This is a genomic window from Kolteria novifilia, from assembly GCA_007748055.1.
GTDB classification, from domain to species: domain Bacteria; phylum Planctomycetota; class Planctomycetia; order Kolteriales; family Kolteriaceae; genus Kolteria; species Kolteria novifilia.
The window spans coordinates 2,133,848-2,191,518 of the sequence record CP036279.1 but is presented as its reverse complement, the minus strand read 5'-3'; the positions used below and the strand labels follow the sequence as shown (position 1 = coordinate 2,191,518).

At 62.0% G+C, this 57,671-nt stretch carries 41 protein-coding genes and 1 pseudogene (2 of these 42 running past the window's edge); 14 read left to right on the top strand and 28 right to left on the bottom strand.

The window, feature by feature from the left end; all coding sequences use genetic code 11:
* Positions 1–959, top strand: partial view of a dicarboxylate/amino acid:cation symporter gene (locus Pan216_RS08080; protein WP_419193395.1) — the 3' portion only. Its footprint begins 622 nt before the window's first position; only the last 959 of its 1,581 coding nucleotides appear in the window; its start codon lies off the left edge, out of view; its stop codon occupies positions 957–959.
* A 189-nt stretch (positions 960–1,148) separates the two neighbouring features.
* Positions 1,149–3,002, top strand: a complete 1,854-nt coding sequence (locus tag Pan216_RS08075; RefSeq protein WP_145257293.1) for a M28 family peptidase — start codon at positions 1,149–1,151, stop codon at positions 3,000–3,002.
* Positions 3,003–3,027: 25 nt separating this feature from the next.
* Here the strand turns inward: Pan216_RS08075 and Pan216_RS08070 are convergent, their stop codons facing one another.
* Complete coding sequence (locus Pan216_RS08070) at positions 3,028–4,020, bottom strand: YndJ family protein (RefSeq protein ID WP_419193394.1); 993 nt, start codon at positions 4,018–4,020, stop codon at positions 3,028–3,030.
* A 402-nt stretch (positions 4,021–4,422) separates the two neighbouring features.
* Positions 4,423–4,611, bottom strand: a complete 189-nt coding sequence (locus tag Pan216_RS08065; protein ID WP_145257288.1) for a hypothetical protein — start codon at positions 4,609–4,611, stop codon at positions 4,423–4,425.
* A 444-nt stretch (positions 4,612–5,055) separates the two neighbouring features.
* Between Pan216_RS08065 and Pan216_RS08060 the strand changes: the two genes are divergently transcribed.
* Together Pan216_RS08060 and Pan216_RS08055 are read left to right on the top strand one after the other, a co-directional pair.
* A complete protein-coding gene (locus Pan216_RS08060; protein WP_145257285.1) occupies positions 5,056–5,262 on the top strand; it encodes a hypothetical protein in 207 nt (68 codons plus the stop codon).
* Positions 5,263–5,319: 57 nt separating this feature from the next.
* Positions 5,320–5,514 (top strand): hypothetical protein, encoded by a 195-nt coding sequence (locus Pan216_RS08055; RefSeq protein WP_145257282.1) that lies wholly within the window; start codon positions 5,320–5,322, stop codon positions 5,512–5,514.
* 275 nt (positions 5,515–5,789) lie between these two features.
* Here Pan216_RS08055 and Pan216_RS08050 read toward each other — a convergent pair whose 3' ends face one another.
* A complete protein-coding gene (locus tag Pan216_RS08050) occupies positions 5,790–6,959 on the bottom strand; it encodes an AraC family transcriptional regulator (RefSeq protein WP_145257279.1) in 1,170 nt (389 codons plus the stop codon).
* 330 nt (positions 6,960–7,289) lie between these two features.
* Between Pan216_RS08050 and Pan216_RS08045 the strand changes: the two genes are divergently transcribed.
* Positions 7,290–10,676: a PSD1 and planctomycete cytochrome C domain-containing protein gene (locus Pan216_RS08045; protein WP_419193393.1), complete on the top strand. Its 3,387-nt coding sequence runs from the start codon at positions 7,290–7,292 to the stop codon at positions 10,674–10,676.
* A 25-nt stretch (positions 10,677–10,701) separates the two neighbouring features.
* Complete coding sequence (locus Pan216_RS08040; protein ID WP_145257276.1) at positions 10,702–12,120, top strand: DUF1501 domain-containing protein; 1,419 nt, start codon at positions 10,702–10,704, stop codon at positions 12,118–12,120.
* A gap of 20 nt (positions 12,121–12,140) precedes the next feature.
* Here the strand turns inward: Pan216_RS08040 and Pan216_RS08035 are convergent, their stop codons facing one another.
* The 6 genes from Pan216_RS08035 to Pan216_RS08010 form a co-directional block, all read right to left on the bottom strand.
* Entirely contained in the window at positions 12,141–13,352 is a 1,212-nt protein-coding gene (locus Pan216_RS08035) for a S1C family serine protease (RefSeq protein ID WP_145257273.1), read from the bottom strand.
* A gap of 197 nt (positions 13,353–13,549) precedes the next feature.
* Positions 13,550–15,223: a hypothetical protein gene (locus tag Pan216_RS08030; RefSeq protein WP_145257270.1), complete on the bottom strand. Its 1,674-nt coding sequence runs from the start codon at positions 15,221–15,223 to the stop codon at positions 13,550–13,552.
* 16 nt (positions 15,224–15,239) lie between these two features.
* Complete coding sequence (locus Pan216_RS08025) at positions 15,240–16,775, bottom strand: hypothetical protein (RefSeq protein ID WP_145257267.1); 1,536 nt, start codon at positions 16,773–16,775, stop codon at positions 15,240–15,242.
* Positions 16,776–17,508: 733 nt separating this feature from the next.
* Entirely contained in the window at positions 17,509–18,213 is a 705-nt protein-coding gene (locus tag Pan216_RS08020; protein WP_145257265.1) for a class I SAM-dependent methyltransferase, read from the bottom strand.
* A 91-nt stretch (positions 18,214–18,304) separates the two neighbouring features.
* Positions 18,305–19,555: a glycosyltransferase family 2 protein gene (locus tag Pan216_RS08015; RefSeq protein ID WP_145257262.1), complete on the bottom strand. Its 1,251-nt coding sequence runs from the start codon at positions 19,553–19,555 to the stop codon at positions 18,305–18,307.
* Between the two features lie 196 nt (positions 19,556–19,751).
* Complete coding sequence (locus Pan216_RS08010; RefSeq protein WP_145257259.1) at positions 19,752–21,161, bottom strand: glycosyltransferase family 39 protein; 1,410 nt, start codon at positions 21,159–21,161, stop codon at positions 19,752–19,754.
* 166 nt (positions 21,162–21,327) lie between these two features.
* Between Pan216_RS08010 and Pan216_RS08005 the strand changes: the two genes are divergently transcribed.
* Positions 21,328–22,917 carry a hypothetical protein gene (locus Pan216_RS08005; RefSeq protein WP_145257256.1) on the top strand — a complete coding sequence of 530 codons (1,590 nt, stop codon included), beginning with the start codon at positions 21,328–21,330 and terminating at the stop codon, positions 22,915–22,917.
* Positions 22,918–23,025: 108 nt separating this feature from the next.
* Here Pan216_RS08005 and Pan216_RS08000 read toward each other — a convergent pair whose 3' ends face one another.
* A complete protein-coding gene (locus Pan216_RS08000; protein WP_145257252.1) occupies positions 23,026–23,181 on the bottom strand; it encodes a DUF3309 family protein in 156 nt (51 codons plus the stop codon).
* Between the two features lie 154 nt (positions 23,182–23,335).
* Positions 23,336–23,533 carry a CsbD family protein gene (locus Pan216_RS07995; RefSeq protein ID WP_145263764.1) on the bottom strand — a complete coding sequence of 66 codons (198 nt, stop codon included), beginning with the start codon at positions 23,531–23,533 and terminating at the stop codon, positions 23,336–23,338.
* Positions 23,534–23,950: 417 nt separating this feature from the next.
* Between Pan216_RS07995 and Pan216_RS07990 the strand changes: the two genes are divergently transcribed.
* A complete protein-coding gene (locus Pan216_RS07990) occupies positions 23,951–25,453 on the top strand; it encodes an outer membrane protein assembly factor BamB family protein (protein WP_145257249.1) in 1,503 nt (500 codons plus the stop codon).
* A 264-nt stretch (positions 25,454–25,717) separates the two neighbouring features.
* Entirely contained in the window at positions 25,718–26,377 is a 660-nt protein-coding gene (locus tag Pan216_RS07985) for a response regulator (RefSeq protein WP_145257246.1), read from the top strand.
* Between the two features lie 19 nt (positions 26,378–26,396).
* Here Pan216_RS07985 and Pan216_RS07980 read toward each other — a convergent pair whose 3' ends face one another.
* The 10 genes from Pan216_RS07980 to Pan216_RS07935 form a co-directional block, all read right to left on the bottom strand.
* Positions 26,397–29,738, bottom strand: a complete 3,342-nt coding sequence (locus Pan216_RS07980) for an ATP-binding protein (protein ID WP_145257243.1) — start codon at positions 29,736–29,738, stop codon at positions 26,397–26,399.
* Entirely contained in the window at positions 29,735–30,415 is a 681-nt protein-coding gene (locus Pan216_RS07975; RefSeq protein ID WP_145257240.1) for a hypothetical protein, read from the bottom strand. The genes Pan216_RS07980 and Pan216_RS07975 overlap by 4 nt, the downstream gene beginning before the upstream one ends.
* Positions 30,416–30,941: 526 nt before the next feature.
* Complete coding sequence (locus Pan216_RS07970) at positions 30,942–31,286, bottom strand: ATP-dependent Clp protease adaptor ClpS (RefSeq protein WP_145257237.1); 345 nt, start codon at positions 31,284–31,286, stop codon at positions 30,942–30,944.
* 153 nt (positions 31,287–31,439) lie between these two features.
* Entirely contained in the window at positions 31,440–31,682 is a 243-nt protein-coding gene (locus Pan216_RS07965) for a hypothetical protein (RefSeq protein WP_145257234.1), read from the bottom strand.
* 582 nt (positions 31,683–32,264) lie between these two features.
* Positions 32,265–33,857: an NAD(P)/FAD-dependent oxidoreductase gene (locus tag Pan216_RS07960; protein ID WP_145257231.1), complete on the bottom strand. Its 1,593-nt coding sequence runs from the start codon at positions 33,855–33,857 to the stop codon at positions 32,265–32,267.
* A 117-nt stretch (positions 33,858–33,974) separates the two neighbouring features.
* Positions 33,975–35,084, bottom strand: coding sequence for a serine hydrolase domain-containing protein (locus Pan216_RS07955; RefSeq protein WP_419193392.1), 1,110 nt, complete (start codon positions 35,082–35,084; stop codon positions 33,975–33,977).
* Position 35,085: 1 nt separating this feature from the next.
* The gene (locus Pan216_RS07950) at positions 35,086–35,763 is read right to left on the bottom strand and encodes a GIN domain-containing protein (protein ID WP_419193391.1); all 678 of its coding nucleotides are present in this window, start codon (positions 35,761–35,763) and stop codon (positions 35,086–35,088) included.
* A 166-nt stretch (positions 35,764–35,929) separates the two neighbouring features.
* Positions 35,930–36,760 carry an ABC transporter permease gene (locus Pan216_RS07945; protein WP_419193390.1) on the bottom strand — a complete coding sequence of 277 codons (831 nt, stop codon included), beginning with the start codon at positions 36,758–36,760 and terminating at the stop codon, positions 35,930–35,932.
* Positions 36,757–37,773 (bottom strand): ABC transporter permease, encoded by a 1,017-nt coding sequence (locus Pan216_RS07940; protein ID WP_145257218.1) that lies wholly within the window; start codon positions 37,771–37,773, stop codon positions 36,757–36,759. The genes Pan216_RS07945 and Pan216_RS07940 overlap by 4 nt, the downstream gene beginning before the upstream one ends.
* A complete protein-coding gene (locus tag Pan216_RS07935) occupies positions 37,770–38,582 on the bottom strand; it encodes a DUF455 family protein (protein ID WP_145257215.1) in 813 nt (270 codons plus the stop codon). Before Pan216_RS07935 ends, Pan216_RS07940 begins: the two co-directional genes overlap by 4 nt.
* A gap of 331 nt (positions 38,583–38,913) precedes the next feature.
* Here Pan216_RS07935 and Pan216_RS07930 point away from each other — a divergent pair, with 331 nt between their 5' ends.
* Positions 38,914–41,538 carry a protein-disulfide reductase DsbD domain-containing protein gene (locus tag Pan216_RS07930; protein ID WP_145257212.1) on the top strand — a complete coding sequence of 875 codons (2,625 nt, stop codon included), beginning with the start codon at positions 38,914–38,916 and terminating at the stop codon, positions 41,536–41,538.
* Between the two features lie 157 nt (positions 41,539–41,695).
* On the opposite strand, the gene Pan216_RS07925 is transcribed toward Pan216_RS07930, so the two are convergent.
* The 3 genes from Pan216_RS07925 to Pan216_RS28100 all read right to left on the bottom strand — a co-directional run bounded on the left by Pan216_RS07925 (position 41,696) and on the right by Pan216_RS28100 (position 44,289).
* Positions 41,696–42,904, bottom strand: a complete 1,209-nt coding sequence (locus Pan216_RS07925; protein WP_145257209.1) for a protein kinase domain-containing protein — start codon at positions 42,902–42,904, stop codon at positions 41,696–41,698.
* A gap of 161 nt (positions 42,905–43,065) precedes the next feature.
* The gene (locus tag Pan216_RS07920; protein WP_419193389.1) at positions 43,066–44,022 is read right to left on the bottom strand and encodes a histone deacetylase family protein; all 957 of its coding nucleotides are present in this window, start codon (positions 44,020–44,022) and stop codon (positions 43,066–43,068) included.
* A gap of 63 nt (positions 44,023–44,085) precedes the next feature.
* Positions 44,086–44,289, bottom strand: coding sequence for a hypothetical protein (locus tag Pan216_RS28100; RefSeq protein WP_419193388.1), 204 nt, complete (start codon positions 44,287–44,289; stop codon positions 44,086–44,088).
* Positions 44,290–44,496: 207 nt separating this feature from the next.
* On the opposite strand from Pan216_RS28100, the gene Pan216_RS07915 reads away from it, so the two are divergent.
* On the top strand, positions 44,497–45,477 hold the full coding sequence (locus tag Pan216_RS07915) for a GDP-mannose 4,6-dehydratase (protein ID WP_145257206.1): 981 nt from the start codon (positions 44,497–44,499) through the stop codon (positions 45,475–45,477).
* Here Pan216_RS07915 and Pan216_RS07910 read toward each other — a convergent pair.
* From Pan216_RS07910 to Pan216_RS07900, 3 genes are all read right to left on the bottom strand, one after another.
* The gene (locus Pan216_RS07910) at positions 45,453–45,797 is read right to left on the bottom strand and encodes a hypothetical protein (protein ID WP_145257203.1); all 345 of its coding nucleotides are present in this window, start codon (positions 45,795–45,797) and stop codon (positions 45,453–45,455) included. The two genes, Pan216_RS07915 and Pan216_RS07910, sit on opposite strands and share 25 nt — an antisense overlap.
* 291 nt (positions 45,798–46,088) lie before the next feature.
* On the bottom strand, positions 46,089–47,348 hold the full coding sequence (locus tag Pan216_RS07905) for an MFS transporter (RefSeq protein ID WP_145257200.1): 1,260 nt from the start codon (positions 47,346–47,348) through the stop codon (positions 46,089–46,091).
* Between the two features lie 15 nt (positions 47,349–47,363).
* Complete coding sequence (locus Pan216_RS07900; protein WP_145257197.1) at positions 47,364–48,698, bottom strand: MFS transporter; 1,335 nt, start codon at positions 48,696–48,698, stop codon at positions 47,364–47,366.
* Positions 48,699–48,953: 255 nt separating this feature from the next.
* On the opposite strand from Pan216_RS07900, the gene Pan216_RS07895 reads away from it, so the two are divergent.
* A complete protein-coding gene (locus Pan216_RS07895; RefSeq protein WP_419193387.1) occupies positions 48,954–49,289 on the top strand; it encodes an arsenosugar biosynthesis-associated peroxidase-like protein in 336 nt (111 codons plus the stop codon).
* A 22-nt stretch (positions 49,290–49,311) separates the two neighbouring features.
* Positions 49,312–50,349 carry an arsenosugar biosynthesis radical SAM (seleno)protein ArsS gene (gene arsS / locus Pan216_RS07890; RefSeq protein WP_419193386.1) on the top strand — a complete coding sequence of 346 codons (1,038 nt, stop codon included), beginning with the start codon at positions 49,312–49,314 and terminating at the stop codon, positions 50,347–50,349.
* A gap of 665 nt (positions 50,350–51,014) precedes the next feature.
* On the opposite strand, the pseudogene uvrA reads toward arsS, so the two are convergent.
* Positions 51,015–55,895 (bottom strand): annotated as a pseudogene (uvrA, locus tag Pan216_RS07885) (excinuclease ABC subunit UvrA); the annotation flags it as partial.
* Positions 55,896–57,103: 1,208 nt separating this feature from the next.
* Between uvrA and Pan216_RS07880 the strand changes: the two are divergent.
* Positions 57,104–57,671: the 5' portion of a DUF1559 family PulG-like putative transporter gene (locus Pan216_RS07880; RefSeq protein ID WP_145257188.1), read on the top strand. The gene runs 674 nt beyond the window's last position; 568 of the gene's 1,242 nt are visible here — the first part of the coding sequence; it begins with the start codon at positions 57,104–57,106; its stop codon lies off the right edge, out of view.

Sequence of the window (57,671 nt, the reverse complement as noted above, 5' to 3'; positions counted from 1 at the left end):
GCGCCGACGATACCTTCGCGTACGTCAGCAAGAACATCGAAGCCAAGGAACGCTCTTCCGCCGTCGACACCCTTCTCGCCGTCTTTCGGGGACGACCGGGCGAACCCGGTAGCGGGATGTTCCCGGAGAACATCTTCCTGGCGGCGACGGAAACGAACGTTCTGGCGCTAATCGTCTTCGCCCTCGTCTTCGGCGGTGCCGTCACGACGCTGGGGGTCCGCGCGCAGCCCGTGGTCGACTTCTTCAACGTCGTCAACGACGCGGTCATGAAGATCGTTCACTTGATCATGTACTTCGCCCCTGTCGGGATCTTCGGGCTTGTCGCGGCCAACATCGCCAAGGAAGGCGGAGGACGCGAATTCCTCGGCCAACTCAGCTTGCTCGGCTTCTATGTCATGACGGTGATCATCGCGCTGGGAATCCACTCCGGGTTTCTGTTCAGCTTGATCGTCTTCGTCGCGCGGCGTCGACCGATCCAGTACACCCTCGGTGTCTTGCGAGCACTGCTGACGGCGGTCAGCACCTCGAGTTCCTCCGCCACGCTGCCGATCACGCTTGAGTGCGTGGAGGAGAACAACAAGGTCTCCAACCAGGCGGCGAGTTTCGTGCTCCCGCTCGGCGCCACGATCAACATGGATGGGACGGCTCTCTATGAAGCGGTCGCCGTCATCTTCATCGCGCAGTCCCAAGGCATCAGCCTGGGGGGAGCGGAGCTATTCATCATCTTCCTCACCGCGACGTTGGCGGCGGTCGGCGCCGCCGGCATCCCGCAAGCGGGCTTGGTCACGATGGTCATCGTCCTGACGGCGGTCGACCTGCCGATGGCGGGCATCGGAACGATCTTGGCCGTCGATTGGTTTCTCGATCGTCTGCGAACGACCGTCAATGTCTACGGCGACGCCACCGGGGCCGCGGTCATCGACCGGCTCTTCGTCGCTGGAGCCTCTACGAAGTCCTGAATGGGAGAGGTCGTCTCCGCCCGCGAACGGCAAACGCCAAGCATCCCACGCTAGCTCTTGACCTTCTGGTCCACGCTGTCAACGATAGAAGGAAAAGTAGGCACTCCTCGACGAGCATCACTCCGCCAGCCGAACGATGGCCTCAACTTCACGGACCGGACATACCAGCGTATTTGAGGAGATCCTGCGTTGACACGATTGGTTCGCCCCCACCTTGTCGCCCTCGGCTTGATCCTCACGCTCTGTGGTGGCATCTCCCTCGGCCTCGATGCCCTGACGATCAACAAGCGAATCAAGAGCGACGTCGAGTATCTCGCCTCCGACGAGCTCGAGGGCCGCGGCCTCAGCACCAAGGGAATCGAGAAGGCGGCGGGATTCATTCGCGACCAGTTCAAGCAACTTGGCCTCGCCAGCGGCACCTCCGATGGCAGCTATTTCCAGTACTTCGACGTCTGGCTCTCGAGCCGTCTGCTCAAAGACAAGACGTCCATGCGAATCACGGGGCCCAAGGATAGCGTCGAAAAGTTGACCCTCGGCGAGGACTACCAGCCGCTGGCTTATGGTGGCAACGGTACCTTCGACGCCCCCATCGTCTTCGCGGGCTACGGCATCACCTCCGAAGAGCACGGCTACGACGACTACAAGGATCTCGACGTCGAGGGAAAGGTCGTCCTCGTCATCCGGCGCGAACCGCAACAGACCGACCCCGAGAGCGTCTTCGACGGCGACGAGTTGACCGAGCACGCCTCGATCCTCACGAAGATGCGCAATGCGCACGGCCGGCGCGCCGCCGCCCTTCTCCTAGTAAGCGACCCGACCACCACTCCCGACGTCGACGACGACTCGCTCGTCCCCGTCGACTATCTCGGCTTCAAGAGCCCGCTGAGCATGCCGATGGCCCAGATCAGCCGAAAGACCGTCGAAAAGCTCCTCGCCCAAACTCCGCTGAAGGGGCTCAAGGAGGTCGAGAAGGCGATCGACAAGGATCTCAAGCCGCGAAGTGTGCCACTGACGGGTTTGGGAGCCGAGGGAAGCTTCGCGTTCGAGCGGGTCAAGGCACGCGTTCCGAATGTCATCGGTGTCCTCGAGGGCAAAGGCCCCAAGGCGGACGAGACGATCGTCGTCGGCGCCCACTTCGATCACCTCGGCTACGGTGGCATGGGCTCGCTCGCCCCCAAGAAGACTCGCGAGATCCACAACGGCGCCGACGACAACGCGTCGGGAACCGCTTGCCTGATCGAGCTGGCCCGCGCGACCGCCCAACGGGGTGTTCCGCCGCGACGCGTCGTCTTCATCGCCTTCTGCGGTGAGGAACGAGGGCTTCTCGGAAGTCGGCACTACACCAAGAAGGACCCGATCTTCTCTCTCGACGGCACCGTCGCGATGATGAATTTCGACATGGTCGGCCGACTGGACGAAGACAAACTGACCGTCTTCGGCACCGGTAGCGCCAAGCAGTTCGACGAGATGGTCGAGCGACTCAACGGCCCACGCAAGTTCTCGCTCAAAAAGATCACGGGCGGCACCGGCGCCAGCGACCACACGAGCTTCTACGTCGCTGGCATCCCCGTGCTGCACTTCTTCACCGGCTCGCACCGCGACTATCATCGTCCAAGCGACGACGCCGACAAGATCAACGTCGTGGGCATTCGCCGCATCGCCGACTACGCCGACGCGATCCTCCAGGAACTGCTCGAGATGAAGGAGCGTCCCGAGTACGTCAAGCTCAAGGACGAGGATCCCCACGCGGGAATGGACATCTCCTCCACCGGGCCACGCCCCTATCTCGGCACCCTGCCCGACTACGAGGATGAAGTCGACGGCTGCCTGCTCAACGGTGTCCAGCCGGGATCCCCCGCTCAGAAGGCGGGGCTGAAGGAAGGCGACATCATCACCGCCATCGACGGCAAGCCGGTTCACACTGTCCGCGAGTATGCCACGAGGCTCTACCGGTGCAAGCCCGGCGCCACCGTCACCATCACCATCAAGCGAGGTGAGGAGAAGAAAGACCTCGAGGTGAAACTCGGAAGTCGCGGGGGCTGAGCGCCCGATCGACTCGCCCCCATTCTTAATCCATCTCCCCCAACGCATCGTCGTCGCTCGGATCCGCTTCGAGGAGTCGCCTTCGGGGGAACAGATTCCAACCGACACATCCCGCCAGTCCGAACCCAAAGGCGTTCACGGTTCCGTGCAGCGCCCTCATCCAAGGGATGTCGAGCCCCGGCCACCAGCCGAAGCATCGGCCGCCGTAGGCGAACGCCAACGCCATGCTGAACGTCAACGAGAGAGAGACAAACCCAAACATCAGGCGAACGAATCCCGGCAGCTCATCCCACATCGCGAGTCGAAGATGCAAAAGCGCCACCAGAAGCCCGGCCCCCGCTAGCGCCGCGGCGGCGAGGAACTCGAATTGAACCGGGAGGCCGACTTGCGTCGCGGTGATGCCGATCGCCACGAGCGGAACGCCCACCACCACGCCGATCGCGGTCACGTCGGCGAGACGACCACCGACCAAGAGCGCCGCCCGCCCCGCGAAGATCGGCAGCAAAAATCCCGCGTAGTGAAAGTGAATCGCGGTCAACAAGACGATGACCGGCTCGAAATCGAGCGGCCGCGCTCCCAACCGCGAGAGCATCAGCCACCCCGCCCCGACCACGAGAAAGACCCAGCCGACGTCCTGCGCCAGGACGCCCCACGGCTGCGGCCAGCCTCGAACCCAAATGCGGCGGGCTCCCAGCAAGAGCATGAATCCGGTCATCGCCAGCCAGGGTAGCGTCAGAAAGGCACCGATCCCCTCGGGCAGCCAAAACGCGATCAGCAGCAACAGCGCCGCGGGAAATTGCATCGCGACCACGAGCCCGAAAAGCCTCTTGGGTCTCGGCTGATCCTCGACCTCCACGAAGAGTCGCAGCGCCAAGGGAACGAGCACCAGAGGCGAGAACAACAGAAGCTCCACCGCCCATGCCGTCTCGAACAGGGAAGCTCTCGTCCGCAAGGCGTCGGCTCCCCAGAACGTCGCTCCCAAGAGCGCGAAGAGTAGTCCCAGATCCTTTGAGCGCATGTTCCCTAGCATCCCCTATCCCGACCCGCGTCTCGCCATCGCGTCTCACTCACTCGAGTCCGTGTTGACAAGAGCAGAACCAGAACGACAAACTCCAAGTTGTGAGTGCGCCGCCAGCAATCTGGTGTTCCTAGTCAGAAAAGAAAGCCCGTCACCTCTCGGACCAAGATCACGTTTTCAAACCGGAGTCACAATTGCCGCTTTCCCGCGATGATAGGCAGTCTCATTTCGAGACGTTCATGGTTCTTTTGTAGGGATGGGAATGGAAAGCTTCCGGTATTGGGATGAATGGGCTCTGGAGGGATGAGAGCGAACGGGAGGATGGTCGTCTTCTCCCCACGCGTCTCGCCGGTGTGAGGAGAAGGAATCGTGTCCGGAGGTGCCCGGACACGTCCGTCGCGACTAGATGCGTTTGGCCGCGGTATCCATCATGAACTGCCAACAGCGGGCAATTCGGCCGTGGAGCTGCCACGCATGTCCGTTCCAGTGAAAGAGAAAGGTATGTCCGTCACGCTCCGCCCAACAACGGTCCTCGACGATGCTACACGCGGTGTAACCCTCGACGCAAAACTCCGGGAATGAGGCGTTCAACGTCCTGCTCCTTCAATTCGCCGGCGTCACTCCCTTCAAGCGTCGCTGGCGGCTGTTGTCAACAAGTCCTGGGAACACGTCTCTCCATCGCCGACAAGAGTCGATTGGCCAATTCATGGTGCCGATGCGTGTGATTCAGACGTCGTCGTCGATGTTGGTTGCCTGCTCATGACAAAGTCCGATCAACTCGTCAACACAACTAAGTGTCGGTCGAACAGGCATTGCTCCAAGAGTCAAAGCAATCACCGTGCCATCGAAAGCGTTTTCAATCAGGTGGATGTTTGACGATTGCAACCCTGGCGAGGCATCTCCGCGAAGAGGAAAGCCGCTTGGCTCGGCAAAGAGTGAATCTCGAGGCCGTTCGCGGACGATATTTCCTCCGCGTTCGCATCGAACGGAATGGAGTCCGATGAGTCCCGAGGCCGACCACAGGTAGCGTGAACCATGAGCCATCCTCGACTTCCCAACGGGACGCGCGTCCGCATCAAACGCAAGAGCGGCGTCGTCGTTCGCTCGATGCCAAGTATCTTTCCTGGCGAGGAGTGGGAATACGCGATCGACTTTGGCGACATTGTCGCGATCTACGGGGAAACCGAGATCCGGCCGATCGCCGTGCCGGCCTTCGTATCGCAAACGCGACGGGTGGCTTGACGCACTTTAGACGATGACGCGGGTCATCCGCCCCGTGGCGGTAACGAAAGGATCACCATGTCCAAGGACTACTTGATCTGGCAATGGCAGCAAGACGCCGAACGACGCGAGATGCTCGCCGACCAAGCCATCGCCAACGGACAATTCAAGCTCGCCGAGCTGTACAAGCTCCAGGCACAAGCGCGCCGTCGAGCCATCGCGGTCAACTCGGGGGACGCGCAAGCCATTCGCGAACTCAAGCGGGCCGCTTAGTCAGTCGCGCCGCGAAAATGATTGCCACGTGACATCAACCTCCCCCACGCCCCCCGAGTTTCGCGCTCGGATGGTGGGCAAGCGTGCCACCATGTCGGTCACCGCCAACCTCTCCCATCTGGCGAGAACCAGTCTCCGACTCAGCCTCGGGGTACCGCTGGCTGCTTGTCGGCCAGTGCCGAAGGGTTGGGGCTCCACCAATTCGCACATTCCGTTGGAACGGAGCAATCGCTAAATTCCTCCAACCGACGCTCGGCAATGAACGACGATCGCCCTCACGTTCCCTCTTCCCTCGTCCGTTGACGGCACTCCCCGGGCGTCTCGCAATAGCGACGCTTGAAAGCGGTCCCCATGTACTCGCCGCTGGAGAACCCCGTCTGTCGCGCGATCGTTTGCAGGCTCGCGTCGGTTTCGATCAGTAGCCGCTGGACCCGCTCCAACCGGACTCGCACGATCTCGTCCTTGAGCGAGTGTCCCACGACGCGCCGAAATCGCTCGGTGAGGGCTTGGCGACTCTCTCCCACTTCCCGAACGACGTCACTCGCGTTGATCCCTTCACAGGCATGATCGTGGATGAGCCGAATCGCGCGAGCAACGCCAAGATCCTCGATGGCGAAGATGTCGGTCGAACGCCTCACCACCACGCCCCGAGGCGAAACCAAACGGAGCTGGCGCGGCGCCTTCGCCCCGCGCATCAGCCGGTCCAAGAGTTCCGCGGCTTGAAAGCCGATCGCTTCGGCGTCGCACGCGACACTCGACAAGGGCGGTTCCGTCAAGTCGCAGATGAGCGGATCGTTGTCAACGCCCAGAATCGCGACCTCGCGCGGCACGCGAAGGCCCGCGTCGCGGCAGGCGTTGATCAGTTGTTGCCCCCGAAGGTCGTTGGCCGCGAGGATCCCCGTCGAATGAGGCAACGTCCGCACCCAAGCGACCAGCTCCTCATGGACGCGGTTGCCGTATGACTCCCGAACCACCAACGGAGGCGGCTCCTCGCTGGGCACTGTCAGGCAGGAGAAACCTCGCTCCTCGAGAAGCTGACGAAAGTTCCGCTCCCGCGTGTCGGACCAGTTCGCCCCCTTGACGCCCGCGAAGGCGAAGTGACGAAAACCACGCTCGACGAGATGCTCGACGGCGAGCCGTGCCACCTCGCGATCATCGGTATCGATCTGCGGCAGGTCGAGAGGATAGCGGCATCGCACATCGATGACCGGGATTGTTTGGCGAAGCAGCACCTCCCTCATCGTCGGCGTCTCGATGCGAGCGATGATCCCCTCGCCATCCCAGTCCTGAATCCAGTCCGGGAAGTCCTCGTGAATGCCACGATCGCGAAAGAAGCTGATCCAACCGGGACTCCGCTCGCGCATGAAGCGAGTGATCCCCGCGAGGAGGGCTCGGCCATATTCTCGCGAGGACTCGATCAACAGCGCGACGCGAGGCTGCCCCATGTTCACCACACCGACGGGAAGAGGTATCCGTTGCTGGAGTCTAAGGGGGCTTGGGGGAAGGTGTCAAATAGGCTTAACTGATGCGTGTTTCCAACGCATTTCGCAGTCGATCGCGACCACAATCGAATAGTCGGGCTTCCTCAATGACGTTAGAATAAACCAAGGTGCTGACCAGTTGCGGCGCTCTCGTGGCCAGATCCTTTCCGGGAACGGCCATCACGAGTTCCATGGCTGACTTTCGGATGGGAGGACTCCGACTGGGACTCACCCCGTCCCCGCCCTGCCTTGCCCACCCGCCTTCCGACTCCCTGCACGAAGGGGTGCTACAGCATGTTCGACGCGGTCCCATTCGTCCTCGTTCTCGCCACCATGACGGCCGAGGCCGAAAGCGCGAAGCCGACAGCCCAACAACTCGAGTTCTTCGAGAACAAGATCCGCCCAGTCCTCGCCGAGCACTGCTACTCGTGCCACGCCGCCAGTGCCAATCCCCTGCAAGCGAGTCTTTACCTCGACCGCCGATCGGGACACCTGCGAGGCGGCGACTGCGGCCCGGCCATCGTTCCCGGCAAGCCCGAGGAGAGCAACCTGATCCTCGCGATTCGCTATGACGGCGACTTCCTCGACATGCCGCCGAAGGGAAAACTTCCCGCCTCGGCCATCGCCGACCTGACCCGCTGGGTGGAGATGGGGGCTCCCTGGCCCGAGGAAAAAGGTTCCAACGAGAAGATCGCCAAGGAAGAGTTCGACGTCGCGACCCGCAAAGCGGCGCACTGGGCGTGGTCCACGCCTTCGTTGCCAGCGCTTCCGAAGACCAAGGACACGGACTGGATTCGCGACGACCTTGACGCGTTCGTTCTCCAGCGACTCGAGGACGCGGGTCTCGAACCCGCCCCGCGAGCCGACCGTCGCACCCTCATCCGACGGCTGAGTTTCGACCTCATTGGCTTGCCCCCGACTTCGGAGGACGTCAAGGCCTTCGACTCCGATCCGGATCCGGATGCTTACGCCAAGCTCGTCGAGCGTCTGTTGAGCTCACCTCACTTCGGTGAGCGCTGGGGACGCCACTGGCTCGATCTCGTTCGCTACGCCGAGACACGTGGGCACGAGTGGGATCACCCCGTCGCCAACGCCTACCAGTACCGCGACTACGTCATCCGGGCCTTCAACGCGGATGTGCCCTACGACCAGTTTGTCAAGGAACACATCGCGGGCGACCTGTTGGAACGGCCGCGACGAAACCCCACCCGAGGGTTCAACGAGTCGATCCTTGGGACCGGTTTCTGGTTTCTCGGCGAATGGGTCCACTCGCCGGTCGACATTCGTCAGGACGAGACCGACCGCTTCGACAACATGATCGACGTGATGTCGAAGACCTTCCTCGGCATGACCGTCGCGTGCGCTCGCTGCCACGACCACAAGTTCGACGCCATTTCGGCGGAGGACTACTACTCCTTGGCGGGCTTCCTGCAGAGTTCGAGCTACCGGCAGGTCCGCTTTGAAACGATGGATCACCATCGGCAACTTGCCGAGGAGTTGGCGGCCCTTCGCGAGCAGTCCGAACGCCCGCTCGCCAATGCCATCACCAAGGCAGCCGCCCCGCAACTCGATCGCCTCGCGGACTACCTGTTGGCCGCTCGGCGGCGGATTCGTCCATCAGCCGATGATGCCGGTCTCGAAGGTGGCTCCGAGGCCGGGCTCGATCCCTCACTCATCAACCAATGGGTCGCGCACCTCCGCCACGCGAAGAAGGATCCAAGCGATCCATTTCACGCCTGGTCGCTGCTGGCCCATCACACGCCCGCCGACGCGAAGCGACGCCTGGAAAAGTTCGTCGCTCGGATCGAACACGCAACCAACCAATCGCAACAATGGCTCGATCGCTCCCGTTCCATCGTCGACTACGCCGCCCCCGACAAGGCCGACTGGCTCGAAGAGGGATACAGCTTCGGCGGCCGACCGCGACGGGTCGGAGAGAGCCGCGTCGGTGAAGATCCCTCGTGGCCGTTCCAAGAAGTCCACGCTGAGGGAGCCGCCGTCTACGATCCGTTCTGGAAACGCCTTCGGCTCGCCAAGGGAACCGAACGCGAATCGGGCAAACCGGGGTCGTGGGTTCAGGCGGGGCGAACGCTGCGAACACCTACCTTCAAACTTCAGGAGGGGCGACTCCACTACCGCGTCCGAGGCGATGGGGTCGTCTTCGCGGTCGTCGACTCCCACCGCATGGTCCAAGGCCCTTTGCACGGGCGTGTCATCAAGACCGTCAAGGCCGGCCCGACCTTTCGTTGGATCGAGCACGACCTGACACCCTACATCGGTCACGGCATCCATCTGGAATTCTCGCCCGCCGATGACAGTTCCGAGTTCGCGGTCGCGATGGTCCGAGAGGGAGACCAGCCGCCACCCGCCGAGTTCTCCACCAACTCCCTCATCGGAGAGATCGTCGAACAGTCGCTGGGGAACCCGCCGACCTCCTTGGCGCGTGCCTACCGACGCACGATGCGCAATGCGGCCCAGCACTTCGCGAGCGGGTTCGCGAACCAGACAACTCGAACCTCGGACTGGTCGGCTCTTGCCGACTGGCTGGTGCGACATCCGGAACTGGTGTCGACGTCAGATGGACGGGACTCGGCTAGAGAGGCGTCGAAGTTTTACTTTCAGAAGACCTCGGCGCTAGCGGATCGCCTCCGACCCGAATCGCACACCGCCCCGGCGATGATGGACGGCAACGGGGTCGAAGAATATGTCCTCATCCGCGGCAATCACAAGACCGTTGGCGACGTCGCCCCACGCCGCTTTCTCGAGGCTCTCGAGGAGATCGGGCAACCGAACATCGCCGGCGGCAGCGGGCGACTCGAGCTGGCCCATCGTATCGTCGATCCGGCGAACCCGCTGGTGGCCCGCGTGATCGTCAATCGACTTTGGGCCCACCTCACCGGACGCGGCCTCGTCCCCTCCGTCGACAACCTCGGCGTTCTGGGAAGTCGGCCCTCCCACCCCCGGATGCTCGACTTCCTGGCGAAACGATTGATCGCCGAGGACTGGTCGCTGAAGCAAGCAATCCGTCACATTGTCCTCTCGAACACGTACCAGATGGCGAGCCGTCCGTCGGACGGGCGTGCCGAGGAACTCGATCCCAAGAACGACCTGCTGCACCGCATGCCCATTCGGCGGCTAGAAGCGGAAGCGATTCGCGACGCGATCCTCACGGTCTCCGGCCGGCTCGATCCAACCCTCTTCGGTCCGAGTGTCGAAGTCCACCTGACCCCGTTCATGCAGGGTCGCGGGCGTCCCAGAACGTCGGGGCCCCTCGACGGGAATGGAAGGCGCAGCATCTACACGAGGATTCGCCGGAACTTCCTGCCCCCCATGCTCACCGTCTTCGACATGCCGATTCCCTACACGACGGTCGGTCGGCGAACGGTCTCGAACGTCCCCGCCCAGGCTCTCACCTTGATGAACGATCCCTTCGTCAGCGAACAAGCCTCCCTATGGGCGGAGCGGGTTCTGGCCACCCCGGATCGTTCCCCGAAGCAACGCGTCGAGCGACTTTACCAGTCCGCCTTTTCCCGTCCCCCAAGCGACAAGGAAACTCGCGCGGCACTCTCATTTCTTGAACAACACGCCGAGAACCCAAATGACGAAGGGACGAACAAGCAGGCGTGGGCGGACCTCTGCCACGTGCTGTTCAACGTGAAAGAATTCATCTTCATCAACTGATCGCCTTCGGACGGAACGACATCTCATGAAACGTTGTCATCGAGACTTTGGGACGCGGTGGAGTCGGCGGGAAGTACTGCGATCCGCGGCGAGCGGTTTCGGCGCGGTCGCATTGGCGGCCCTCTTGGGGGAGGAGTCCGACGCGGCCTCGACCGGCCCGCTCGTCAAGGCTCCGCACTACGCCCCGAAGGTCCGCAACATCATCTTCCTCTACATGGACGGTGGACCATCGCAGGTCGACACGTTCGACCCGAAACCGCTGCTAACCAAGGAACACGGCAAACCCTTCGCCTCCAAGATCGAGCCGACGCAGTTCAACAACATCGGCACGACGATGGCCTCTCCCTGGAAGTTCAACCGGTACGGCGAAAGCGGTATCCCGGTCAGCGACCTCTTTCCCCTCGTCGCCCAATCGGTCGACGACCTCGCGGTCATTCGCTCGATGGTGGCCCCCTTTTCCGAACACACCTCGGCGAACTACTTCCTTCACAGCGGGCTGGGCGTTCAGGGACGTCCCAGCATGGGCGCGTGGGTCGGCTATGGACTCGGCAGCGAGAGCAAGAACCTGCCCGGCTTCATTGTGCTCAATGGCGGGCTGATTCCTCCGGGTGGGCTCGAGAACTTCGGCAGCGGGTTCCTTCCCGCGGCCTACCAAGGATCGCTCTTCCGCCCTTCCAATCCGCCGGTTGCCAACATCCAGCGCCGCGAGAAGAACGTCGCGCGTCAGAACGCGAAGCTCGATCTCATGCGAAAACTCGACGGAGGGGTCCTTGAGCGGTATGGCCAGGTCGACGCCCTGGAGTCGGCGATCCAGAACCACGAGATGGCCGCGCGCATGCAGACCGCGGTTCCGGACCTGATGGAGTTCTCCGGCGAAAGCGATGCCACAAAGAGCCTCTACGGGTTGGATGCCGAGCTACCAACGACGCGCACCTTCGCGATGCAGTGTCTGATCGCCCGCCGCCTGGTCGAGCGTGGGGTTCGCTTCATCGAGTTGACCTGTCCCGCCGTCCGTGCCGACCGCTGGGATCAACACAGCAAACTCAAGGAAGGCCACGACCTCAACGCCCGCACCGTCGACCAACCGATCGCGGGGCTACTCAAGGATCTCAAGGCTCGCGGCTTGTTCGACCAGACACTCGTCGTCTGGGGCGGCGAATTCGGACGAACGCCCTTCGCTCAGGGAAGCAACGGTCGCGATCACAACCCGTTCGGTTTCTCGATCTGGCTCGCGGGAGGTGGGATCAAAGGCGGAACGATCTACGGGCAAACCGACGAGTTCGGTTACAAAGCGATCGAGAACCGCGTCGAGATCCATGATCTGCACGCGACGATGCTGCACCTTCTCGGCATCAATCACGAGAAGCTGACGTTCCGCTTCGGTGGCCGCGACATGCGTCTGACCGACGTGCACGGCCACATCATCAAGGACATTCTGGTGTAGCACGTTCGATGGCGATGCGATCAGTCTCGCAGGTCGCCTTCGTCCTGCAAGGAGACGCGGAGCGGGAGTCGTATGTCGCCGCGTTCCACGACGATCGTCACTTCATCCCCCACCTTGTATTGGTCGAGGATCTCGAAGAGGTCATCGTTCGTTCCGATCTGCTTGTCCTCGATCGCCACGATGATGTCGCCCAGACGGATCTTGCCACTCCTCAAATACTGCGTCGGCTCGAACCCCGCCTTTTCAGCGGCGCTGCCCGGCTCCACGTTGACGATGAGAACACCCGCCGCGATCCCGACGCGACGCGCGATGGCGTCGGTCGCGACCTGGATGCCGATCACCGGCCGGATGACGCGTCCATGCTTGACCAGTTGCGGAACGACTTTGTTGATCATCTGAACGGGCACGGCGAAGCCGACGCCGGAGTAGGCGCCGGAGGGACTCAGGATCGCGGTGTTGATCCCGATGAGACGACCCGAACTGTCGAGCAGCGGACCGCCCGAGTTGCCAGGGTTGATCGCCGCGTCGGTTTGAATCACGGAACGGATCTTGCGTCCCGTTTGCGATCGGATCTCTCGTCCCAAGCCGCTGACCACCCCGGTCGTGAGCGTTTGGTCGAGACCGAATGGGTTGCCAATCGCGTAGACGTGCTGGCCAACCTCGAGTTCGTCGGAGGATCCGATCGGCAACGGCCGGAGCTCTCTGTCCTCAACATCGATATGCAGGACCGCCAGGTCATGATGCTCGGCCACCCCGACAATGGAGGCATCGTGAGTCGATCCATCCTCGAGGGTGACCCTGACGCTGTCGTCGCCGCGCGCCGCCGACTCGATCACGTGGTAGTTCGTGACGAGAAAACCGTTGGCATCCCAGACGAAGCCGCTCCCGGTCCCGTTGGGAATCTCGGTCGCGTTCATGTTCAGCGGCGAGACGCGATGGGACATCGTCGTCACGTAGACGACCGACGGAGCCGCCTCGCGAAAGAGCGCGATCGCCTCGGCTTCGTCATCATCTAGCTCACCCCGCTCGGCGACGAGACGAGGAACCGCGTTGGGATCGCGAACATCGGCCCGCCGGGACTCGACGATCCGACCGACCTGAACGCCCACCGCGAGTATCGCGAGAAGGGCCAACAACTTAATGAGTCGATATCGATCGGGTGACCCGTTCGGCACCCGTCCGTCGCGAGGTGATTCTTCTTCCAGCCAGTCGTACTTTCTGTGCTCTCTCATCGTCAACAACCCATCGAAACGTTCATCACTTTTCGTTCCAAGGAGGGCCGCTCGAATGGGTCGGCACGTGGTACTCGAGCGGCACAGCCCGCAAAGCGGAGGCCTGTCGGTGGGGAGGTATCATCCTCCCGACCTATTATACCAGCTCCCGCCACCAGGCAATTCGCTTCGGCTCGCGCGACCACCTTGAACCGCTTTTAGTCGGCTCGTGAGGATGGTCGGTCATGGCGGATGACGGTTGGGGGCTCGTCATCCTTCGCGGGGATGACGATCCAAACCGCACGATCGGCAAAGTGGCGCATCAGGTCGGCATTGCGCTCGGGACCGAGATCGTGTGCCCACAGGACCTTCGCACCCTCGAGGTCGGCACCGTTGTAGACCCACTCGTCGTTGAGCGGATAGTCCGGCGGATAGCGAACCAGAACGAGATGCTTCCCCGACAGGCCCGAGAGTCGCTTGCGCAGCCCCATCCGCGCCGAGACCCAGTCCCCTGGTGCGCTCAGCCCGTTCGCAAGTTCGAGACAGGGACTCAGCGTCATGAGAAAGAGTAGCAGAACCGCCGTTTTTCTCCACGAGTGCTCGCCCGTGCGAAGCAGAAATAGTCGCCGCAACGAAAGGGCGACCAGAAACGCCAACAGTCCCACCACCGGGGCGAAGTAGTGTGCAAACAGGTAGATGCACTGCAAACAGATCGCCAAGATCCCGGCGATGACAACACCGGCGAAGCGTCCCCAACGCGTCGTCATCCCCAACGGAGAAAGGAGCAACGCCAGGAGCCAGCCGGAGGGGAAGTAGTAGCGTCCCGCCCACGAGAGCTTGTTGCACAGCACTTCCGTATAGCCCTTCCAGGTACGCTGAGAGCGGTAGGCTCCGAGCGTCCAATTCACATGGAAGTCGCGTATTCGCGGGTTGGGATAGTCGGGAATCGGACCGGTGCCTTGGAAGACGAAGATGGGAGCCGCCCCGTAGGTCTCCTCGTGCACCTGGTAGGGCAGCTTCCACATCGAACCGGTCACCGCGCGATGGTAGATCCCCATGGCCCCCGCGCAGACGAATAGCACCGCCGCCGCCGGCAAGGTGATCCTCGCCAATCGACGCCAAGCGAGTCGCGGCGCGGAATGTATCGAGATCGCGAGCGGTACCATCGCCGCCAGGGTCGCGAGAAACCCCTCGAACGGGCGCGTGTTCGCGAGCAAGGCGACACCGACCCCCATCGCGAAACTGTCGAACAACCGCTCTCGCGTTAGCAGCCGTCGCAGAGCTCCGAACAAGAGGGCACCGCCGATCATCGCCGGAGCGCCTCCCCAGTAGGTATTCGACCATCCGAACATCCCATTGGCCGCGAGGTTGGCATGCGTCGTGAAGAGCATCGTCCCGACAAGGGCCCAACGTGGAGGGAGCCAGGCCCACAACATCCAGAGCAACGCGAGCGACGCGATCACATACCCGATCCAAACGCCCACAAGCGTCATCCCAGTCGCCACTCTCCCCAAGGCGAGAAAGAGTCCGGCCGCGGGTGGATACTTCGAGGCGTAGCAACCGCGAAAGAGGATGTGCGGACTTTCGAAGTGTTCGGGAAAGGGACACGGAGGATTGACCAGACGCCCCGAGGCGAACGTTTCCGCCATGAGGAGATACGAGAACTCATCGTGGACTCTGGGAACGGGCCAACGAGCAAGCGCGATCGTCAGACATACCCCGAGGGACGTCAGCGCGACGACCAGCGAGGCGCCAACCGGACGGAGGAGGAATCGCCGCGTCGCCCTTCCCCGCGAGGAGAGCCGTCGATGGGGGACCAGGACAAAGAGGCTCAGTAGACCGGCCCAAAGTCCCCAAGCGATCATCACTTCCATGGGGCCAAGACGCGTCAAACAACACTCCGATCATTCATTGAAGCGACGTCGGTTTCCATGGTGTGTACTCCTTGGTCACCTCGAGTCGGCCGTCGTCCCCCGAAGGAACAACCAGCCACGTCGTCCGGTCGAAGTAGTAGCGCATCAACTCGGCGTTTGGTTCCCTACCCAGATCGTGAGCCCAGAGGACCTTGTCGCCAAAGAGATCTGCTCCGTTGTAAACCCATTCGTCGTCGATGTCGTCGCCCGGACGGTAGCGAACAATCACGAGATGGCGACCGGGCTGGGACTCGAAGTAGCGCCGGCATCGTTCGCGTTCCCAATTGAAGCGATCGCGTTTGTCCGGGCCAAGGGGAAGAACCATTGCCTGCGTCATCATCACGAGGACAATCACGCCGATCGTCACCGCTCGGCCAAGCTTCGACTCGCGAAACGCGACATAGGCTTTGCGAAAGAGGCTCGTGACGAGAAAGAACCACAGCGGAACCAACGGTGCCACGTAGTGAGGGAGAAACCAAGTGCACAACGCACCGACTCCCAACGTTAGCAAGATCGTCGAAGAGGCGAAGAGCGCCCAGCGATTGGTCCACGTGAAGGGAATCAGCGGCACGAGGTAAAACCAAAAGAGAGGGAGATAGAAGCGGTAGATCCAACTCCATTTCCGCTCGAACCCTTCCCAATAACCCTCGAGAGTCTGCTGACGAGTGTACTGTCTGACCGCCCAGAAGTTCTGATACTCGCTCAGTCGAGGGTTCTCGATCTGTTTGGCCGGCTTGGGCGACTGCCACAGAAAAAGGGGAGCGACTCCGTAAATCTCCTCGTGATGCATGTAGGGCATCCGCAGCGCCGAGCCGGTTACCGCGCGGTTGTAGACGCCCATCAAGAGTGCGCCGGCCACGAGGGGCACGCAAGTCGGCAAGACCAGCGTGAGCAGAACGCGCCCAAGAGAGAACCGGTTCGACCCGATCAGCCAGGCCAAAAGCGCCGCCGCCGCGAAGAGTGAGGCGATCAGCCCCTCGAAGGGGCGGGTGTTCGCCATGAGGACGAGCCCGACGCCAAGGAGCATCGAGTCGACGATGCTGGGTCGACGCATGACGCGGCGCATCGCTCCGAAGAGGAGTGCCCCCCCGAGCATCGCGATACTGCCTCCCCAGTAGGTGTTGCTCCAACTGAAGATCGGCGCCGCGGCGATGTGGACATGCGCCGTCGCCAAGAGAGCTCCCACCAACGCCCAGCGGGGCGGGAGCCATGCGCGCAGCATCCAAAGAGTCGCCAACGATGCCAGCGCGAAGCCGAGCCACACTCCCACCAGCGGCACCCCGAACAGCCGCTGACCGATCGCCATGAAGAGGGACGACGCGGGCGGATACTTGCTGGAATAGGTCGGTGAGAAGATGAGGTAAGGACTCTCAAACGCGGCGGGCAAGGGGTGAGTTGGGTTGGTCAGACGACCATGGGCGAAGGTGTCCGAAAGCAACAGATAGGCATGTTCATCGTGAGCGCGCGGGGCGGGCCAATGCCCCAACCCGACGCTAAGACAGATCCCCGTCGCCGTAAACGCGACGAGCAACGACGACCCGACGGGGCGGACTGACCACGACCGCCAGCCCTTCCCTAGAGGCGAAAGATTTTTTCGAGGACACAGAAGGAGGAGCGACACGGCGCTCACCCACAGGCCCCACGAAGCCATCACTTGCATCAATCCCAGATGGCTCACCAGGTTTTCGTCCTTTCCATCTGATCGCTCGCACCATGGTCAATATGGCTAGCGATCGGTCGATGGACAAGACGCAGCGGTGCTCGTTGGAGAATTGAAGGAGACGGGGTTCACCGGCGGGAGAGAGCGACTCTCGCCGGGGTGGATCGGGTGGTGGGTCTAGTGGGTCGTCACTTCTCGCTTGGCGGGCGTGACGGAATACCCTGGGATCTGGACCAAGAAGATACAGTCCTCCGGCGTCTGATGAACGTCGCCACTTGGGCATCGGTGCTGAGTTCGATGGTATCCAGCGTGGCAGCAGAGATTGCCTTCCGAGATCACACAAAGCGGGCGATCGAATCCCATGGTCATGGCTCCCTCATTCACCGGACAGGTCTCTGTGATTGTTTCCACGTTCGGATGCTCCTCTTCATTCACTTTCGACGCACGTTGGGCAATCTCCATCCCACGACCCATTCCCGGCAGAACGACTCACCGTCGACCGAAAAAGAGGAGAGAAGAACACAGAAACCCAAGAATCAACCATCAATACCAAGCGGATTGCACCATGAAGAGCGTCAGGATCGACCGCGTGCCCACCGAATGATCAGCCTCGTTTGATGCAGAGCATTTGGTACTGAGCGCCGAGCGGGAAAGGAGAGAAGCACGGTTCCAGCGGCCGCAGGAAACCGAGAACGCGCGGAAAAATGAACTGGAAGTCAAACCGCACCACCTGCAAGCCGACACTCGCGGCGAGTCGACGAGCCTGCCGGGGCCAGACCATGATCGCGTCGCGATCGAAGGGGATCTTGCTCATCACGTAGCGAGTACCGGGATTCCATGGGTTGTTCTCCCAGAACGCGAGGTACCCCCCATCTTTGAGGCGGGCGTGAATATCGCGGAAAGCCGCCGGTCGTTCGTCCGGCGGAATATGGTGAAAAACGCCGTTGGTGAAGACGAGATCCGCCGTGGCATCGGCGGGGAACTCACCGCTTCCGCCGAAGACCGCGGGATGATCTCCGTACGTCTCTCGAGCGACCGCCAGCGAGCGCTCGGAGACGTCGATGCCAGTGAGTTGCTCGGCCTGGAGTTGATCGAGAAGGAACGGCGTCGCCGAGCCGGTTCCACACCCGAAGTCGACAACCCGGGCGACGGAGTATCGCTCTCCCCGCAAGCACCGCGCCAGCCACGCGACCCGCCCGGCGGCGAAAAAGTCCTTCGATTCTCCCGAAACGGAGAGCCCCTGCTCCAACGCGGCGTTGTAGTCGTCGGCGTACTCGTCGAACGACTCACTTCCCGTGGACGATTCCATCGCGGCCGTTTCTCCTCCTCGACACGCTCTTGACTTGCCCCGAAGCGACGCCAGTTCATCCCATCCAGACAACAATCGCGAGAAGCGCGATTTAGGAATCGTCGGATCGACGACGATCCACTTCGGGATGGGCACGCCGTCCCCGAAGTTCCTCCTGAACCCGCCAGATCGCCAGAACGCGGAGCAAGACGCCGGTGATCAGAGCCTGAAACGCCGAGAGAATCGCGAAAATGCCAACGAGCAGCCGCGACCAGTGAAGGTTGGTCGGAGACACCTTCCCGGTCGTCAAGTACTCGAACAGGCCTGGCCCCAGAAGCCAGAGAGCGATCACCAGCGCCAATCCGATGAGCGCCGCGAGAGCCTTTCCCTCGAACATCAGGGAAACGGTCGACGCCCAGAAAGTCTGATCCTCGCGCCGTAGGGGACGCAGCGCCGACATCCGGTTGGCCAGCGCCGCCCCACAGAGCTGAAGGAAACCGACCGAGGCGAACAGGAAACCGATCAGGACGCGATAGATCATCCCGTCCTCGACGCGCCACGTCTTGACGTAGTATTCAATGGGATAGGCCGCTAAGAGGAGACTGACGATCGCGCAAAACGTGAATCCGAATAGGAACAGCCGTTCGGGACGGTAGCAGAGCACTCCTTCGACGATGACGCGCAGGAATCGCAATCCGTCGTGGATGACGCTCAGCTTGCTCGTACCGATCCGCTCCTCGTAGGGCATCGGCACTTCGATGACATTCAAACCGTTCATCAGTGCGCGAGTGCTCATCGACGGCGTGAAGTGAAGCCCATCGGGAAGGGGGTAGAGTCGCTCGAGCGAGGATCGGCGCATCACCCGCATGCCGCTGCCGGTGTCGGTGACCCATTGACCGCAGAGAAAACCCAGGAGGGCCGCGAAGATCCGATTCCCCAGCTTGCGAATCGCCGGCATCTTGGTGTCGGGACCGAGCCGCGACCCGAGGACGATGTCGCCCCCCTGGTCGATCACCGCTCGGCAGAGCTGGGCGAAGACGCGCGGGTCGCAGGTCCCGTCGGCATCGAGGAAACTGACCAAATTGCCTTTCCCCTGCGCGAATCCCTCCTTGAGGGCCGCCCCGTAACCGCGGTTGTGCTCAAAGACGATCACGCCGATGTCGGAGAAGGTCTTGGCGATCTCGACGGTGCGATCGCTCGAACCGTCGCTGACGACGATGATCTCCACCTCATCGACTCCCCCTTCCCGCTTGATCATCTCGCGGGCGTCGAGGCATCGACTGATCGTCGACCCGATCGCGTCTTCCTCGTTGTACGCGGGGATCACGATCGTCAGCGTCCACTTCTCATCTGACTCGGTCATTGCGGCTCCTCGAGGAGGCGGCGACGGATGAGGCCGTCCGCCCTCCACGCCCTTGGTTGATCCTTGCACCCTTGATCGGAAAGAGACGATCAAGATCCGCGTCGCATCGTCCGAGTCACCGAGCCGGAGCGAACGCCCTCACGATGCTCGACGCCCAGGACGACGCGTTTCGCCCGGCCCCCGGACATGAAAGAATCTACAACACGCACCGTCGCTTGAGTACCGAAGGCCACAAATCGCGTGAATGAATCAATTCCGCGACAATCAGCAGTCCGATCCCCGCGTACACGGTGTCCGTGGTCGCAAGCTTATCTAACGCCATCAAGAGCGTCATCAGCAACGCGAGCCCCAAGGGAACCGTCATCATCCCGATTCGTCGACTCGAGACAGGCCACCAGCATGCCAGAAAGATGCCGGCGATCGCCGACCAGGGAATCCCCCGAATCAACCAACTCGCGACCGCATGGGAGGGCCCTTCGCCCCCGCTCCACGGGACGAGCCCCATCGCGAGAAGTTGAACGGCAGCCACCGCGCCGAGCGTCCCGAACAGGACGTCTCCGAGTCGCGAGCAGCGGTACTCGCCGCGAAAAATAGGAAGATAGCCGAGACAGACCGCCACGAAGACCACGTGCAGTGGTAAGAGAAACAAGACGTAGCGTGGATCGAACAGCCCCGGGGGGTTGATCTCCAACACCAGCCACGAAACGACTGAAAGGACGACGACCATCTGGTAGAGCCGGTCGCGAATCGCGCCGCGCAAGCTCCCCAAGACGCAAATGGCAACGAGGGCGACGAAATAGGATGACTCGGCATGCCAACACAGCGGCGGCGAGAGATTCTTCCGAACCGCCCAGTAGAGGGTGTTGAAGAAGAAGTCTTCCATCCGAGGGCTGCCGTCGCCGCGGATCCACTGGGCCAGTTGGTTGTCGATCAGAAACAGGGGCGTCACCCAGAAGGCGACCCCAAGAATTCCAGCGACGCTAAACGCGATCAAGCCTCCAGCGAAAAGTCGTCGGTTCCGATTCCAAAGTGATACGATCCCGAGATAGACGAAGTGGCCGATGAGCAAGACGCCCGAGACCGGATGAGTCCAGATCTCACAAGTCGCCGCGGCGCTGTATCCGACCCAATCCCGGGCTCGTCCCGACTCGGTCGCGACGAAGAGATAGTCGCTCGCGAGGACCGCGAAGAGCATTAGCGGGGCGTATCCCCTCATGGAACCGGACCAGAGGACATGCTGGGGCAGGATCGCGATCATCAGGGCGCCGAAAAGGGCCGCTTCGGGGCCGACACGGCGATGAATGAGTCGAAAAACGACGAGAATCGTCAGTAATCCGGCCAAAAAGTTCGGAAAACGGGCCGCCCAGAGGGCATATTCGCCCGCAATCGGCCAAAAAAGGCGCGAAGAGGCGTAGCCGATCACGTTGATGAAGGGATGACCGTACCACTCCGAGAGCATGACGCGAAGGCTCCCGGTGTCGTGCTGCCGAATCGAGTATTCCTCATCCAGGTGCGTTTGCTCGGTCGCGACGACAGGCCAGCGATCGACCACTCCGACAACGACGATCGCCGCGAGAATCGACCGACGACGCCAAGTGGAACTCATGAAGCAGTGCCCGTGAACACTCGTTCGTCTTTCCCCCCGGCGGGGTCGGATCTGTCCCGATCATCCCAATCCACCGTGCGAAAGCTACACTAAAGATGCCCGGGCCCGCTCGTGATCCCTTGCCGGCGAGCACGACCGACACGAGAAATACCATCACGGACGCCGGATGATTCTTCCCATCTTCGAACATGCCGGACGCTCCCTGAACCGCCAGCGGGTCTTCCGTCGACTTGTCGCGATCCACATCGCCACCGTGGGCGCGGTGCTGGTCCTCTTCGGGCATGGACAAGACCGCTTCCTTGTCGAACGTCTCGGCTACACCCTTCTGATCGCCGGCATCGTCGAAGGAGCCCTCGTCCTTGGTTGGCGACTCTCCCAGTTGCCAAAGAGCCGATCGCTGGAACCGCTGCTTCTCAGCCCCGTTCATCCGCCCGCCCTTATGCTGGGCGAGCAACTGGTGGGGGTGGTCCAACTCGCGTTTCTCGTCGCCAGTGCCCTTCCCCTCCTCGCCGGCGCCGTCGCCTTCGGATGGCTCGATGGCCTGGAAGTCTCCCTCCTCGTCGCGATCGCATTACTTTGGGGATGCTTCACCGGATTGGCGCTGACGTGGTGGGCCTACGAGTCCGTTATCGTCAGGACGTGGGGAGAGCGTTTTTCCCTGGTGATGGTGCTCGTCTATCTAGTCGTGGGAGGACTCGCGGGCGAGTACACCTCGCGTTGGCTCGCGGCCATCCCCTTCGGCGTCGGCGAGTGGGTGATCGGCGGGTTTCTCTGGTTCAACGCCAACAACCCGTTCGCCCTGATCCACGAACTGGCGCGAGCCCAAGACCCCACCGTGTTCGACCGCATCATCGTCGTCCACACCGTCGTCGCCGGGGTCCTCGTCCTCCTCGTGCTTCGGACCGCCTTTCGGCTGAAGGGCCACTACCTCGACGAGCACTACCGACCGCGTCGAAGCGCCGGTTCATCGAAGCGGGGCAAGATCGGCATGCACCCGCTGAGTTGGTGGGCGGTCCGAAGGGTGAGTCAATATCCCGGCCGAATCAATCTGTGGCTATCGATCGGCGTCTCGATTCTCTACGCGAGCTACCTCACCCTGAGCGATCAGTGGCCGAGTTGGCTGGGAACCCGCATCTTCCAGATCTTCGAAATGGCCGGGGGAGTCGCTGGCTTGACCACCGTCTTGGCGCTGCTCGCCTCGGTGCCGGCGGTCTACCAATATGGGCTTTGGGACAGCAGCATTCCCGATCGCTGCAAACGGCTCGAGCTCCTCTTGCTCACAAAGCTCGACGCGTCGGACTACCTCAGGGCCTCGTGGGCCGCTTCCTGGCATCGCGGCCGCGGCTACTTCTTCGCCGCCTGCCTGCTTTGGTTCGCGGGGGTCGCGGCGGGCCGGTATCCATTGGCTCAAGCCTTCTGTGCGATTCTCGCGGGAATCTCGATGGTGGGGCTTTCGTTCGCTGTCGGTTTCCGCGCCTTCGCTCGCAGCGCGGGGAGCACCACCATCGGATTTGGCATGTCGGTCGTCCTGCCGCTTGTCACCTGGGGATTGGGGGCCAACGGCTACGTCACGATCGCCCGACTCCTTCCCCCTGGGATGGTCTACTTCGCGGCAACGCGGCCCTTTCACCTCATCGCGTTTCTCGCGAGTTCGATCTTCTGGACCGGCTGCGCCTTCGTCCTCCTGCGGACCACGACCCGCACCTTCGATCCCGACATGCGGCAGTGGTACGAGAAGAGCCATGCCGCCCGCTAGCCGACTCACCCCATCATCCATCTTGAGTGCCTAGCCCACGCCCCGTGGGCACGCGGGGTTCGCCTCTCGATCACCAAGAGCTTCCCTCCAAGTTGTCCGCCGAGGGTCTCAAACGACCTTCATCAACACGAGAACCAGGACGACAAGGAGAACGACGCCGATCCCGCTGGAGGGGCCATATCCCCAACCGCGGCTATGAGGCCAAGTCGGCACGGCTCCCAAGAGAAGAAGAATAAGGACGATAAGGATGATCCATCCAAGCATGACACATACCTCGATTTCGAGTTTGGATCGGGGAGAGAAAGAGCAGTCCGCCGAAGGACGATGGCAGGAGATCGCGTCTCCGACGGACCGCTCATGACGCCACGGCGATACGACGACTTCCATCACGAAGCCGTCGATGCAGTTGAGAGCCCTGTTAGAGGCTGCGTTCGAACTCGTTGATTTCCCGCTCGACTTCGTCCTTGGCGTAGCCGTACTTCTTCTGAAGCTTGCCAGCGAGTTCTTCCCGGCGGCCCCGAATCATCTCCATGTCGTCGTCGGTGAGCTTGCCCCACTTCTGGCGGACCTGTCCTCGGAACTGCTTCCAATTGCCTCTGATTTGATCCCAGTTCATCATTTCGCTCCTCTCCTCGACGGTCTCGCGCTCTCGACTCTTGGTTGAGCGTTCCGCCGATGCATGGAGGATCAATCAGCATGTCCCGTGCCAGTCGCGTTCATGAGCCTCCGAAGAGCCGCCTCCAAGCTCCGATGGCGACGGAGCCTGACGAACGAAGACCGGTGGAAACAGCGAAAACCGCTAATTCGCGAATCGCGTCGCCCGTTTCTCCCCGGAAGCAAATCGGCAGGCCCTTCGCGGGAGGCTAGCGGGATCAGCGCGAGAGTCTGGTTGGCGAAGGGAGGAGAGTTGGTTTCGGATCGCCCAGGCTCTGGTTGAAGATCGACCAGAAGTTCCCGAGATAAGCGAGGGTAGCCCTACCCCGCGACGACTCAATCTTGCTAGAATCATGGGTCAACCTACCAAGGAGGAACCATGAGACCGACTTTTGCCGCCCTTGCCCTTCTGGGAACGCTCAGTCTTTCCTGGGAATCGCAAGCCGCCGACTGGAATCAATGGCGTGGTCCACTCCGCGATGGCGTCGCGCCGACCTCCCCCCCACTCATCGAAAGCCTGCCAAAAGAAGGATTGCTTCCGACCTGGAAGTACGACGATGTCCCCTCCGGGTTCGAAGGTGGCTGGAGTAGCCCCGTCATCGCCGACGGCAAGGTCTATCTCTACTCGCATCAGCGGATCAAGCTCGAGGAGACGGAACCGCCGAAGCGAAAATTCCCCTGGCTTCCTCCCGACAAGCGCGGCCACCTCACCGCCGAGGAGTACAAGGAGTACGAAGTCAACCGGCGCAAGGAAGACTTCGAAATGGGAACGCGCTTCTACCGTTTCGAAGAGTTCCTGCACTGCCTCGACGCGGCCACGGGCAAGGTCGTCTGGAAAGACACCCGTCCCTCCTCGTACACGCGCTTCGTCCATTCCGGAACGCCGGCGGCCGTCGACGGGAAGGTTTACATCGCCAGCGCCGCGCGGAAGGCTCGTTGCTTCGACGCCAAGAGCGGCGATCTGGTCTGGGAGACGACGATCCCCGGCGACTTCCATGACGAGTTCTTCATGTCCTCCTTTGCGGTCGTTGACGGCGTCGCCGTCGCTCAAGTCGGAACCCTTTGCGGACTCGACGCCGAGAGCGGCAAGGTTCTCTGGCAACTCGAAGGCGACAGCGCGCGGATGTACCACTCGAGCCCCGTCTTCTGGGACGGCCCCAAGGGCAAGCGGATCATCGCGAATATCGGCGGTGACAAGACCGTCTGCGTCGAACCGAAGACCGGACGGGAGTGCTGGCGGGTCGAGTCGATGGCCAACCAGTCCTCCCCCGTCATCAGCGGCGACATGATGATCACCTACGGCGGCAGCCGCAAGAAGGGCTTGCGTTGCTTCAAGCTCCAGGAAGACAAAGCCGAGCCGGCCTGGGTCTACCAAGGGCTTTCGGACTCCGGGAGCAGCCCGGTGATCGTCGGCAAGAATGTCTTCGTCCAAGGGGAACGGCGACTCGCCGCCGTCGACCTCGAAACAGGCAAGGCTCACTGGCGCACGACGCTCGACTACGCCAAGCCGCGCTACACGTCCCTGCTCGCCGGCGACAACAAAGTCATTTACGCGATGGAGGGCATCCTCATCTTTGAAGCGAGCGACGAACGCTTCGAGCCGCTCATCGAAGCCCGGGTCGGGCCCGAGGGTCGATTGGCCAGCGAGGACGTCATCCGCAAACTCGTGGGCCTCGGTAGCGAGGGGGTCGACCCGGAGAAGGCCCAGTCGATCTTTCAGAACAAAGTCGTCAAAGCCGGTCCCCTGCTCTGCTCGACACCGGCCCTGGCCGACGGCAAGCTGTACGTTCGCTTGCGAGACAGCGTCGTTTGCTACGACCTGACCAACGCCAAGGGAACGGTTTCCGCGAAGACGGCGCCGAAAGGTGCCGCGGCGAACTAGTGCACTGGTCCATCCAATTTCTTGGGTGTTACCGGCTGCTTGTCAGCCAGTGAAGAGCGATCGTGGGTTCACACCCGAAATTTAGCGTTTGACGCAGCTCTAGGCTCAGCAACGCGTCGCCCGGCATCAACGTGAACGTCTTGCGAAGACTCGACGTGGTAAGGGGCCGCCTCGCCCGCGGCCAAATGATCGAATGAAAAAACCCGAAGATGACGCGGGGAGCTGGATACGCTCAGTCTCCACCGTGAACGAAAAGGCCGTGCGATGAAGACTTCCGAGGTAACGACTCCTGATCCCTCGAGCGACGATCAGGAGCAGATCTACGACGGCTTGCGGCTCCTGACCGTCGACGACGAGCCAACCTACGTCGAGACCTACAAGAAGTACTTCGCCAAGCGCGGATTCGATGTCGACGTCGCGAGCACGCTCGCCAGCTTCGAAAAGAAGCTCAAGGCCCGCCATCACCACATCATCTTGCTCGACTACTACCTCGACAACGACGATGTCGACGGCCAAACACTGATGAAGCTCGTCGAGCAGTACGACCGGGACGCCGCGGTCATCGTCATCACGGGACGCCCCTCGCTCGACGCCGCGGTCATCAGTCTCCGCGAACGGGCGGCGGACTTCCTCAGCAAACCGATCAAGATCGGCGATCTGGCCGCCTCGGTCGACAAAGCCCTCGAAGCCAAGGGACTCCTGCGGCTCACCGCGACGGAGCTACAGCGGCGCATCGGCGAGAAGATTCGCGAAGAGCGAAAGAGCCACAACCTCACGCTCGCCGAGATGGCCGAACGCACCGGATTGTCCGTCGGTTTCCTCAGTCAGATCGAGCTCGGCAAGAACAGCGCGTCGGTCGAAACCCTGTACCGGATCTCCCGCGCCCTTGGCCGCGACGTCGGCGACTTCTTCCAAGAGGCGTAAGCCGGTCCGAGGTTTTTGCTCAACCTTCGGTCACCTTGTAACACTTCGCCGCCTTGGCAACGATCTCCTCGGGCCCGGGCGGACTGTTGCGGTGCCGGGAGAGACACATCGGCACCTGGATTTTCACCGGCGCGGCAAGCCCCCCATCGGCGTAGTGCGCGTAGAAGACGCCCGTCTGAAGACTCGCCACGTCGTTGCCCGAACCCTTCTTCTCGTGAATGAGTTCCTTAACGACTTCGATCGAGGCGGGACTGTTGACCTTGCCGTAAACATGGGTCGAGCAATTGGCGATGATACGGTGATCGAGGTCCTTGGGGTTCTGGGTCGCGAAGACGACGCCGAGGCCGTACTTGCGTGCCTGCGCCACCAAGCGAACGATGCTTTCTTTACCTGCACACGCTTTGCGACCGGGGGCGAAGTCCTTCGCTTCGTCGATCACCAACAGCCCCCGTAGCGGACATCCCTCGGGCATCGGATTGCGTTTGATCCAGCCGAAGAGCGTCATCACGAGTTGGTTGACGAACGACTGTTGGGCCTCGAGTCCGGGAAGGCCGACCAGACTAATGATCGAGACGCGCGTCGGACCGTCCGGCTTCGGCATGCCTCCAAAGAGGGTCGCGGGGTCGAGCGCCGTCCCCTCCCCACGAAGTAGCGGGTTGTTCGTCATCTCGACCGTCAGGGCATCGGCGATCTCCTGCGCCAACTTTTCCTCATTGGTCAGTCCGAGTCCTGCCTCGATGGGCAATTCACGCAACAGAGCGATCAACGCTCCCAACCCGGTCCCGATGTTCTGCTTCGCTTGATAGCGGAGCGTCGAGGTCAGCAAGCCATCCTTGTTGTTGCTTCCTCTGGAGTTCCCCGGCGCGACGATCGGTCGCAAGGCATCGCGAATCATGTCGATCGCTTGGTCGAGTTCCTCGGGATCGTCGGCGACGTTACTCAAGTCGGGCAATGGGTCGAGCACGAGCGGATTGCCCGACGACCGGCCGGGGGTCCAAACGACCACTTCCGATTGAGCGAAGTAGTGGTGAGCCTTGTCGGCGTCCCCGTCGAACCAATGGGGCGACGGCTCACTCAGGGCTTCGTCGAGGGTCGAGAGGTCCTGGCCGCAGTCGATCACGATCGAGGGAATCCCCTCGAGTACCGCCTCCTCAACGATTCGCTTGAGAAGGACCGTCTTGCCCGATCCCGCCCCCGCGAGGACCACGGCATGCCGCGTCCACTCGCGCAAGGGGACGGTAAACTCCTCCCCCGGTTTGCCCGCGACCAGCCGCCGACCGAGCGGGATCGTCCCCGTCTTCGGATGCGAGTCGTCGGGAGGATCGATGGGAGGAGGGTCGGGAGGATCGTCCGCGACACTCGATCCATTTGCGGTGATCTGCTCATCCATCGCAGGCTTCACCGGTGCCGGTTCGCTCACCTTGGGAAGTTGACCATTGGACGAATCGGCCGGCGGGATCGGATGGCCGTTCGACGTGCCGTTGCCTGGGGTCGGGGCGTTGTCCGTCGGAATCAGTAGCGGGTGCGGAACGATCTGGCGAATGACCGAGAGTTTTGAAGCGGGGCGCACCGTCTGAAGCCAAGCATCGAGATCGGGTTCGTTCTCTTCGAGAAGCCGCTGAATCGCAACCAGCGAGCGAAGATCATCCTCGGCGACATTCAGAAAGACGCCACCACTGTGCTCGAATTGCTCCCGCCAACGCTCACAGGCATCGCCGTGCGGATGCTCCTTGGTTCGCACGATCGTCAATCGACGGAACGACAGCCCGCGTTCGATCCCCGAGGCGGTCATCGCGATCTTCAATCGATTGAGATAGGCAAGCGGATGGAGATACTGGATGGCTCGTGTCGAGAAGTGCTCTTCCCGTCCATTCTCTCGCAGAAAGGCGAGTCGAAGCCGCGCGTGCAAAGGCCGCGTCTTCGCCCCCCCGCCAAACTTCGTGTCGACGGACGCATCGACATCGCTGGGGAGACTTGCCTCGCGAACCAGGCACTTGAGACCCTCTTGCAACAGCGGAGCCAGTCGCCGATCTTCTTCCTCTTCCTCGAGCAGGGCCCCAATGTCGCATTGTTTGCGGTATCGTTCGAAGGACTCGTCGAACTTCCCGCGTCCCACGGCTGCGCCGCCCCCGCCTGGCGTGATCACCTCGTCGAAACTCTCGAGTTCGCGGACCTCGCCGGTCTCGAGGCAGCGGCGCCGATGGGACTCGCACTTTTGGAGCACCTCGCGCGGACTCGAATTCGCGAGCAACGCGAAGGCCTCGGCCCGAAAGGGCCACGTCGAATATGGGGGGGTGACCTCCGTGCCGCGAATGCCTCGCGCAAGCCGCTCGGCCACCATCGCGCGAGCGATTTCCCCCTTGCCGACGGTGTTCAGCTCGCGAGGCTGCTCAAAACGATCGAGCATGGTCTTCAGGACGTGGCGTTCCAGAGCGCTACGGGTCTGTTCGAGACAGACGACCACCGGCATCGTCCGGCACAAGATCTGTCGCAGAGCGCCGAGACCATTGCCGATCTCCCGCAAGATCCCCGAAGCGAGATTGGTCCCCAGAGGATCGGAACGCTCCGCATTCGGCAATTCCGCTTGGATGCAGATCGGGTCAAGCTGATCAAACGCGAGTAGTGAGGGACCACCAAGTCCGAGGAACCAACTCATCGCCGCAACGAGATCCTTCGACTCGGCCCGGGGCTGGATGAACCCAAGCGTTCGCCGTTGCTTGTCGTCGAGTTCGACTCCTTGCAGCCAACTCAGCCCCAAGCTCGAAATGGCGAAGTCGTCGCTGTTGAGACAGACCAACGCTCGGACGACGTCCTGATGGCGCAGCGTTCGCTGGCGATCGAACTTGGTCAACGCACGAAGGACTCTGTTGATGTCCTGGGCGAGATTGGACGACTTGCGTCGCTGCAATAGCCGAAGAACTTCCCCGACCGGCTGCTTGATCGGCAGCTTGGAGATGACGTTGCGCAGGACGCACTGGTACTGGAAAAGGTCGCCTTCGTAGGGCTGCTGTAACGAATCGATGTATCCCTGGCGAACGGTATCCCAGAACTCGCGAACGTCGGTCATGTCGACCAGGATGAACGACGCCCGCCGGGCGACTGCGTGACGCCGGAACGTGCCCAGGAGATGGGTTTTCCCGCGGCCTCCGGAACCGACGATGAACCATCCCAGTGGGGAGGCCATCCGCTCGTCGGTGGCGAAGGCGTCGAAGGTCCGATCGAACTCCGCTCGGAGCGACTGATGCAGTTCCGGGACATCGCCGCGCTGATCACTCCAGACGTCGTCTTGATTCTCGACCCACGTGAAGTCCATCCTCCGGATGATCTCCAGCGGCGACATGCTCGCGGCCCGGGTGCTCATGATCGAGCCCCTCCGATGTAGACGACATGCCGTTCCGCTCCGCCGGGCACGCGGAGGACGGCGTCACGATCGGCGGGCCCGATGTCGTGGGGATCGTCGATCGGAAAGAGCACCAAGCGACCGTCACGCTCCAGCGACAACAAGAGTTCGTCGAGGTCACCACGCGCGACGTCCGGCATCGAGGATCGCAAGTCGGCCAGTCGAACCCGAACGTTGGGCCGACCTCCCGAGTGCTGAAAATAGGCCGCCTCGACACGTGCCGCCTCGTCGGTGGGCGAGGTGGTCGAAGCGTCCGATTCGATCTTCTGGTCGGAGATCGCGACCAGTTGCCCGAAGGTCATCCCCTCGTGATCGAGAAATCGCTTGAGTCGCGCAAGGGTCATGCGAAGAATCTCGCCTCCGGCGGTCGACCGATTGGAGACCTCGGTCCCCATGTGCTCGGCGCACCAGGCCCAGCCGGCGTCGGTCAGGCAAAGATACTTCAACGCGCGACCTTGCCCGGAGGGCTTGCGCTGTTCCAACTCGATCAATCCCGACTTGATTAGGCGATTTCGCGGACCGGTTCCGAGCTTCGGCTTCGTCAACTCCTTGAGCCAATCGCCTCCGCCCCCCGCTGCCAAGCGCCATAGAAACAATCGCTCAAGCGGAGCGGGGTCATAGCTTTCTGTCGAACTCACGGCAATTCGTCTCCCCCTGCCGTCCCCGTCGTCGTCGACCGTCATGGATCGTTGAACGTACCTTCCCTTGTTGAACCGACTCAAAGGTGAAATCGTTAAATGCCCACCCGGCGCGCTCGTCAGTCGACGATGCTGTCCATTGCCGTCATTTCGACCCGGTCGTCGAACTCGCCCGACGATCCGCGCAGACCAACAATCACGCACGGGCCCACGAGAACCTCATTAGACCCGTCAACGCTGGGCACTGTCGACCACAATCTTCACTCCGACGATCATCCCCTCCAGCGACTCAGCGATCCAGTGATGCTGACGTGGCACCGCATCAGCTCGCGAAACGGTTCGCTCGTCGATCCACGACGGTGAACTTCTGCAGGGAACGACGTTGTGAAGTTTATGTTAAGTTAGCGGGGACGTAGCCAAGATCACCCCGGAACGGGTCACCGTGGAGAAAGACGGTGCGATTGGCCCCGTCGGTGAAATGGCGACGAACGAAGTCGCTTGGTCATGGAAAGGGAGCGAGAAGCTCTTACTCCGCTTCGGTCGGCTCGAGGACGGCGGTCATGCTGCCCTTGCAGTGATCCAGAAGCGGATCGGGGCCGAACGCGTGAACTTGCTGCTGCTTGAGTTCGGCATGTTCGCGCGAGGTGGTGAGAAGGATCACGCGGCCGGTCTTGTCGACGGTACAGGCCATGCCGTAGGCCTTATGACGACCAAACCCGAAGAGCCCCATCAACATGCGGATGACGTACTCGTAGGTGTGGTCGTTGTCGTCGAGCAAAATGACGTGGTAGCGGGGCTGCTTCTTCTGCTTGGTGCGCTCCTCGACCTCGATCTCGGGAAGCAACGCGAGTCCGGTATCCGAAGATTCCATCACCTATCCTCCAGAGAGCGCACGTTCCGCTCGGCACCAATCGTTGAAGCATTGCGGATAGTGTAACGCGTCAATCGTGCCGGAGACAGAGAGAGCCCAACAAGGGACGGGATTATTGAGAGCTTTTCTGACCCGTCGTGTCGGTCGTGACAGTTAGGAAAGAGGACCGCGACCCTCGTCGCCGAGTAGCTCATTAAGCTGCCAAAGTTCCTCCGCAAAATCCGGAATCTCCTCGGCCGGCGTTAAGACGACCTCGCCGTCGATGTACTCGACGATCGGCTCCCCCAGACGCTTGTGTCGGATCAGGGCCTCGACAACGCCACGACGGAGTGCCGCGTCAACGAGACGACCGCCGTTCAGAATGTCGGTGGGGTCAAACTCCTCGTGGTCTAGCACTAGCAAGACTCCTTCAAAACGGAACTCCAAGCCTGCGAGTCGAGTATCATCTCCTTGAGCGTTCTGTTGCCTCCCGCGATGAGTCGCAAACCATCGCGTCCACTATTATCGTACAACCTCCACGAATCTGCCAACGGTCGATAGAGCGTGGAGAAGTTCTTCAACCCAAACTTGAAGCTTCGTCTCACGACATCACCAGCGACGTGATGGCCTCCTGACTTCACCCGTCGTTCAACTCGCATCACCGCTTGGGCGCTCGTGGGCAACCACAAGAACACCAAGTGAAAGTCGTAGCCATCTCGTTTCAAACCTTCGATCCAAGGCGCAAAAGTTCTGCTCGCCAGTGTCGTTTCAAACGCAAAGCTTGCTCTTTGAGCCGACGAAGCATCATCTTCCCCGCCTGAAGGGCGACTTTCTCGGGGTGGAAGGCGGAGAGCCCTCGAGCAATTGTGTCCGCGTTGACAAACGCGTCGACGTTCAACGGACCACGCAACAAAGACGGCGCACTTGTTGATCTCCCGGCGCCGTTCGGACCGGCGACGATGACAACTTGAGGATGCATGGAACATTCCCCATCAAGATTTACCCCAAGGGCCGAAACGCGTTGATCACGACGCGGGCGGTGCGAAGACCATCGACCGCGGCGCTGACGATTCCCCCAGCATAGCCGGCCCCTTCGCCGATCGGATAGAGACCATCCATCCCCTCCGACTGCCGTGAGGCCGTGTCGCGCGGAAGCCGGACGGGGCAGCTTCCGCGGGCTTCCGGGCCGACGAGCGTGGCGTCCTTGAGAAACGAACCGCGCCAGCGGCGATCCATCAGCGGGAGTCCGACGCACAGCGTCTCGGCGACGTCGCTCGGCAGCAGCTCCCACAAGTCGACCGACTGCACGCCGCGGGCGTAGCTCGATGGGGGCATCTTCGGCGAAGGGCGTCGAGCAACGAAGTCGTGGGCCCACTGGATCGGCGAATGATAGGTGCCACCCGTCATCGCGAAGGCGGCCTGTTCGATCCTCTCCTGGTAGCGAATCCCGACCAGCGGATCGTCCGCGCCCTCGAGCGTCGCCGGATCGACGGTCATTACCAAGCCACTGTTGGCGAAGGGGGACTCGTGCTTGGCCCGGCTCATGCCGTTGGTGCAGAAGTAGCCGTGCTGCGAGACACTCGGCATGACGTAGCCGCCGGCGCACATGCAGAAGGTGAAGAGATCGCGATCGCCCGCGTGGACCTTCATCGTGTAGTCCGCCGGGCCGAGGAGCGCCGCTTGCGGACTGGTGCCGAACTGGCAGCGATTGACGTTCTCCTGAGGTTGCTCGATCCGTACTCCCATTTGGAAAGCCTTGGGGACGATCGACACGCCCCGGCGCAGAAGCATCTCGTAGGTATCGCGCGCACTGTGCCCGATCGCCAAGACGACAACGTCGGCGGCCATCGGACCGGACGACGTGTGAACCCCTCGAACGCAACCCTCGTGGATGTCGAGATCGTCGACGCGGCAGTCGAAGCGAAACTCGCCGCCGTTGGCGATGATCTGACGTCGGAGCGACTTGACGACGGCGGGAAGGCGGTTGCTGCCGAGGTGCGGCTTGGCCTCGTAGACGACCGAGGGCTTTCCCTTCGAGGTCGCGAAGATCTCAAGCACGCGGTCGGTGTCGGGACCGGTCGTCCGGCAGGTCAGCTTGCCGTCGCTAAAGGTGCCCGCCCCCCCTTCTCCGAAGAGATAGTTGCTCTCGGGATCGAGCGGGCCGCCGTCATCAAAGGCTTGGACATCGTGGACGCGATCGCGAACCCTTTTGCCGCGTTCGAGCACGATCGGGGCATAGCCGTACTCGGCGAGGACGTAGGCCGCGAAGAGTCCCGCGGGCCCCGCTCCCACGACGATCGGCCGGTGAGCAAGCGGGCGTTCGCCGGGGTGAGGCTCGTCGAACCGGTTGGGCTCGAAGGCCGCGACGTGACGCTGGTCGATTCGGGCAAGGACCGACGATTCGTCCGCGACGCCGACGGCGGTGGTGTAAACGTATTCGAGTCGGCGCTTGTCGCGGACATCGAGGCTCTTGCGGAGGATGCGAAAGCGCTCGATCTCCCCCGAGCGAAGCTTGAGCACCTTCGCGACGCGTTCGGGGAGAGCCTCCTCCGATTCGCCTACCGGCAGACGAACATTGGCAACTTTGAGCATCGAATGGAGCGTCCGTCGGAAAGATCCTGATTGGTCATCTCTTGATGTATGGCAACGGCGACGGAGTGGCTCTCGCCGTTTCCCCCAGGAGCGAGTGGAGAACGGTCGTCGCAGGGACTACGAATTGCCGGAACCCAATCCCAACTCGACATAGATCGCCTCGTTCAGTTCGCGGGCGCGGCGGCGATGATTGCCTTCGCCGGGCATGCCGTTGAAGACGAAGGCGACGACGAGATCGTGCTCGGGGTCGGCGTAGGCGCAGGAGGACTGATAGCCGCTGTGGCCGAAGGTCCTTGGCGAGGCGTGCGGGCCATAGCCGTAGGGAAGATCATGTTGGTCGGCGCGTTTGGAATCGAGGACGAAGCCGAGGCCCCAGTCGATCACCTCCTTAAAATTCTCGTCGAGAAGCCGGACGCGGTGCCGCGCGGTGATCGCTTCGACGAGGGGGCTCGAGAGAAACGCGGTGCCTTCGTGCTCTCCGCGACGCAGCAACATCTCGTAGAAGTTAGCGAGCTGCCGCATCGGTCCGTAGGCCCCGCCCGCGGGCCAGACATCGGTACAGGCGGCTCTTGTCGACAGCGTCGACCCGACGGCGGTTCCCCCATCGGTCCGCGGCATTGCGCCGATGCGACTCTCGACGGCGTCGAAGATGTCATCCGGCATGCCGAGCCAACAGTCGCTCATCCCGAGCGGCTCGAAGAGTTCCTTTCGCAAGACGTCGCTCAGTGGCCGTTGGCGGAGCCGCCGGATCGCCTCGCCGAGGATGAGCCAGGTGAACTGTGGATCGTAGGCCGCGCGGTATCCCGGCCGCCAGTTCGGCTTGATGGTGGTCGCACAAACCGCCTCGACTTGCTCCTCGAAACTCATCGCGTCGCGCCGAAGCTTGACCGGCCTCAATCCCGCGGTATGCGTCAGCAGGTGGCGAAAGGTGATCGTCTCTTTGCCGTGCTGGGCGAACTCGGGCACGACGTCCGCGACGGGCGCATCGAGCGCGACCAGCCCCTCCGTCCAGAGCTTCGCGAACATCACCGCGACCATCGGCTTGGTCGCCGAGAGCCAGACCATGATCGAGTCGGGCGTCATCGGCGTACCCGGTGACGACTCGCCCAGTGCGAGGTCGGTCACGACCCTGCCGCGATGAGAAACGTAGAGTTGGGCGCCGAGATGAAGTCCGCTGGCGATTCCCTCTTCGATCAGTTGAGTCGCGGCGGTGAGTTGGTCCGTCATGTCAATCCGTTGTCGTTTGTCTTGTAGGCATCTCGTCGACATCGTCGTCGTCAGGCTCGATGCGTCCAGATCCCGTGATTCGCTTGGTGATCTTCGGCTCGCCGCGGTACTCGATCGAGCCGCTCCCGACGATCGACGCGGTCAGGTTCATCACGGCGTGAACGCCGGCTCGACCGCTGCCGCTGATCTTGACGTTGACGTTCGAGCCGACCAGTTCGTGCAGGAAGACTTCGCCGGAACCGTTGATATTCAGTTCCACGTGATCGACGACTCCCTTGCCCTGGGCCTTGCCGGCGCCGTCGATCACCAGGGTGAAGAAGTCGCCGTGGATGCCGTCGATGTGGGCGTCCCAAGCGCCGTCGAGCGTGACGCGCTTCATCGTCGGAACGGTCACGACGACCTCGAGCCCCTTCGGGGAGCGCGTGTTGCGTGGCAGTTCGACGACGAGCTGGCTTTCGGCGACGTGGGCCTTTACTTGGTCAACGAGATTGTCGTCGATGGTGAGGGAGACCGATGGATCCTTGCCGGCCTCGAGGCGGAGTCTTCCCGATCCCTGCAGAGCGAGCGCCGAAAACTGGCCGACGTCGACCGTACGCGTGACGCGGTTGCCGGAGCCTTCCTGAAACTGCCCGCATCCGGCGAGACTGCCGAGCAACGCGATCAGACAACAGAGGAACAAGCGGCTGTTCAGCGACGTTGGTGGTGGGTCAAGACCCACCCTACGTGCCTCATCCGGGTCACAGTGTTCTCGGGTGCCACTGGCTGCTTGATAGCCAGTGCTCTCAAACGTTGTCTCACATCGTGGGTCAAGACCCACCCCACCGAACGCAGCCACCGACGAACGTTCACATTGCCCGCGGGTCAAGCCAGTCACGAAGGGCATCTCCCACGATGTTGAATGAAAGCACCGTCCCGGTGATCGCGATTCCGGGAGCGATGACCAGCCAGGGTTGCTGCAAGAACCGTTCGCGGTTCGCCGTCAGCATGCTTCCCCATTCGGGCCGGCTGGGATCGCCCGCGAGGCCGAGAAAACTGAGGCCCGCCGATTCGAGAATCGCTCCGCCGAGCCCCATGGTCGCCACCACGACGACCGGCGCCAGGACGTTGGGAAGAACGTGCCGCCGCAGCAGCCGAAACGTTGTCGCTCCCAAGGCGCTCGCCGCCAGCACGTAGTCGTGCTCTCGGACCGAGAGCGTGCTGGCACGCGCTTGCCGAGCGAAGTGCGGAATCTGGGAGATCCCGACCGCCAACATCACGTTGCCCAGCGACGGCCCCAGGATCGCGACCATCACCAGCGCGAGCAAGATCGCCGGCAACGTCATCAGCACTTCGATCACGACACTGAGACAACGATCGACACCCCCGCCGAGATAGCCGCTGGTCACTCCCAGGGGAACGCCGACACCAAAGGCTAGACCGACGGCGACCAGTCCCACCGACAAGGAGACACGCCCGCCAAAGACGACGCGACTGAAAATGTCCCGTCCTAAATCGTCGGTGCCGAACGGATGCCGCCACGAAGGAGCCTGCAATCGCTGGTCACTCTCCTGAGCATAGGGATCGTCGAGGCCGAGCAAAGGAGCAAAGAGCGCCGAAACGGAAACAAGCAACAGAAAGGCGACGGCCAATCGGAGTGTCCAAGCAATCGCCCCCAGCCTGGGGAGAAGTCGCTTCACGAGCCAACCCTCCCTTCCAGCCGAATTCGTGGATCGAACCATGCACAGAGTAGATCGGTGGCGAGATTGACGCCAATGAAGACGCCCCCGAGGAGCAGGATCGCTCCCTGCAGCGCGTTGTAGTCCTTGTGAGTCGCGGCGAGCACGACATAGCGTCCGATGCCCGGCCAACTGAAGACCGTTTCGGTCAGGACCGCGCCGGAAAGGAGTGTCGCCATCTGCATGCCGAGCAGACTCACGATCGGCACCGCCGCCGCGGGCAACGCGTGCCGCCAGAGAATTCGGCCACGCCCGACGCCCTTGGAAAGGGCGGTACGGATGTAGTTCGACCCAAGAACTTCGCGGAGACTCGAACGCGTCACCCGAGCGATGATCGCCGTCGGAATGCTCGCGAGGGTCAACGCGGGCAGGGTGAGATGAAGCAGCGAGAGCCGAAGGAGATCCCAGCGACCTGCCACGATCGTGTCGACCACGTGGAAACCGGTCAGGTTGATCTCGCGCATGCTGACGCGAACGTCCATCCGGTTGGAGCCCGGCATCCCCGAAAAGAGCATCAGCAGGAGGATCCCAAGGAAGAAGACGGGAATGCTCACGCCGACGCTGGAGACGGCGATCGCCAATCGGTCGGGCCAGCGGTTTGGGTACTCCGCCGCAAGGACGCCGAGCGACAACCCGACGATGCCCGCCAGAACAAGAGCGGCGCAGGCAAGCTCGACGGTCGCGGGAAACCGACGTGCCAACTCCGTACTCACCGCCGGCTGCCCGGGACTGAGATACGCGACGCCGAGATCGCCACGACAAAGCCCCCACAGGTAACTGACCAGTTGTAGGGGGATCGGGAGGTTCCAGCCGAACTGCTCGTTGATCCGTTGGACCGCTTTCGCGTTGGCTTTCTGACCCAACATCGCTTGCGCCGGCCCGCCGGGCGTCAGGCGAATCGCGACGAAGACGATCACGAAGGCAATCGCCACCGTGAGCAAGGCGCGAAGCGAGCGGCCGAGGAGTCGACTCACCGCGCCCCCCTGGCCTGCCTGGGGGTCGGCTGCGCCCGTTCGATCAAGTCGAGGAACGCGTCGCTCATCCCCGCCTTGCGCCGGGACTCGCGGTCGAATTCCCTCCCCTTCGCCTTGAAGGGTTCGAGGGGCCAGCGGAGATGTCGCTGGTAGAGCTCCCAGTCCAACATCCCTTCCGGTCCGAGCCGTTTGAGCCACGACAAGCCGAAGGCGACGTGGGTGATCTCGTCGCGATGGATCGCCCCCATGATCTGCGCTCCGGGCCGGTCCCCGACCCGAGCGAAACGTTGTTCGAATTCGAGGCTATGGTCGAGATTCCCCCCCTCGAAGGTGAGCGGAATGCACGCCAAGTAGTCGAGGAGGGACTCGCTTTGCATCGCCCGTCGCCAGACGTAGCCGCTGGGAGGAAACTGGCCGAACCATCCGCCCAGATGTTCCAGACGAGCCAGGTGCCAGCGGGTGTGCCGTTGCTCTTCGAGCATGACCCCGACCTGCCCGCGCCGAAACGAGGTGGGAGCGTCGGGAAAGGCGAGCAAGGTCCACGCCATCACTTCGAGGGCTTGCAACTCGTGGTTGGCCATGATGTGGTGGGCGATGGCACGCGACTCATCGAGCGCGAAGCGATCGGGTGTCGGCATCTTCGGCCCCCCCCGGGCCCGGTGGAGACTCAACGCATCGATCCGTTCCGGCTCGGGGATCCGCAGCGCGCCTCCGGGACGTTCGTCGGTCAGTTCCCCCTCGGGCACCAGGAGTTTCGCCTCCAGCGTTTCCGAGAAGAGGATGCGCTCAGCAAACTCCCGAATTTCCACGAACTTCCTCGTCTTCCGCTCCGTAGGCGCAGGGGTGACTCAAACTTGGGAAACCGTCATCACGACCGAGGCGTTTCCGTGGTACGGCAGACCCACAAGTGCCTGGTTTGCCTACCTTCCAACCTCGTGGATTGACGGACTCCTCTGACTATCGTGGTTTATCTCACAGACCTATTTACGTCGATGGCCGACATAGTTATGCAGGGACCGTAAAGGTGGTGAATCGGTCGCGACCCTTTACAATAGACGTCATCGTCGCGGAAGGGTCAACAACCGTTCAGGACGTGCTGACGGCGGAATCCCGGACACCCTTTGTCATGGAGATGAGACTGTGAAGCGTGTGTCATTGGGGGCGCTCTTGCTCGTGGTGCTGAGCAGCGGTGTCCTGCGGGCGCAGGGACTCCAACCCTTCGGTCAGTTGGGCCGGTCGGGAGCCGAGGACCAGGTCACGGTCAAGCTGATCGCCGACGTGAAGGACGTGATCCCCGATCGCCCCTTCTACCTGGGTGTCCTCTTCGAGATCCCCAAGGGCTACTACACGTACTACAAGAGCGCCGGCCAGATCGCGCAACCGACCAAGGTTTCGTTCAACGTGCCGGAAGGCTTCGAGGTCGGCCCGGTTGAGTTTCCCGCCCCGGAGGTGAAGTACGACGACGTCGGCGGCAAGACGATGGTCAGCTACGTCTACAAGCGCAACACCGTCGTGATGGCCAAAGTGACGCCGCCGGTGAAACTGCGTCCTGGGCAGAAAGTGACCTTCTCCGCCAACGTCCGCTACATGTACTGCCTGGAGAAGGGTTCGTGTTTTCCCGCGCCTCCCGCATCTCCCAAGTTATCGCTGCCGGTCCTTCCCGTGGCGTCGAAGCCCGTCCCCTCCGACGAGGAGCGTCTCTTCGCCCGAGCGCGGGCGAAGCTGCCGATGTCGGGACTCGATAGCCCCCACGTTCGGGTCAGTGCCCACCTTAGGCCGGCGCACCTCGAACCCAACGGCAACGCCACCCTGGTCGTCACCGCCAACATCGATGACGGCTTCAAGATTCAGCAGAATCGTCCTCCGGTCAAAGGATTGATCTCGACCGACCTCATCCTCAATGACGTCAAAGGGATCTCCAAGTTTCCGATGCCCGAGTACCCCAAACCGGTCCCGGCGAACTTGAAGTTCTTCGAGAACAAGGACTTGGGAGCCTATAAGGGCAAGATCCAGATTAAGGTTCCAGTGACGGCCCGCAAGTCCCTCGCTGGGCCTACCGTCACCTTCAGCGGGATTCTGCAGTACCAAGCATGCGACGAGAGTCGCTGTTTTCCGCCGGAGTACGCCACCTTTTCCGTGACGGTCCCCGTTTCGGACAAGGGAACCACCGCCGTCCCCAACCCGGTTGGCCCGGTGGATGGATCGACCCCGGCGGCGGGAAGTGCTCCCGACAAAAACCCGGTCGTCGCGTCGAGTACCGTTCCGCAGATCGTCCAAGCTGACGAGTACGCCAACCAGATCTTCGACAACATCGAGACCGACGAGGACAAGCAGGGCAGCCTCGCCCTATTCATCCTCTACGCCTTTCTCGGCGGGATCATTCTCAACGTGATGCCGTGCGTTTTGCCCGTCATCGCGATCAAGGTGCTTGGCTTCGTGCAGCAAGCCGGCGAAAGCCGCAGCCGGATTCTCCTCCTGAACGTCATGTACTCCGCGGGAGTAATCAGTGTTTTTCTGATCCTGGCGTCGCTGGCGGTCTTTCTCGGCATCGGCTGGGGGGGGCTCTTCCAGAAGCCGGAATTCAACTTGGTCATGGCGGGAATTGTCTTCGCGATGGGACTGAGTTTGCTCGGCGTCTTCGAGATCCCGGTTCCAGGATTCCTTGGCAGCAAGGCGGGCGGGTACCATCAGGAGGGTCCGCTCGGGGCTTTCATGACGGGCATCATGGCGACCCTCTTGGCAACGCCGTGTAGCGGCCCGTTCCTCGGAACGGCATTGGGATGGTCGGTTCGTCAGCCCTGGATCGTGACCTACGCGGTTTGGTTGAGTATCGGCCTGGGGATGTCGTTTCCCTACCTGCTCTGCGGCATCTTTCCGGCCGCGATCAAGCTGCTGCCCAAACCGGGCAACTGGATGATCACGTTCAAGGAGTTCGCCGGGTTCTTCCTGATGGGAACCGTCATCTACATCATGAGTTACATCGACCCGACGTATATGTTGCCGTTAGTCGTGATGATGCTCGGGATGGCAGTCGGGGTCTGGATCTCCGAGAGCTGGAGCAACGTCAACTCGCCGCTCAAACGGAAGATCGTCGTCCGCGGGATCGCGGTCGCAACCGCCTGCACGATCGGTTTCATCGGGTTCACGAGCGTTCGGGAACTCGCCTATCAGCGAAATGAACGGGATATCACCCGAATCGTCCGCACCGAGAAAGAGAAGTGGATGGCACGGCTCGCCAACGTCATCAAGTCGGACGAGACCATCTCGCAGGAAGACAAGCGGGAGTTGATCGCTCAGCTCGACGAAGCCGAAGGGCCGATGGCGGTCGCGACGACCAAGATAGAAGAGGCGGGACACACCAACGAACTGCCTTGGCAGCCCTTCACCGAGAACAAGCTCGGCGTGCTTCTCAACGAGGGCAAGACGGTGCTCGTCGACTTTTCGGCCGACTGGTGCCTGACGTGTAAACGCAACGAGAGCGTCGCGCTCAATACCCAAGAGACACGCAACCTCGTCAAGCAGCTCGGCGTCATTCCGCTCTATGCCGACTACACCGACCAATCCGACGAGATCAAGAAGTGGCTCGAGAAGTTTGGCAGCATCAGCGTGCCGCTCTTGGTGATCTTCCCAGGTGATCGACCGACCAAGCCGATCGTGCTTCACGACCTCTACTCGCAGGATCAGATCTTGGCGAAGCTCAAAGAGGCGGGCGCCTCGGTGGGTCACGTTGCCGACCCCGCCCAGCAGACGGCTCTCTTGCGATAGACCTCCTCCGCGAGGACGGCCTTGGCTGGTGCTCTGTTCCCACTTGAAGCTCGTGTTGCTATAGCCCTAACTCTTTGGCACTGGTTGACAAGCAGCCAGTGGAACCCGAGCGGTTCGAGGATCGAACGAATGGCCCGTAATCTCGCTTTGGGAAGGCTCACTCGTCGGTGATGGGGTCGGTCTCGACGGCTTGATGCACGTTCGTCTCGACGCCGGCGACTTTCTCCAGCGCTTCGGCGAAGGCCATGCAGCTCTTGAAGCGGTCGTCGGGAGAACGCGCCATCGCCTGACGCAGGATCGGATGCTGAGTCTCGGGAACGGAGGACATCTCGATCTCGCCTTTGACGTGCTTCATCGCGATCTGCCGAACATCTCCCGCCGAGAAGGGAAGCCTTCCCGTCATCAGATAACAGTACATCGCGGCGAGCGAGAACTGGTCGCTCGTCGGAGCGACGCGCCGGTCGAAGTATTCAGGGGGAGCAAACTCAAAGCTGGCGACGCCGGTATGCACCATCATCGCGTGCTTGAGGACCTTCGCGAGCCCGAAGTCGCAAAGCTTCGCGGTTCCGCGAACGAGCAAGACGTTGCTCGGCTTGATATCCCGGTGAAGGATTTGCCGGGCCTGAAAGAGGTGATCGAGCGCCTCGGCGACCTGAAACGTGAATTGAAGCAGCCGCTGTTGGGGAATGCCCTCTAGCCCGCGAGCCCGGCACTTCTCCAAGTGCTGCTGAAGAGTTTCATCACCGAGTTCCATCCCGACCGCGACCGTCCCCCGGTAGTGCTCGAACCCGAGAAGCCGAGCGATATGGGGATGGCGAATGCCCTGAAGGAGCTTCATCGCGCGGGCTTCATTGGGAGCGCCGTCACTGACGGCGATTCTCTTGACCGCGATCGCTCGCTTGCCGCGCCGACTCGCGCGCCAGACCTGGCCGAAGCCGCCGTCGCCGATCTGTTTCTCAAGAAAACAGCCTTCGAAGACCTCGAGGCCGGGGCTCCAGTCCTCGTCGAAGAAGAGATGGGACCGGGGCGGATGGAGTTCCTCGTTCGACTCTTCCTTGGCCAGTCCGGCGGAGACTTGACTCGCGTAGGCGACGCGCAGCTTGACCGAACCGATCCGCAGCAAATCACCGTCTTGGAATTCAGCCTCGCTGATCCGCTGGCCGTTCCGGAACGTGCCGTTGCGGCTGCCGAGATCCATGACATGGAAGCCCATGTCCGAGACGGAAAACTTGACGTGCATGCGCGACACGGAGAGATGGGCGATGCGGACGTCGCATTCCTTGCTACGACCCAGCACCCATTCCCCATCCTCGATGATGAGAGCTTCCCCCTCGTCACCATCGATCGGTATGAGTCGAGCTACCATGGTAACATTACCGTGACAGGCGTCAGCTGGAGTGTTTCTTCGCCCATTGTGCCGCCTTTTGCGGCATGGAACCACTTGTTTTCGTTCACTTCTGCGTCACTTTGACAGCAAACGCTCCGCGAGTGAAGAACGAATACGCTTGGGTCGGCAAACTTTGCGGGCTAAGGGGCAGGCTGCAACAGTTCTTTCACATGGACCACGACCGAATCGGCGAGCGCTTCGACGTTATAGCCACCTTCGAGCAGGCTGACGAGCCTTCCCTGGCAATACTCGCGAGCGACCTCGTTGACCAATCGCGAGAGGGCCCCGAAGTGTTCGGTCTCCAGGTCGAGACTCCCGATGGGATCGTCCCGATGGGCGTCGAATCCAGCACTGACCAAGACCAGATCGGGCCGGCAACGCGTGACCGCGTCATCGAGCATCGAACGAAAACGGTCCAAGTATCGCTCCACCGGTGTTCCGTAAGCGACCGGCAAATTGAACGTCGTTCCCAGTCCATCCCCGCGACCGGTCTCGGTCATCCGCCCTGTCCCAGGGTAGAACGGGAAACGGTGCGAGCTGAAAAACGTGACCCGCGGCTCCTCGTAAAAGACGTCCTGGGTTCCGTTGCCGTGATGCACGTCCCAGTCGACGATCAGGATGCGGTCGAGCTGATGGTGATCGAGAGCGCGCTGGGCGGCGAGGGCCACGTTGTTGACCAGGCAAAACCCCATGCTGTGATGCGGGGTCGCATGATGCCCTGGGGGACGAATCAAGCAAAAGGCGTTGGTATCGTGACCGGTGAGCACCGCGTCGACCGCGGAAACCGCGCTGCCGGCCGCGAGCAACGCGGCCTCCAGGGAACGTTCGCTCATCACCGTGTCGGCATCGAGTTGGCCCCCGCCTCGCGCGGCCATTTGTTCCAATCGATGCACCACGTCCTCATCGTGGACTTGGGTGACGTCCGAATGCGTCAGCGGCGCCGCCCGCGTCAGCGTACACTGCTCGGTCAGCCCCGCGTCTTCCAAACGCTGCCAGACGCCACGAACCCGTGCCGGTCGCTCGGGGTGATGAGCTCCGGTCTCGTGCTGCTGAAAGAGCGAACTGTAGTAGAGAAACGTCATGGCGAGTTCGAGCACCTTCTCGATGGACCAACGACCCCATCACCATGCGGCGACGGACCGACACACTTCCCAGCGCGGTCAACCTTCGGCCGGGCCGGTCCCCTCGGGCGATTCGTCCGATCCATTCAACTTCGCTTCGCACTCGGGGCACACGTGAAACAACGTGCCGGTGCAGCAGACGACATACTCGTTACAAACGAGCCGTTCGCCACATTCCCAGCAAACGGCGTTTTCGGTTCGACCACTTGGTTGCGCGGGGCTGGCCCCTTCGAGCGTGTCCATTCCTACTTTCCTCGATCGCGGTGCTTCTCCTAAGCTAGATGCAAGCCGATTGATCGGGCGGGGATCAACGATCCGCGTCGATCGTTTCAGGGTCGAAGGCTCCATCTGCCTGGACGCGCAAGTCCGACGACTTGACGACGCGGCCATGGGTTGTTGTCCGGTGAACGTCCCTGCGTCGGTATTCTAGCCGAAAGGAAGTCGAGTTCGATGCACTACCTCGTCACCGGCGGAGCCGGCTTCATCGGAAGCCATCTCTGTGATCGCCTGCTCGCCAACGGAGACCAAGTCACGGTCCTCGACGACCTTTCCACCGGCCGCTACGAGAACATCGCCGGCCTCGAGGACCATCCCCACTTTCGGCTCATCGTCGAGACCGCCCGCAACGAGCAACTACTAGAAGGCCTGGTCCGCGAATGCGATGCGATCTTCCACTTGGCGAGTGTGGTCGGCGTTCGCTTGGTCATGGATCGCCCGGTTCAAACAATCGAAGCGGTCTTCGAAGTGACCGCCTCGGTCCTCAAGATGGCGAGCACCTTTCGCCGCAAGGTCCTGCTCGCCAGTTCCAGCGAGGTCTACGGCAAGAGCAAGGACGTCCCCTTCCACGAGGACGGTGACCGGCTCGAGGGACCGACGAGCAAGCACCGCTGGGCCTACTCCTGCGCCAAGGCGCTCGATGAGTTCCTCGCCCTGGCCCACTGGAAAGAGAGCCGTCTTCCGGTCGTCTGCGCCCGGCTTTTCAACACCGTTGGACCGCGGCAACGAGGTCGCTACGGAATGGTCCTGCCCCGGTTCGTCGCGGCCGCCCTCGCCGGCGAACCGCTGCTCGTTCATGGCGACGGCAACCAATCGCGCTGCTTCTGCCACGTCGCCGACGTCATCGATGGCCTCGTCGGCTTGATGAACTGCGCCGAGGCCAACGGCAACGTCGTCAATGTCGGCTCCAATCGTGAAACGACCATCGGCGAACTCGCCCAACTCGTCGTCTCCATCGTCGAGAGTTCCAGCGAGATCAAGTACGTCAAGTACGATGAGGTCTACGGCGAGGGGTTCGAGGACATGCGGCGCCGCGTGCCCGACTTGGGGCGGATCGAACGACTCATCGGTTGGAAGCCACGACGGGACATCAACACCATCATCAGTGACGTGCGCGACTCGCTGCAAACTCAACCTCGCTCGTCGATGCCCTGAACCTCCTGAAATTGTGCGCGCAAGCGGTCTTCCAGGTCGGTCGCCCGCTCGAGTTCATAGTCGTGCTTCGACGAGCTGAGACGGTAGACGCGCAAGTCGCCGAGCAACTCCCCTTCGACCAATTCGATGCGTCGGAGCCGTTTCAGCGCCGCCGCGTAAACGCGCTGGAGGCATTCATCGTCGGCGAAGCCGAACGTCTTGAGTTCGACATAGCCACCGCCGGACCATTCGGCGGCGATCTTGTAGGCCGCCTCCCGGTCCTTTCGCTCCTCGTCGCTACAGCGGACGGTCAGATCGAGTCGGTAGTTCACGGGTCGCATCAAACACTCTCACTTCGCATGGACGGAACCTCGCAGCTTCGTTCCAAGAATCGCTGGTCGCCTACGGCTTGTTCCACGGTCGGCGAGCCTCCCGACCATCGCGCTCGTCGCCGAACGCTACGCCCGATCCGGGAAGGACGCGTCGCCGAGTGCCGCGCGATCCTGGCATGACCAACCAAGCGTGGCCATGCCACCCGGCGGAAGTCAAGGTTCTCACGTCACCGCCAACATGACGCCGACCGCCCTCTCGGTCCGCGCGAGCCTCGGTGTTCGGGTGCCCTGAGCTGCCCTTCAGCCAGTACCCAGACGCGACTCGTCGGTCTCGTGGTCGGCTGCTCCCCGGCGACCACCGGGAACATAGACACCGAGAAGGATCGCGGCCAGCGCGGCCGCCGTCGCCCCGACCAAGATCGGAAGCTGGGGCGACAGACTCGCCAGCGCCCCGCCGACGAAACAGAGCAGTGCCGACCCCAGCACTCTCACCGAATGAAAGACACCGAGCACGCGTCCCTGGACCTCGTCGGAGACGGCATGGGAGATCAGCGCGGACATGTTCGTCGTCGCCAGCGCCATCGTGAAACCGATCGCCGGAAGGATCACGAAGAGGACTTCGGCCCCTTCGGGAACGACGAGCCAAACGAGCATTAGCGATAACCCGAAAGCGGATGCTCGCGTCAAGCGGGCGTTGGAAAACCGATCGGCCAAGGGACGAACCGCGACCGCCTGTGTCAATACCATCGCCACGCTGGTGATCGCCATCAGTTCACCGGTCTTTCCGGAACTGAAGTGCCACTTCTGTACGAAGTAGACGGGATTGAACTGAAAAACGAAGTCGATGCCAAGGTAGAGAACGAAGTTGATCACCAAGAGCCAACCGACGCCGGCCATGGTGAAGACGGTGCGCATCTCGGTGAGATGCTCGAGCAGCCGAAAGGGTCTTGGCGGGGACGTCGCTGAATGGCTTGGAAAAAGACACACGACCAGCGGAGCGACCAGCAGGTTGACGATCGCCGCGACGATGTAGGGAAGCGCGTAGTCTTGCGCGCCGGTCCAAACGCCATCGGCGAGCATTCCCCCCACGTAGGGCCCCACGACATACGCGAGACTCATCGAGAGGTAGACCAGACCGAAGCGTTGAGTCCGATCGGGTCCGCGCCAACGTCCGGCGAACTCCGCCATCACCAGCACGAGCAGCACGCTGAAGAAGCCGACGACGAACTGCCCGCCCAAGATCCATCCCAACGAGCGCTGTCCGACACCGAACGCCGTGACGCCCTGGCCGCCGGCATTGGCGATCAAGGTGACCACCGTCAACGCGCGCCGGCCGTACCGATCCGACAACTGTCCCACGACAGGGGAACCGAGAAACTCCGCGAACCGCCCGAGCGACATCACCAGTCCCAACAGGAATGCCTTTGAGGCGGGCGACGCCCCCGGCAGAAAGGTCGGGACAATGTCCGGATGGAGGAAAAATGGAGCGAGGACCGGCGAGGTCAGCGCGTTGCCGAGCGTCGAAAGGAAAACGATCGTGCAAATGAAGAGGGTCAGCATCGCGCCGCCCTTTCGTCAGCGTTCGACAGCGGAACCGGAAGGCGACAACTCGGAGGAGACACTCTCCGCCGCCATCGGACGGTAGCGCCGGCTGCCGAGAAACATTGCGGCGAGAAACGCGGCCGTCGCCCCGACGAGGATCGGAAGCTTCGGCGAGATGCCGACGAGAACTCCTCCGATCAGGCTGAGCAGCGCCGATCCGAGGACGCGCGCCGAGTGCGCGACCCCCATGACGCGCCCCTGGATATCATGCTCGACCGAATCGGAGATCAAGACCGACATGTTCGTCGTCGCCAGCGCCATCATCACCCCGACGCACGGCATGATGAAGTACAACCAGAAGTAGTCCTGGGGAAGCACGACGATCAACAACATCAGACTCAGCCCGAACGCCGCCGCCCGCGTGACCCGCCGTCGGGAGTGCCGCATCGCCAGAGGCTTGATCACCACCGCTTGCGTCAAGACCATCGCCACGCTCAGGACCGATTGAAACTCCCCGGTCATCGCGGAGTTGAAGCTCCAGACGCGTACGAAGTAGATGAAACAGAAGTGAAAGACGAAGTCGATGCTCAAGTAGAGCAGGAAGTTGACGAGCAACAGTCGTCGTAGGCTCCGGTGCGCCGCGACCCGCATGATGTCGACGAACCCCTCGAAGGGATCGAACCGTTCCGATTTTCGCTCGACGGGCCCTTTGGTGGGGAAAAAGAAAACGACCAACACGCAGACGAGCAGGTTGATCGCCGCGGCCGCGAGATACGGCCGCGCGTAGTTGACGGTATCGCTGAAAATCCCGTCAACCAGATGCCCCCCGAGATAGGGGCCGAAGACGAACGCCAAACTGGTCGAGAGATAGACCCAGCCGAACGCTTGCGTCTTCTCCGCTCCCTCTTGGCGGCGTGCGATCTCGGAGAAGACCAGGACCAAGAGGACACTGAAGAAGCCGATGACATATTGGGAGACGAGGAGCAAGTCGACGATCCGTTCGTGCAGCGCGTAAGCGCCGATCAGATGCCCGAAAGCGATCGCGGCGAACATGAAGAGCGCGACCGGCTTGCGGCCGATGCAATCGGAAAGATGGCCGAGAATGGGTGATCCGGCGAACTCGCCGAAGCGGTAGAGTGACAGAGCGCCCCCCAGGATGAAGGCCCGAAGCGCCACCGTGCTTCCAGGGAGAATGTGGGGGTGAATGTGCGGATGCAAGAAATAGGGGGCGAGGACCGGCGACGTCAGCGCCTCGGAGAAGAAACAGAGGAACACGATGGTGCAAAAAAACGCCATGTCGCTCGCGACCACGGAAAACGCCATCTCGCGAAGAGAACGTCGCCGGGGATCGACGACTCGGGTCGGCATTCGCCCAACCCTTGCCGACAATCTGACGACATTGTTTCCCCGAGGGCCAACAATGGGACCTGGCGTGTTCTATCCAGCGTCCCATCCGGGTCAATCACGCGAAACGGCGCTCATCCAAGCGGAGGCCCGAACTTGCGTGAGCCGTCACACGGAAAGTATGAGTCGATGATGCTAGGATGCGTGGACGGATCCTGAGGAATGGATTGGCGAGTCCGGATCGCGCATCGTTCCTCAGTGACTTGCAGGAGAGCCATCGTGTCGGATACCTACTACGATCCCGAAGACCTGCCCCGCTTTAGCGAGATGGGAGACGATGCCCCCCAGTTGTGGGAAAAGTTCCAGGAGTACTACGGCGCCGTCTTCGAACCGGGAGCGTTGTCGGGTCGCGAGAAGGCCTTGATCGCGTTGGCCGTCGCGCATGCGGTGCAGTGTCCCTATTGTATCGACGCGTACACGCGCGACTGTCTCAGCAAGGGCTCCGACGTCGAGCAAATGACCGAGGCGGTGCATGTCGCCTCGGCGATCCGCGGTGGAGCGTCGCTGGTTCACGGACTTCAGATGCGCCGCATCGCCGACAAGCTCTCGATGTAGGACGCGCGCAAGAGAGGCACGGATGATTCGTTCGCTGAAGAGTCGCAACAATCCGCTGGCGATCGTCGATCACCAACTCGACATCCTGCGACCCACGAGAACGGTCGCGCCATTCGATCATCAACTGGACGATCGCGGCCTGGCGCCGCTCCGGGCGAGCGTCCCCGAGATTCTGCAGATCAATCTCGGGCGCATGTGCAACATGACGTGCAAACACTGCCACGTCGACGCCGGCCCCGACCGCAAGGAGATCATGTCGCGTCAGACGATGGCCGAGTGCCTGGAGGTTCTCGATCGCGGCCCCATCGCGACGGTTGACCTGACCGGCGGTGCTCCGGAGATGAATCCCGACTTTCGCTGGCTGGTCAGGGAGATCCGCCAGCGCGAACGGCGCATCATCGATCGCTGCAACTTGACGATCCTGCTGACGCCGAGCCAGGAGGGGATGACGGAGTTTCTCGCCGAGTACGAAGTCGAGATTGTCGCGTCGCTTCCCTTCTACTCGGCGTCAAATACCGATCGCCAGCGCGGCAGTGGCGTCTTTGAGAAGTCGATCGAGGCTCTCCGGCGACTCAACGCGGTTGGCTACGGGAAACCGGGGACCGGTCGCAAACTTTGCCTGGTGTACAATCCCAACGGCGCCTTCCTGCCCCCTTCTCAACGGGAGCTCGAAGAAACGTTCAAGTCGCGGCTTTGGGATCGCTTCGGCGTCGCGTTCAACGAGCTCTACACCATCACCAACCAGCCGATCAATCGCTTCCTCGAGTACTTGATCGACAGCGGTAACTACGAGGAGTACATGCGGCGGCTCGTCGACGCGTTCAACCCTGCCGCCGTCGAAGGGCTCATGTGCCGCAACACGATCTCGGTCGGTTGGGACGGTCGACTCTACGACTGCGACTTTAACCAAATGCTCGATCTCGGGGTCGTCCCTAGGGGCGGGCGGCACGTTCGCGAACTCGATCTTGAGCAATTCGCCGGACGAACCATCGTGACGGGGCTTCACTGTTACGCGTGTACCGCCGGATCGGGCTCGAGTTGCGGTGGCGCGACGACTTAGCGAAATGGCCATCACCATTCGGCGCGACAAGTCTCAAGTTGGGGGAAGTGATCCGCCGACGAAGCGACGTCAAGAAACGAGAACGGGACCGGAGCGATGGCTCCGGTCCCGTGATTTTGTGGATGCACCGGTAAATCCCAAGTGGCAGTCAATCAGTGCAGCGCGATCGAGCTGCGGGGCAGGCCCCGACAACCGATCAAGTGGTGGGGGACCACGAGAATCGGCCCGCACGCCTGCGTGCGGGACACGGCCGCCGGGCATCCACAACGCTTCTCCCCGCTTCCGCGGTGACGGGAAGGATACGTAGAACCATGAGTAAATCTTCGGTGAAGGTCGGGAGAATTCGTCGCGTGATGCGATCGTCGTCGAGTCGTTCGGCAGCAAACCAGAGTCTTATCACGTCGCGACATTTCCCTTCTATCGGTTAGTGCTGGCGTCGTCATTGATGTCTAGTTTAAGGATCGGATCTTCGGCCGCGTTTGTGCAGTCTCGCCTCGATTGGATTTCGACGAACCGCTGACAATCTGCCGTCGCTTCCCGAACAGGCAGAGCGATCCTACTCAACCGGAATAAGCAAACCGCCGGAATCGTTTTTCCACCAAGAACGATTCGAGCGTCTCCTCGACGACGTAACCTCGCACGGGGCCACGCCCAAGCGTTTTCGTTCAGCCGTACTCAAGCAAAAATGACTCGGCATGACGCTCAAAAAACTCGACCAGCGCGTTCTCCGAAAAGTCATCCTCGGTCAGGAATGACAATTTGACGGCATCGAAGCGGGCATTGTTGGTTTTGATTTCCTGATGAGCCCCTAAACTCTCGATGTCAGCGAGATTGAAGCTACCCTTGTGGCCGACAAGGTGCAGTTCGATCGCCCGATGACCCTTGGTCATCAACCGCGCCCACGCTTGGCCGATCCCCTCGAAGCGCCGTTTCACCGAGTCCCGGCTGTTCCAATCCCACTGCGCCATCGGGGTCGCCGTCTCCAAGCCGCGAACCACGCGATCGAGAACATCTCGCTGCCAACGAACCTTGCGTCCGGGTCGAAATCCTTTCGTACCACGATGCCAACTCTCGCCGTCGACCATCCAAGGCATCGCCGACTCGGGATCCTCCGCCTTCTTGTCGATCGCTTTCGAGAAGCTGGTGATCGCTTTCTCGAGAAACTCCTCGAACGCCTTCGTTTGGATCTCCTCGAGTCGGTGCACCGTCAGCTCAACCTCTTGCAGCATGCTGCGTAGCCGCTTGACCCGCACCCGCGACTCGCTCCCATAGAGTGGGATGTCCGTCATCTCGTCGAGACGCGCCAGTCCCAGTTTGCGATCGAGGGTCTCCCGCTTGAAACTCCCCCGTCCGGGCCGAAACTTCAGCCGCAGGAGCCACTCTTCCCCCGTGAGCGCGTGGAAGAACCAGCCGTCCGACTTGCGGGGAGCGAGGATTTCGACCAGCCACCGCTCGCCCCAATCGGTCTCGGAGAAAACGCCACGCTGCTGGATCTGCTCGACGACCCACGCCAACGCCTCCCCTTCCCATTGGCACGGCTTGCCCGTTCGACTGAGACGGTCGACCGTGTGCCACCGCCGACCATCAATCTGCCAAGGCATCCGCGCGTCCTTGCCGAGCTGGCCGATCTCGACATCGCCGGGGCGACGGATCTCCTCGGTCGGCTCGTAACGGACCCGCTCCTCCAGCGGCCCCTGGTCGATCACTGGCTTGAGCGCGACCGCCGTGTGCGAGAGTGTCGACTCCTTGTCACTCTTGCGTTTGCGACCGTTGGCGACGCTTGCGACAAGATCCTCGGGGCTCCCCTCGAAGATCACCTGTCCCCCTTCATTGCCGGCCTCGGGCCCCAAGTCGACGATCCAGTCGGCGGTCTTGATGACGTCGAGGTTGTGCTCGATCACCACCACGGTGTTGCCGAGATCGGCGAGCCGGTGCAGCACCTCGAGCAACTTGCGCAAGTCGTCGAAGTGCAATCCCGTCGTTGGCTCGTCCAGCACGTAGAGCGTCTTGCCGGTGTTGGGCCGTGAAAGCTCCGCTGCGAGCTTGACCCGCTGGGCTTCGCCACCCGAGAGGGTCGTCGCCGACTGCCCCAGGGGCATGTAATCGAGCCCGACGTCGCGAAGGGTCGTTAGCAGACGCCTCAGCTTGGGGATGTTCTCGAAGACCTCCAGCGCCTCCCCGACGGTCATCTCGAGCACATCGGCGATCGAGCGGCCCCGGTAGGTGACGGTGAGCGTCTGCTCGGTGTATCTCTTCCCCCCGCACTGATCGCAAGTGATCCAGACATCCGGAAGAAAGTGCATCTCGACTTTCTTCTGCCCCATCCCCTCGCACGCGTCGCAGCGGCCACCCGGCTTGTTGAAGCTGAACCGTCCCGCGTGATAGCCGCGCAGCTTCGCCTCGGGAAGCTGCGCGTAGAGCTCGCGTACGACATCGAACAGCCCCGTATAGGTCGCGGGGTTGCTTGTCGGCGTGTTGCCGATCGGCTGTTGGTCGACGTTGATCACCTTGTCGATATGTTCGATGCCGCGAATCTCTTCGTGCAAGCCGACCGTCACTTGAGCCCGATGCAGCCGCCGCGCCATCGACGCCCAAAGGACCTCGTTGACCAGCGAACTCTTCCCGCTGCCGGAAACGCCGGTCACCGCCACGATACAACCGAGCGGGAGCGTCGCGTCGACTTGTCGCAGATTGTGATGCGCCGCGCCGATGATCTGAAGCCGATTGCCGTCGGTCGCCCGCCGGTTGGTTGGCACCGCGATCGCCTCGCGACCACTGAGGTAGGAACCGGTCAGCGACGTCTTGCGAGCCTTTACCCGCTTGGGCGTTCCCTCGGCGATGATCCGGCCCCCAAGTCGGCCGGCGCCAGGTCCGAATTCGACGAGATGGTCCGCGGCGTCGATCACTTCCCGATCGTGCTCGACCAGAACGAGCGTGTTCCCGAGATCGCGAAGCTTCGTGAGCGCCGACAAGAGCCGTCCGTTGTCGCGCGGATGAAGCCCGATCGTCGGCTCGTCCAGCAGATACAACACGCCGGTCAGCCCGCTACCGAGCTGGCTCGCCAAACGGATGCGCTGCGACTCGCCACCGGAGAGACTCGGCGTGGGCCTCGACAGCGTGAGGTAGTGCAACCCGACGTCGACGAGGAACTGAAGCCGCTGACGAACCTCGCGAAGGACTTCCCCCGCGATCGACTTCTCGGTGCGATCGATCTTGAGCTTCGTGAATCGCTCGAGACACTCATCCAGCGGCAGTTGACACCACGCGTGCAGCGTCTCATCGCGGAAGCGAACCGCCGCCGCGTCGTCGCGTGTCCGAGCTCCCTTGCAGACCGAGCACGCCACCTCGCCGACCAGGTCGGCCAGCCGGTGCCGATAGACCCAGCTCACTCGCGCCGCCTCGCTCACCGCGGGGAAGATCCCCTTGTACTGGAACTTGACCCCAGGCCGCTCCGGTAGTTCGAACCACTCCTCCTTCGTCCCGTAGTAGAGGGCCCTCTTCTGCTCCGGCGCGAGTTCTTCCAACGGATCGTCGAGCGAAAAGCCCGCATGGCGAGCGACCGCGGCGAGCGCGCTAACGAACGGGTTCTCGGGATCGTACAAGTCGGGCCAAAAGGGAATCGCCCCCTGACGCAGCGACAGCCACGGGCGTTCCCCGAAACTCTCCTCGCCGCCTCCGGCTTGAACCCCGAGCCCCTCGCAAGCCGGACACCAGCCGATCGGCGAATTGAACGAGAAGTGATTCGGCGTCAACTCCTCGAACGCCCGGCCACATTGATCGCAGGTGAAGTGCTGGCTATGGCGATCGACCTTCCAGCGTTTCTCTTCCGTGTCGGGATCGACGTGCGCGACGTGAAGCAGCCCCACCCCGAGATCGAGCGCCGCCTCGATCGACTCGGCCAGTCGCGAACGCTGCCGCCGTCGGATCACGACGCGGTCGACAATCACCTCGACCCGATGATGACGTCGCCGATCGATCTTTGGGGCGTTGGCGACATCGTGGGTCTCGCCATCGACGCGCACCCGGGCGTAGCCGCGCCGTTTGAGTTCCTTCCAGAGCGAGGCGACGTCGTCGTATTGATCGCGATGAATGGGCGCCATCAAGTAGACGCGCGTCCCTTCCTTCAGTTCGAGAACCGCGTCGATGATCTCATCGGCCGTCCGCGTCCCAATCGGAATCTGGCAGTCCGGGCAGTAGGGCTGTCCGAGACGGGCGAAGAGAATCCGCATGTAGTCGTAGATCTCGGTCACGGTTCCGACCGTTGAACGTGGACTCTTGCTCGGGGCTTTCTGCTCGATCGAGATCGCCGGGCCGATCCCCGTGACTTTCTCGACGCGCGGCTTCTGCATCTGGCCGAGGAACTGGCGGGCATACGACGAGAGCGACTCGACGTAGCGTCGCTGCCCCTCCGCATAGAGCGTGTCGATCGCCAGCGAACTCTTCCCGCTTCCCGACGGTCCACAGAAAACCGTCATCTTGCCGAGCGGGACTTTGGTCGAAACGTCCCGAAGGTTGTGTTGTCCGGCTCCCTCGACTTCGACGTGAGTGAGCCGGCCGTTGGTCGACGAAGTACGGGAGGCCTTGCCGTTGCGTCGCCGCGTGCTCGGCTTGCGGTCGACAAGCATCTCCTTGAGGGCCTGGCCCGTGTAGCTGTCGGGATTGGTCGCGATCTCTTCGGGCGTTCCCTCGGCGATGATCGTTCCGCCCCCCGCCCCGCCCTCGGGCCCGAGGTCGATCACCCAGTCCGCGGTCTTGACGACATCGAGGTTGTGTTCGATCACAAGGACGGTGTTGTTGGTGTCGACAAAGCCGTGCAGCACCGCGAGCAACTTGCGGATGTCCTCGAAGTGAAGCCCCGTCGTCGGCTCGTCGAGGATGTAGAGGGTCCGCCCGGTCGATGGTCGGCAAAGTTCCTTGGCGAGCTTGATCCGCTGTGCCTCGCCGCCGGAGAGCGTGGGCGATGGTTGGCCGATCTTGATGTAGTCGAGCCCGACGTCGTGGAGCGTCTTGAGCATCCGATAGGACTTCGGGATGTTCTCGAAGTGCTCGAGTGCCTCCTGCACATCCATCTCGAGAACGTCGTGGATCGACTTCTCTTTGAAGCGGATCTCAAGCGTTTCGCGATTGAAGCGGCGCCCCTCGCAAACCGGACACGTGATCCAGACATCGGCGAGAAAATCCATCGCGAGCCGGTTGGAGCCGTTGCCGTCGCAGCCGTCGCAGCGGCCCCCTTGAACGTTGAAGCTGAACCGCCCCGGCTTGTAGCCGCGGATCTTCGCGTCGGGAAGTTGCGCATAGAGACCGCGGATCTCGTCGAAGACTTTGATGTATGTCCCCGGGTTGGAGCGCGGCGTGCGGCCGATCGGCGTCTGGTCGATTGTGATCGACTTGTCGAGATGCTCGAGCCCGTCGATCCGATCGTACTTCCCTGGCTCGGTCATCGCCCCGTTGAGGTCGCGGGCGAGGGCTTTCTCGAGGATGTCGCCGACGAGCGAGCTCTTTCCGCTTCCGGAGACGCCGGTCACCGCGATGAAGCGGCCGAGCGGGAAATGGACATCGATACCGCGCAGGTTGTTTTGGGCCGCTCCGTAGACGGAGAGCCAGGCCTGCTCGAACTCATCGCTCTTGGGTGGTGCTTTCTTCTTCGCGGCACGGCGGCGGCTGGCGGCAACGGGCATCGTGTCCCTTTGGTTCCTAACGGCGGCTTCTTCGTGAACTCCCCATTGTAGTGAGCGCCCGTCCAGGAAGTAGCCGCCCGCGATCCAGTGGTTCCCCGTCGGTCACGCCACCGCCTGACGCGAGCCCCGGCAATCGAAACGCTTGCCCTGAGTCAGTAGCACTCCGGCATTCCCCTCTCCCCGCGGGTTCCGGCGTTCCCCTCTCCCTGCGGGTTCCGGCGTTCCCCTCTCCCTGTGGGAGAGGGGTTAGGGGTGAGGGGGCTTCCTTGCGACAACTCGCCTTGTGAATCCAGGAATTCAATCCCCTCACCCGTCTCGCTTCGCTCGCCGACCTCTCCCCATGGGAGAGGTGAGTCTGGTCGCCCTTCACCGCTCCATCTTCCGAACGGCAACACCTTCCCTTCCGAACGGCAACACCTTCCCTTCCGAACGGCAACACCTTCCCTTCTGAACGGCAACACCATCCCTTGCGAACGGCAACACCTTCCCTTCTGAACGGCAACGCCGTTCTCTAATGGAGCCCAGGGTCGCGCTTCGCGCACCCTGGGAACCGAACCATGAAAAAACCAACCCCGACAGGGGTTGTCTAATTTCTCGTGTCAGGCGATGGCCTGACCGACGACCGATCCACATCCCACGACAAGCGCGACGGTAAATCCTCCCGTACCGCCACTGGATCTTTTCCTGCCGCCGCGTCGGCCGCCTCCTCAACCGATGAATCATCACCTTCCTCCCATGGCTTGAACCTCCCTCCGCGACGGGACTTAGACAACTAACAGCGTCACCTCGATGACATTTCTCGCAACGATCTCCCCTATTGGCCCACGGCTTGCGTCAGGACGGATGGTGCTTGCGGCGATCGCAAGCTCCCCCCACCACCGGCGGGAGAACGATCAAGAGGATCTCCTCTCCCGCCGGTCACTTGTTCCCCTCTCCCGGTGGGAGAGATAGGCCGATGTTCCCCTCTCCCGGTGGGAGAGATAGGCCGATGTTCCCCTCTCCCGGTGGGAGAGGGGCTAGGGGTGAGGGGTCACGTCCAGGGGTAGCGTCCATCAATTCGTTCGGGAGGAGTCACGATGAAGCGATCGACAGGGAAGGTGCGCGCCGGCATCACCATCGTCGAGGTGGCGGTGATCATCGGGATCTTGGTCGTACTGGCGTGTGTGATTCTCCCCGGGATCATGACCGCAAAGATCTCTTCTCGTACAGGACAATGCCTCAACAACATGCGCAACGTCGGCACGGCGATGCTTGCCTATGTCACGACCCACAACACCTTTCCCGCCAGCGGCGTTTGGGATGTGGCCGACGCGGACGGCGATGGCGAGATCACCGAAGCGGACCTGATCGACCCGACCACCGGCTGGAACTTCGCCCATCCGCCGGGGGCACTCAAACCTACCGATCCACCGAGCGACATCGGCATGCGCTACTCTTGGGTCGTGCCGCTTCTTCCCTACCTCGATCGCTCGGACATCTACGAGCGGTGGAACTTCGACGATCCGGCAGCAGCATCTTACCTCCATCAATCGACCTACGACTATAGAACAAACAGCCAGCGAGCCGCTCCGATCCTTTCGGAAGTGGGACTCAAAGTCCTCGTCTCTTCCGACGACATCACGGTTCTCAGCGGTGAGGGCAACA

What these genes read in the sequence shown, in the direction of transcription:
- Pan216_RS08070 (WP_419193394.1), bottom strand. Translation starts at nt 4,020, where the DNA reads ATGCGCTCAAAGGATCTGGGACTACTCTTCGCGCTCTTGGGAGCGACG.
- Pan216_RS08060 (WP_145257285.1), top strand. Translation starts at nt 5,056, where the DNA reads ATGAGCCATCCTCGACTTCCCAACGGGACGCGCGTCCGCATCAAACGC.
- Pan216_RS08055 (WP_145257282.1), top strand. Translation starts at nt 5,320, where the DNA reads ATGTCCAAGGACTACTTGATCTGGCAATGGCAGCAAGACGCCGAACGA.
- Pan216_RS08050 (WP_145257279.1), bottom strand. Translation starts at nt 6,959, where the DNA reads ATGGGGCAGCCTCGCGTCGCGCTGTTGATCGAGTCCTCGCGAGAATAT.
- Pan216_RS08045 (WP_419193393.1), top strand. Translation starts at nt 7,290, where the DNA reads ATGTTCGACGCGGTCCCATTCGTCCTCGTTCTCGCCACCATGACGGCC.
- Pan216_RS08040 (WP_145257276.1), top strand. Translation starts at nt 10,702, where the DNA reads ATGAAACGTTGTCATCGAGACTTTGGGACGCGGTGGAGTCGGCGGGAA.
- Pan216_RS08035 (WP_145257273.1), bottom strand. Translation starts at nt 13,352, where the DNA reads ATGAGAGAGCACAGAAAGTACGACTGGCTGGAAGAAGAATCACCTCGC.
- Pan216_RS08020 (WP_145257265.1), bottom strand. Translation starts at nt 18,213, where the DNA reads ATGGAATCGTCCACGGGAAGTGAGTCGTTCGACGAGTACGCCGACGAC.
- Pan216_RS08015 (WP_145257262.1), bottom strand. Translation starts at nt 19,555, where the DNA reads ATGACCGAGTCAGATGAGAAGTGGACGCTGACGATCGTGATCCCCGCG.
- Pan216_RS08010 (WP_145257259.1), bottom strand. Translation starts at nt 21,161, where the DNA reads ATGAGTTCCACTTGGCGTCGTCGGTCGATTCTCGCGGCGATCGTCGTT.
- Pan216_RS08005 (WP_145257256.1), top strand. Translation starts at nt 21,328, where the DNA reads ATGATTCTTCCCATCTTCGAACATGCCGGACGCTCCCTGAACCGCCAG.
- Pan216_RS08000 (WP_145257252.1), bottom strand. Translation starts at nt 23,181, where the DNA reads ATGCTTGGATGGATCATCCTTATCGTCCTTATTCTTCTTCTCTTGGGA.
- Pan216_RS07995 (WP_145263764.1), bottom strand. Translation starts at nt 23,533, where the DNA reads ATGAACTGGGATCAAATCAGAGGCAATTGGAAGCAGTTCCGAGGACAG.
- Pan216_RS07990 (WP_145257249.1), top strand. Translation starts at nt 23,951, where the DNA reads ATGAGACCGACTTTTGCCGCCCTTGCCCTTCTGGGAACGCTCAGTCTT.
- Pan216_RS07985 (WP_145257246.1), top strand. Translation starts at nt 25,718, where the DNA reads ATGAAGACTTCCGAGGTAACGACTCCTGATCCCTCGAGCGACGATCAG.
- Pan216_RS07980 (WP_145257243.1), bottom strand. Translation starts at nt 29,738, where the DNA reads ATGAGCACCCGGGCCGCGAGCATGTCGCCGCTGGAGATCATCCGGAGG.
- Pan216_RS07970 (WP_145257237.1), bottom strand. Translation starts at nt 31,286, where the DNA reads ATGGAATCTTCGGATACCGGACTCGCGTTGCTTCCCGAGATCGAGGTC.
- Pan216_RS07960 (WP_145257231.1), bottom strand. Translation starts at nt 33,857, where the DNA reads ATGCTCAAAGTTGCCAATGTTCGTCTGCCGGTAGGCGAATCGGAGGAG.
- Pan216_RS07955 (WP_419193392.1), bottom strand. Translation starts at nt 35,084, where the DNA reads ATGACGGACCAACTCACCGCCGCGACTCAACTGATCGAAGAGGGAATC.
- Pan216_RS07925 (WP_145257209.1), bottom strand. Translation starts at nt 42,904, where the DNA reads ATGGTAGCTCGACTCATACCGATCGATGGTGACGAGGGGGAAGCTCTC.
- Pan216_RS28100 (WP_419193388.1), bottom strand. Translation starts at nt 44,289, where the DNA reads ATGGACACGCTCGAAGGGGCCAGCCCCGCGCAACCAAGTGGTCGAACC.
- Pan216_RS07915 (WP_145257206.1), top strand. Translation starts at nt 44,497, where the DNA reads ATGCACTACCTCGTCACCGGCGGAGCCGGCTTCATCGGAAGCCATCTC.
- Pan216_RS07910 (WP_145257203.1), bottom strand. Translation starts at nt 45,797, where the DNA reads ATGCGACCCGTGAACTACCGACTCGATCTGACCGTCCGCTGTAGCGAC.
- Pan216_RS07905 (WP_145257200.1), bottom strand. Translation starts at nt 47,348, where the DNA reads ATGCTGACCCTCTTCATTTGCACGATCGTTTTCCTTTCGACGCTCGGC.
- Pan216_RS07900 (WP_145257197.1), bottom strand. Translation starts at nt 48,698, where the DNA reads ATGCCGACCCGAGTCGTCGATCCCCGGCGACGTTCTCTTCGCGAGATG.
- arsS (WP_419193386.1), top strand. Translation starts at nt 49,312, where the DNA reads ATGATTCGTTCGCTGAAGAGTCGCAACAATCCGCTGGCGATCGTCGAT.